The organism is Streptomyces sp. NPDC026417 (assembly GCF_055567695.1).
In genome coordinates this window covers 193,542-249,941 of the sequence record NZ_JBVHPY010000007.1, presented here as the reverse complement: position 1 = coordinate 249,941, position 56,400 = coordinate 193,542, and the positions used below count along the sequence as shown (strand labels likewise).

The window sequence follows — 56,400 nt, the reverse complement described above, 5'->3', positions numbered from 1 at the left end:
ACGATGGCGCCCCACAACCCGGCGATGACCGAGCTGATCCCCCTCTTCGAGGCCTCCCGCACCCAGGCCCTCGACGCCGCCACCGCGAAGGCCAAGGAACTCACGACCCACCTCGCCGGCTGACCCGAACCACCGCCGCGCACCGGCGCGACGCGGCCGCCGCGCACCGGGTGGAACAGGGCAGGGCCCCGGCAGTGAGATACCTCACCGTCGGGGCCCTGCCCGTTCCTGCTCGACCACGACCCGGCGCTCGAAGGGGCGGACCAAACGCAACAGACCCCCACCCCCGACTTCCGTCGGTGATGAGGGTCTGTTCGCTGTGCGCGAGGGGGGAGTTGAACCCCCACGCCCTTGCGGGCACTGGAACCTGAATCCAGCGCGTCTGCCTATTCCGCCACCCGCGCATTGGGTGTGTCGTCCGTCTCCCACCGAGTGGTGCGAGCGCCTGTCGACATGCAGAAGATTAGCACGCTGTCCGGGGTGGAATCACATCCCTTTCCCGGGCCCCACGCCTCCGGCGGCCTCACCCCACGGGAGCCCCCCGAGAGCAGTCGGGAACCCCCGCGCCCTCGGAAGCGCCGGGATCACGGCCTGCGGGCGCCCCGCGTCCGGCCTGCGGCGGCGCCCCGCCCCGGTCCCGCCCGGCGCACCAGGTCGCGCGGGGCCGCACCCCGGGGACCTCGCGCCCCATCCGTCCCGTACCGCTCCGTTTCCGCGTCCCGAGCCGAACCGGTTCACGTATCAACCTCGTACCGGTCCTGGCCATCTGTCCAGGAGCCGGACAAGGTGCACAGTCAGGTGCGGGACACTGGTCCCGGGCCGCCTCTACGATCCTTGCCTGAAGGAGTTCGAAGAGGCGCTCCGGAGGGAACTTCGGGAGGGGACCTCGGCTCGGGACTCCGCAAGGTGTGTCGACACTCGTCGACCGGGCCGACAGGGGGAACCACCCGATTTCCCGGCGCGTGGATACGATCAGTAAGCAGTATCAGGACGAAGACGATCAGCAGTACGCCGTAAGTGGCACCGCGCTGGGCAGTAGACACGTGGATGACACGGTGGCGAGCAGCACAGGCAGTACCGCACGCAGCGGCAGGGCGGGCGGTACGGACGTAAGCGGCACACAGGACGACGTCTAAGGAGGAGGTGCCCCATGGGAGTCCTGAAGAAGTTCGAGCAGCGTCTCGAAGGTCTGGTCAACGGCACCTTCGCCAAGGTGTTCAAGTCCGAGGTCCAGCCCGTGGAGATCGCGGGAGCGCTCCAGCGCGAGTGCGACAACAACGCCACGATCTGGAACCGCGAGCGGACCGTCGTACCGAACGACTTCATCGTGGAGCTGAGCACGCCGGACTTCGAGCGCCTCAGCCCCTACTCGGGTCAGCTCGGCGACGAGCTCGCCGGCATGGTGCGCGACTACGCCAAGCAGCAGCGCTACACCTTCATGGGACCGATCAAGGTCCACCTGGAGAAGGCGGACGACCTCGACACCGGTCTGTACCGGGTGCGCAGCCGTACGCTGGCCTCCTCCACCAACCAGCAGTCGCCCGCGTCGGCCCCGGCGGGCCCCGCGGGTCCGGCCGCGGGACGCCCGGGCGGATACGGCTACCCGCCGGCCGCCCAGCCCTCCGCGGCTCCCCCCATGCCGTCCGCGCCGCCGCCCGGCGGCCGCCCCGGAGCCGGACCCACGGGCCAGCGCCCCGCGGCGTCCCCGGCACCGGGCGCCAGGACACGGCACTGGATCGAGGTCAACGGCACACGCCATCAGATCTCCCGCCCGACGCTGGTGCTGGGCCGCAGCACCGAAGCCGACGTGCGGATCGACGATCCCGGCGTATCGCGCCGGCACTGTGAGATCCGGACCGGAACGCCCTCGACGATCCAGGATCTCGGGTCCACCAACGGCATCGTGGTGGACGGGCAGCACACCACCCGCGCTACGCTCCGCGACGGCTCGCGGATCGTCGTGGGCAGCACCACCATCATTTACCGGCAAGCCGAAGGGTGAAGCGGGGGCAATGTCAGAGCTGACCCTCACGGTCATGCGGCTGGGTTTCCTGGCCGTACTGTGGCTGTTCGTGATCGTGGCCGTGCAGGTCATCCGCAGCGACCTGTTCGGAACGCGCGTCACCCAGCGCGGGTCGCGCCGGGAAGCCGCGAGGCCGCAGCAGGCCGCGCGCCAGGCCGCGCCCCCGCAGCAGCGCCAGCAGGCGGCGCCGAGCGGCGGCGGCCGCCAGCGCCGCGGGGCCCCCACCAAGCTGGTCGTCTCGGAGGGCACCCTCACGGGCACGACCGTCGCGCTCCAGGGGCAGACCATCACCCTGGGCCGCGCGCACGACTCCACGATCGTCCTCGACGACGACTACGCGTCCAGCAGGCACGCCCGGATCTATCCCGACCGGGACGGCCAGTGGATCGTCGAGGACCTCGGCTCCACCAACGGCACCTATCTCGACCGGGCCCGGCTGACGACTCCCACACCGGTCCCGCTGGGCGCGCCGATCCGCATCGGCAAGACCGTCATCGAGCTGCGGAAGTAGTACGACAATGAGCGAGCGGAGCGAGCACGCAGCGGCGGTCCACACGACGGACCCCGGCGCGCTCCCGACCGGAGGGTGGGCACCGTGCGGATGTACCCGGAGCCGACGGGCGAGGTGCGCATGAGTCTGTCACTGCGCTTCGCCGCCGGATCGCACAAAGGCATGATCCGCGAGGGCAACGAGGACTCCGGTTACGCCGGTCCGCGGCTGCTCGCGATCGCCGACGGGATGGGCGGCCAGGCCGCCGGCGAGGTCGCCTCCTCCGAGGTGATCTCCACCATCGTCGCGCTCGACGACGACGTGCCCGGCTCCGACATCCTCACCTCGCTCGGCACCGCCGTGCAGCGCGCCAACGACCAGCTCCGGATGATGGTCGAGGAGGACCCCCAGCTGGAGGGCATGGGCACCACGCTCACCGCCCTGCTCTGGACCGGCCAGCGCCTCGGCCTCGTCCACGTCGGCGACTCCCGCGCCTACCTGCTGCGCGACGGCGTCCTGACCCAGATCACGCAGGACCACACCTGGGTGCAGCGTCTCGTCGACGAGGGACGCATCACCGAGGAGGAGGCCACCACCCACCCGCAGCGCTCCCTGCTGATGCGCGCGCTGGGCAGCGGCGACCACGTCGAACCGGATCTCTCCATCCGTGAGGTCCGGGCCGGCGACCGCTACCTGATCTGCTCCGACGGCCTGTCGGGAGTCGTCAGCCATCAGACGATGGAGGACACGCTCGCCAGCTACCAGGGCCCCCAGGAGACCGTGCAGGAGCTCATCCAGCTCGCGCTGCGCGGCGGCGGCCCCGACAACATCACCGTCATCGTCGCGGACGTCCTCGACATCGACAGCGGCGACACCCTCGCCGCCCAGCTCTCCGACACCCCGGTCGTCGTGGGCGCGGTCGCCGAGAACCAGCTCCAGTCGCAGGACAACGGCGCCATGCAGACCCCGGCGGGCCGCGCCTCGAACCTCGGCCGCCAGGTGCCCGGCCAGGGCGGCGGCGAGTTCGGCCCGCCCGGCAGCGGCGACACCACGGGCTACGTCCCGACCGGCGGCTTCGGCGGGTACTCGGACGAGGACTTCGTGAAGCCGCGCTCCGGGCGCAAGTGGCTGAAGAGGTCCTTCTACACGGTGCTCGCGCTCGCCGTGATCGGCGGCGGCCTGTACGGCGGCTACCGCTGGACGCAGACCCAGTACTACGTCGGCACCAAGGGCGAGCACGTCGCGCTGTACCGGGGCATCAGCCAGGATCTGGCCTGGGTCTCGCTCTCGAAGGTGCAGAAGGATCACCCCGAGATCGAACTCAAGTACCTGCCGCCCTACCAGCAGAAGCAGGTCAAGGCGACCATCGCCGAGGGCGGCCTCGACGACGCACAGTCGAAGATCGACGAGCTGGCCGTGCAGGCGTCCGCGTGCAAGAAGAACGCCGAGCGCCGCTCCGCCGAGAACGAGAAGAACGCCAAGACCGGCGAGGGCGAGGCCGGTGGCGTCACGGGAACCACAAAGTCCTCACTGACGTCCAAGGCCACATCGTCGCCGACTCCGAACCCGTCGGCGTCGGAACCCTCGTCCTCCAAGTCCAAGACCGCACCCACTCCCACACCCGGCCCCAGCCTCTCCGAGGAAGAGCAGAAGCTGGTCTCGCTGTGCGGTAAGCAGTAAGCAGCCGTGAGGGGCCCTGTCACACCATGAGCAGTAGTACGAACTCGTCGACGCACCACACGTCCACGATCGGCTCGATCGGTACGCCGAGCCGCCGCAACACCGAGCTGGCACTGCTGGTGTTCGCCGTCGTCATCCCGGTGTTCGCCTACGCCAACGTGGGCCTCGCCATCAACGACTCGGTGCCGCCCGGCCTGCTGAGCTACGGCCTCGGCCTCGGCCTGCTCGCCGGCGTCGGCCACCTCGTCGTACGCAAGTTCGCGCCGTACGCGGACCCGTTGCTGCTGCCGCTGGCCACCCTGCTCAACGGGCTCGGCCTCGTGGTCATCTGGCGACTGGACCAGTCGAAGCGGCTCCAGGCGCTGCCCAACTTCGTCGAGGCCGCGCCCCGGCAGCTGCTGTACACCGCGCTGGGCATCGCGCTGTTCGTCGTGGTGCTGATCTTCCTGAAGGATCACCGCGTCCTGCAGCGCTACACGTACATCTCCATGGTCCTGGCCCTGATCCTGCTGCTCCTGCCGCTGGTGCCGGGCCTCGGTCTGAACGTCTTCGGCGCCAAGATCTGGATCTCCATCGCCGGGTTCACCATCCAGCCCGGTGAGTTCGCGAAGATCGTCCTGGTGGTCTTCTTCGCCGGCTACCTCATGGTGAAGCGCGACGCGCTTGCCCTCGCCAGCCGCCGCTTCATGGGGCTCTACCTGCCGCGCGGCCGCGACCTCGGCCCGATCCTGGTCGTCTGGTTCGTCTCGATCCTCATCCTGGTCTTCGAGACCGACCTCGGCACCTCGCTGCTGTTCTTCGGCATGTTCGTGATCATGCTGTACGTGGCCACCGAGCGGACCAGCTGGATCGTCTTCGGTCTGCTGATGTCCGCGGTCGGCGCCGTCAGCGTCGCCTCCTTCGAGCCGCACGTCCAGCAGCGCGTCCAGGCCTGGCTCGACCCGATGCGCGAGTACACCCTCAGCCAGCAGGGCGTCGCCGGCCACTCCGAGCAGTCCATGGAGGCCCTGTGGGCCTTCGGCTCCGGTGGCACCCTGGGCACCGGACTCGGCCAGGGCAACTCCGACCTGATCAAGTTCGCCGCGAACTCCGACTTCATCCTCGCCACCTTCGGCGAGGAACTGGGCCTGGCCGGCATCATGGCGATCCTGCTGATCTACGGTCTGATCGTCGAGCGCGGTGTCCGGACGGCCCTCGCGGCCCGCGACCCGTTCGGCAAGCTCGCCGCCGTGGGTCTCTCCGGCGGTTTCGCCCTCCAGGTCTTCGTGGTCGCCGGCGGCGTCATGGGCCTCATCCCGCTCACCGGTATGACGATGCCGTTCCTGGCCTACGGAGGTTCCTCCGTCATCGCCAACTGGGCCCTGATCGGCATCCTGATCCGCATCAGCGACACCGCGCGCCGCCCCGCGCCCGCCCCCGCTCCCAACCCCGACGCCGAGATGACCCAGGTGGTCCGACCGTGAACAAGCCCCTGCGCCGGATCGCGATCTTCTGCGGGCTGCTCGTCCTCGCCCTGCTCATCCGGGACAACTACCTCCAGTACGTCCAGGCCGACTCCCTGAAGGACGACCCCAAGAACCGACGCGTCGCCATCGAGCGGTACGCCACACCGCGCGGCGACATCATCGTCGACGGCAAGTCGATCACCGGGTCGAAGAAGACGGACGGCAGCGACTTCGCGTACAAGCGGACCTACAAGGACGGCGCCATGTGGGCGCCCGTCACCGGGTACGCCTCCCAGGCCTTCGGCGCCACGCAGCTGGAGTCCATCGACGACGGCATCCTCACCGGCAACGACGACCGGCTCTTCTTCCGCAACACCCTGGACATGCTCACCGGCAAGAAGAAGCAGGGCGGCAACGTCGTCACCACCCTGAACTCGGCCGCCCAGAAGGCCGCGTACCAGGGTCTGCTCAGGCAGGGCAAGGGCGCCGTCGCCGCGATCGACCCGCAGACCGGCGCCATCCTCGCCCTGGCCTCCACCCCCTCGTACGACCCGTCGACGTTCGCCGGGAACTCCACGACGACCGACTCCAAGGCCTGGCAGAAGATCCAGAAGAAGAGCGACCCGGACGAGCCGATGCTCAACCGGGCGCTGCGCGAGACCTACCCGCCGGGCTCCACGTTCAAGGTGGTCACCGCGGCCGCGGCGCTGGAGAACGGCAAGTACACGAGCGCGGACGAGAAGACCAAGACCCCGCTGCCGTACACCCTCCCGGACACCACCACGGAGCTGAAGAACGAGGGGAACATCCCCTGCAAGAACGCCACCATGCGCGTGGCGCTCCGGGTCTCCTGCAACACGGTCTTCGGCAAGATCGGCGCCGACCTCGGCCGGGAGAAGATGGTCGAGCAGGCCGAGAAGTTCGGCTTCAACGAGGAGCAGTTCACGCCGGTGCGCGCCAGCGCCTCCACCTTCCCCACGAAGATGGACCGGCCGCAGACCGCGCTCAGCTCCATCGGCCAGTTCGAGACCGCGGCGACCCCGCTGCAGATGGCCATGGTCGCCTCGGCCGTCGCCAACAACGGCACGCTCATGAAGCCGTACATGGTCGACAAGCTGCAGGCTCCGAACCTGGACGTCATCGAGCAGACCGAGCCCGAGAAGATGAGCGAGCCGCTCTCCGAGGAGAACGCCCAGATCCTGCAGTCGATGATGGAGACGGTCGTCAAGGACGGCACCGGCACCAACGCGCAGATCAACGAGAACGGCGTCACCGTCGGCGGCAAGACGGGCACCGCGCAGCACGGCGTCGACAACAGCGAGAACCCGTACGCCTGGTTCATCTCCTACGCCAAGCAGAGCGACGGCAGCTCCCCGGTCGCCGTGGCCGTCGTGGTCGAGGACGAGAGCGCCAACCGTGACGACATCTCGGGCGGCGGCCTCGCGGCGCCCATCGCAAGGGACGTGATGAAGGCAGTCATCGACAGCAAGAAGTGACCCCCGTCACGTCCCCTGCACATCGGTGCACGTTGCGATACCGGTCCTGTATCGGGTGACGGTCTTGGCCAGGTCACACAAGGCGAGCCGGGTACGGTATGCCCGGACAGCACACCGCCGGACCACACAAGGGTGCGGTCGGGACTGACGGAGAGGGCTGGTAGGTAGCTATGGAAGAGCCGCGTCGCCTCGGCGGCCGGTACGAGCTGGGCCAGGTGCTCGGCCGTGGTGGCATGGCCGAGGTTCACCTCGCCCACGACACCCGGCTCGGCCGCACCGTGGCGGTGAAGACGCTGCGCGCGGACCTCGCGCGCGACCCGTCGTTCCAGGCCCGCTTCCGCCGGGAGGCCCAGTCGGCCGCCTCGCTCAACCATCCCGCGATCGTCGCCGTCTACGACACCGGCGAGGACTACATCGAGGGCATCTCCATCCCGTACATCGTGATGGAGTACGTCGACGGTTCCACGCTGCGCGAACTGCTGCACTCCGGGCGCAAGCTGCTGCCCGAGCGCACCCTGGAGATGACCATCGGCATCCTCCAGGCACTGGAGTACTCCCACCGTGCGGGCATCGTCCACCGTGACATCAAGCCGGCCAACGTGATGCTCACGCGCAACGGCCAGGTCAAGGTCATGGACTTCGGCATCGCCCGCGCCATGGGCGACGTCGGCATGACCATGACGCAGACGGCCGCCGTCATCGGCACCGCGCAGTACCTCTCCCCGGAGCAGGCCAAGGGCGAGCAGGTCGACGCCCGCTCCGACCTCTACTCCACCGGCTGCCTGCTGTACGAGCTGCTCACCGTCCGTCCGCCGTTCGTCGGCGACTCCCCGGTCGCGGTTGCCTACCAGCACGTCCGCGAGGAGCCGCAGCCGCCGAGCGTCTTCGACCCCGAGATCACGCCCGAGATGGACGCCATCGTCCTCAAGGCGCTGACCAAGGACCCCGACTACCGCTACCAGTCCGCGGACGAGATGCGCGCGGACATCGAGGCCTGCCTCGACGGCCAGCCCGTCGCCGCCACGGCCGCCATGGGATCCGTCGGCTACGGCGGCTACCCGGACGACCAGCCGACCACGGCCCTGCGCTCCACGGACGGGCAGGCCACCTCGATGCTGCCCCCGATGAACCCGGACGACGGCGGTTACGGCTACGACGACCGCCCGGACCGCCGCCGCCAGAAGAAGTCGAACACCTCGACGATCCTGCTGGTCGTGGCGGGCATCCTGGTGCTCATCGGGGCGATCCTCATCGGCAAGTGGGCGTTCGGGGGCGGCAACTCGGACAACGAGGCCTTCCCCGTGCCCAACTTCGTGGGCCAGACGCAGACCGACGCCAGGAAGATGGCCGAGAACCGCGAGCTGGAACTGACGTTCTCGAAGAAGGCCTGCGAGAACCAGAAGACCGGCAACATCTGCTCGCAGGATCCGAAGATCGGCTCCAAGGTCAACAAGGGCGACACGGTCAACCTGGTGGTGTCCACGGGAGCGCCGAAGGTCGCGGTGCCGAACGTGATCGACGACAAGCTGGCCGAGGCCAAGAAGGAACTCGAGAAGGACAAGTACCAGTTCCAGGTCGAGACCAGGACCAAGGAGTCCAGCCAGGACGCCGGCACGGTCCTCGCTCAGGACCCGGACCCGGGCGAGGAGGTGGAGAAGGGATCGACGATCACCCTCACCATCGCCAAGGAGAAGAAGCAGGCCACCGTCCCGGACGTCACCGGCAAGTCCTGTGACGAGGCCAAGCAGCAGATGACGGCCAACAACCTGGTCGGCGAGTGCACCGAGGTCGAGACCGCCGACGCGGCACAGGTCGGCAAGGTCCTCCAGACGATTCCGGCCGCCAACACCACGGCCGACCCGAACTCCAAGGTCACCATCCAGGTCGGCAAGGCCGCCGAGAAGCAGAAGGTGGCCGTCCCGGCTGTGACCGGGCAGCGGCTCAAGGATGCCAAGAAGGCCATCCAGGGCGCGGGTCTCCAGGTCGGCAACATCACGGGCTCGCAGGACGACAACTCCATCGTCCTGATCTCCGACCCGCCGGCGGGCAGCCAGGTCGACCAGGGCACCGCGGTCAACCTGACCACCACGGGCCAGTCCGGCGACAACGGCGGCAACGGCAACGGCGGCATCTTCGGAGGCGTCACCGGCACGGTGTTCCGCACGGAGGAGTAGCGCCGGGCGGCGGGGCGGCCCCCGGCCGCTCCGTCCGCTCCGTAACCGCGAGAGCCCCGGCCCCCTTCGAGGGGGCCGGGGCTCTCGCGTTCGGCCGTGCGGTGCGGCTGCGTCGTGTCCCGCTGCGGACCCGTGACCGCTAGCGGAGTTCCTTGGGCGGCGTGCGGTCGCCGTCGACCTTCTCCACCCTCTCCAGCTCGCCCCAGACCACGTAGCGGTAGCGGGACGTGTAGACGGGCGTGCAGGTGGTCAGGGTGATGTAGCGGCCGGCCTTCTTCACGCCCGCCTGCTTCGGGACCGGCCCGAGGACCCGCACGTTGTACTTCGAGGTCTCCGGAAGGATCGAGAAGACCTTGTAGACGTACCAGTCGTCCTTGGTCTCGAAGACGATCGCGTCGCCCTTCCGGACCTTGTCGATGTTGTGGAACTTGGCGCCGTGACCGTCGCGGTGGGCGGCCAGCGAGAAGTTGCCCTTCTTGTCCTGCGGGAGGGCCGACTTGACGGGGTCCGTGTAGTAGCCGGCGACACCGTTGTTCAGGACCTTCGTCGACGTGCCCTTCTTGACGAGCACCTCGCCGTTCCTCATGGCGGGCACGTGCAGGAAGCCGATGCCGTTCTTGGTGTCCAGCGCGCCCGGGCCGCCGCGGTCCAGCCAGTTGTCCCGGACCTGGTCGGCCTCCTTGTGCGCCGCCCGGTCGGCTATCACGTTCGTCCACCACAGCGAGTAGACGACGAAGAGACCGAGCACCAGCCCGGCGGTGATGAGGAGTTCACCGAAGACACTGACGGCCATCGCGATCCGGCCGGAGCCGCGGCGCCGCGGCACGGGCACCGCGTCGGCGTCGGCTTCCGCGCCGGCGCGCTCGTCGTGGTCCGCCCTCGCTGCCACTGTGCATCCGCCCCGTCTGGTCCGTCTCAGATTGTCCCGGTAGGCCCAGGGAACCGGTTCCGCGCCGCTAGTCGACGAGCGCGTCCGGCTTTCCCTTGCTGCGCGGCCGTTCCTCAACCATCTTGCCCCAGACGATCATCCGGTACTTGCTGGTGAATTCCGGCGTACACGTGGTCAGTGTGATGTAGCGCCCCGCCGTGGTGAAACCCGACCCCTTGGGGATGGGGTCCAGCACCGCGGTGTTCGACGGCGACGTCACCGGCAGGATCGACGCCATCTCGTAGACGAAGTACTCGTCCTGCGTCTCGACGACGATCGGATCACCCGGCTTGAGGCGGTTGATGTACCGGAACGGCTCGCCATGGGTGTTGCGGTGCCCCGCGACACCGAAGTTGCCCTTCTTGGCCTCCGGCATCGCCGTCTTCACGCTGTCCTCGTCGTAATGGCCGACCATTCCGCGGTCGAGGACCTTGGACTTGCTGATGCCCTCCGCGATCGGCGCGACGACGTCCAGCTTGGGGATGTGGAGGATCGCGAAGCCCTGCCCCGGCTCGAACGCCCCCGGCTTCCGCTTGCCGTTCGCCCAGTCCTCCTGCAGGTGGTGCGCCGCACTCCCCGCCTGCTGGTGCGCCCGGATGTTGGACCACCACAGCTGATAGGTCACGAACAGCAGCATCAGGACGCCCGTGGTGATGAACACCTCGCCGATCATCCGGCTCACCAGCACGCCCGCGCCGGGCCGTTGGGCCCGTGCCGCGCGCCGCGCCTCCACCCGGGAGCGCGGCGCCTCCGAAGACCCCTCGGCGGGGGCCTCCGCGGCCGCCTGCGGGCCCGTGTGCCGCCCACGGCGCCCGGCGGCCTTCCGGCGGGCCGCGCGGCCTCCTGGGGCGCCTGTGGACTCGTCCTCGGCCGCACGGGCCCGGCGGGGCACGTCCGCCGTCCGCAGCGCCATCGTCTCGTCGTCCGGCAGCCGCGGCGCCACCGCGGGCTGCACGAGCGTCTGATCCGCGTAGGAGGCGGCGGCCGGCTGCTCGTACGGGGCCACCGGATCCGGGTAGGGCTGCGCGTACGCATCTCCGTACGGGGGCGGCTGCGGCGCCTGCGGGTACGGCTGCGCCTGCGGCGCCTGCGGCGCCTGCGGGTAGGGCTGCGGTGTCTGCTGGTAAGGCTGCGGCGACGGCGGGTACGAACCCTCCACCTGCCCGTACCAGTCCTGCGCGTAACCCTCGGGGTCGTACCACTCCTGGGCGCCGGGCGCCCGCTGCTGAGCGGGGAGCGGGTCCGTCAGGGGGTCGCCGAACCTCCCGGCGGCCGCCCCGAAGTTCTCGGCGCCCTCGAACGCGTCCGCGCCCCCGTACGCGGCCTCGCCGCCGTAGGGGGAACCCTCGCGCTCGGGGCGCAGCGCGGTCACGCCGTGGCCCTGCCCACCACCGGGGCGAGCCCCGACGACCTGGCCACGGCACCTTGGTCCCCGCACTCGGTCAGCCAGTTGGCCAGCATCCGGTGCCCGTGCTCGGTCAGCACCGACTCGGGATGGAACTGCACGCCCTCGACCCGCAGTTCGCGATGGCGCAGGCCCATCACGATGCCGTCGTGCGTGCGCGCCGTGACCTCGAGCTCGGCCGGCACCGTCAGGGGCTCGGCGGCCAGCGAGTGGTAGCGCGTCGCCGTGAAGGGCGAGGGCAGACCGGCGAAGACTCCCTTGCCCCCGTGCTCGACGAGCGAGGTCTTGCCGTGCAGCAGCTCCGGCGCACGGTCCACCACACCGCCGTACGCCACCTGCATCGACTGCATGCCGAGACAGACGCCGAAGACGGGGACACCGGTCGCCGCGCAGTGCCGGACCATGTCGATGCAGACGCCCGCCTGCTCCGGGGCACCCGGGCCCGGCGACAACAGCACCCCGTCGAAGCCGTCCTGGGCGTGCGCCGTCGACACCTGGTCGTTGCGCACCACCTCGCACTCCGCGCCCAGCTGGTACAGGTACTGGACGAGGTTGAAGACGAAGCTGTCGTAGTTGTCGACGACGAGAATCCGCGTGGTCACTGGTCGTCCACCGTCACATCGTTGAAGGGCAGCAGCGGTTCGGCCCAGGGGAAGACGTACTGGAAGAGCACGTAGACCACCGCGAGGGCCAGGACGAGGGAGATCAACGCCCTCACCCATGCGTTCCCCGGCAGATGCCGCCAGATCCAGCCGTACATGCCGTCCCTTCCGTAGCACCACGGCACCAGAGTCACGCCGTACACCATCGGACTCACGCCGTACGCCACCAGACTAACGGCGCAACGCCTCCGGTTTCCCGGCCTCCACAGGCTGGGTGGAATCGAGGTGGGCCCAGACGATCAGCCGGTGACTGTGCCCCCACTCGGGCTCGCAGGTGGTCAGGGTCAGATAGCGGCCCGCTCGCGTGTACCCGGACTTCCGCGGCACCGGGTCGATGACGGCGACGTCGCCGGGCAGCGTCCGGTACGGCTTCGTGTCGATGCGGTACGTGAACCAGGTCGTCCCGTCGGTCAGCACGACGGCGTCCCCGGGACGCAGCCCGGGGAAGTCCTTGAAGGGGTCGCCGTACGTGCGGCGGTGCCCCGCCACCGCGAAGTTGCCCCGCTGTCCGAGCTGCGCGGTGCCCGCGTAGTGGCCGAGCCCCTTCTTCAGCGTGCCGACCGCGGTGCCTTCCAGCACGGGCTTGTTCCACGTGAAACCAAGACGCGGCACGTACATGATCGCGAAGGGTTCACCGCTCGCGTAGGGCGCCGGATCCCGGGGTGCAGCCGTGGGCGCACCGGAGCTTCCGCTTCCGTCCGACGGGGTGGGAGCCGGCCGGACGGTCCCCTGCGCCCACCGCTCCTGCAGGGTGTCGATCTGCCGGTCCATCACGCTGTCGGCCTGCACGCCCGTCCAGAACAGCACGTAGACCACGAACAGCACGATCACGGCGCCCACGGTGATGCACAGCTCGCTGAGCGTCCTGACGACCACACGCACCGACACGGGCCCCCCAGTGGCAGTTGCTCCACGCCTCCGGCCGCTTCGCGGACCCGCTACTCCACGGGCTTCGCGTAGTGGAGATCCACTGTGCCCGAGTAGCCGGGAAGAGTCACCGTCCCGTCCTCCTCGACTTTCCAGCCGAGCCCGTAGACGTTGACGTACACCATGTAGTTCTGGATCGCCGCGGAGGCCGCCAGGGCCTTCTGGAGCTTCGCCGGGTCGCCGACCGCCGTGATCTTGTACGGCGGGGAGTAGACCCGGCCCTGAAGGATCAGGGTGTTGCCGACACAGCGCACCGCGCTCGTGGAGATCAGCCGCTGGTCCATGACCTTGATGCCCTCGGCGCCGCCCTGCCACAGCGCGTTGACCACGGCCTGCAGGTCCTGCTGGTGGATCACCAGGTAGTCGGGCTGGGGCTCGGGATAGCCGGGCAGTTTGGCCGTCGCGTTCGGCGGAGCGTCGTTGAGGGTGACCGTGACGGCCTTCCCGCGGAGCTTCTGGGTGCCGGCGTTCTTCTCCAGCGCGGCCAGTTTCGCGTCCTCGGCCTCGGAACGGCCGTCGTCGCGCTCGGCGAGGGACTCGACGTCGTCGCGCAGGGCGCCGTTGGACTCGTCGAGCTGCCCGTTGCTGTGACTGCGCTCCTGGATGAGGTCCGAGAGCTTCAGCATGGACGCATCCGTCCGGATATTGGTGCCCTTGGCCGTGTTGAAGCTGGTGAAGAAGATGAGCCCGGCCAGGGCGAACACCGCTACGGTGAGCACCCGCACGGGCCGGAAACGGCGCGTGCGGGCCGGGGTGGGACCCGTCCCTGGGGAGTCGGCAGAATTGCTCAACGTACCCTTATCTCCTTAGGCGCCGCGGAAGCACTACGCTAACGGACGCCCGGGGGAGCACTCAGTGTCCCCTTGTACGCTGCCCCGGAGCCCGCCCCAGTTCCCTGCGCGGCCACGCAGCGCATCGACAGGAGAGACCCTCGTGCCGAAGTCACGTATCCGCAAGAAGGCCGACTACACGCCGCCGCCGTCCAAGCAGACGACGGCCATCAAACTGAACAGCCGCGGCTGGGTCGCCCCGGTCATGCTGGCCATGTTCCTCATTGGCCTGGCCTGGATCGTCGTCTTCTACGTGACCAACGGTTCGCTGCCGATCGACGCGCTGGACAACTGGAACATCGTGGTCGGCTTCGGCTTCATCGCGGCGGGATTCGGCGTCTCCACGCAGTGGAAGTAGCCGCCTTCCCGGTCGGCTGACGGCAGCCCAGCGCAGGGTGGACGCAGCTCTGCCCCGAGCTATCCACTGAGTTATCCACAGAAGTTTTCCACAGTGGGGAAAAAGAACGACGATCTGTGGATAACCAACCTGGTGTTGACGCCGGTGTGACTGACCTACCGGGATCCGGAAGCCTGTTCGCCCCCTGTCCTACCTGGGAAAACTCGGGTCGGCGACAGGGGGCACAGTTGTTCCCGCACAGCGTGCACAAGATCCGCCACAGTCTGTGGACAACAGTGGGCGGTCAGGTGAGCTGAGCCGTCCTGACCAGCGTCATGACGACCACGACCGCCAGCACGAGGGCACATGTCCCGTACTGCACGAGGCTCCGCCGCTCCCGTGGGGCGTGGACCATGGCGTAGCCGACGACGACACCGGCGACCAGACCGCCGATGTGGGCCTGCCAGGCGATGTTGCTCCACCCGAAGGTGAAGACCAGGTTGATCGCCAGCAGCGCGAGGACCGGGCGCATGTCGTAGTCGAGCCGTCGCATGAGGACGGCGGTCGCGCCGAAGAGACCGAAGATCGCGCCTGAGGCCCCGAGCGAGGGCTGGTTCGGAGCCGCGAGCGCATACGAGAGTGCGCTGCCCGCGAGGCCGGAGATGACGTAGAGCGCGAGGTAGCGGACGCGGCCGAGGGCGGCTTCGAGGGGGCCGCCGATCCACCAGAGGCTGAGCATGTTGAAGGCGATGTGCATGATGCTGCCGTGCAGGAAGGCCGAGGTCAGCAGCCGGTACCACTGCCCCTCGGCGATACCTTCGACCGAACCGAGAGCCGGAACGTACGCACGGCCGATGAGCTCGAAGTGGGCCGTGAAGCGTTCGCCGACGGACACCTGCTGCACGACGAACGCGGCCAGGTTGATCCCAAGAAGGATCTTGGTGACGAGCCGGGGGTCGGCCGCGACCGTGCCGCCGGCGAGCGTACGGGGCCGGGTGGCCGTCGGGGCGTGCCCGGTGCCGGATCCGGTGCGCACGCAGTCCGGGCACTGGAAGCCGACGGACGCGCTGACCATGCAGTCCGGGCAGATGGGGCGCTCGCACCGGGTGCACCGGATGCCCGTCTCCCGGTCGGGATGCCGGTAACACGTCGGCGGACTCTGGGCGTCCTGCGGCCCCTGGCCGCTCGGACCCTGCGGACTGCCTGGCACCTTGTCCATGACGGGGGTCCCCTCACCTCTGCGTACGACGGCCGCACCGTCGGCGCATCGGGGTCCGCTGGGCTCTGCGGGCCCGTGCGCCAACGCACCGCCCCGCCCCTCCTTACGGACGAGCGGGGCGTTTGGTTCCCCGGAGGAAACCTCGGGGCTCAGCCCTGGCGGGTCTCCACGACGACGGACTCGATGACGACGTCGTTGACCGGCCGGTCGGTGCGCGGGTTGGTCGGGGTGCTCACGATGGCGTCCACGACCTTCTGGCTGGCCGCGTCGGTGACCTCGCCGAAGATGGTGTGCTTGCGCGTCAGCCAGGCCGTCGGGGAGACGGTGATGAAGAACTGGGAGCCGTTGGTCCCCGGTCCGGCGTTCGCCATGGCCAGCAGGTAGGGCTTGTCGAAGGCAAGGTCGGGGTGGAACTCGTCCTCGAACTTGTAGCCCGGGCCGCCGGTGCCGTTACCGAGCGGGTCGCCGCCCTGGATCATGAAACCGCTGATCACCCGGTGGAAGACCGTGCCGTCGTAGAGCTTGTCCGTGGTCGTCTCGCCGGTTTCCGGGTTGACCCACTCACGCTCGCCCTTGGCGAGCTCGACGAAGTTCCGGACCGTCTTGGGCGCGTGGTTCGGCAGGAGCCGGACTTCGATGTCGCCTTGGTTGGTCTTCAGGGTGGCGTAGAGCTGCTCAGCCACGATGTGCCTTCCGTTGCCTTCTCTGACTCCCCGATCCTCGCACGGACCGGCCTGCCCGGCGCCCGCCACCACTCGTCCCGGCGCTTAGTACTTCATCTACCGGGCACCCGGATCACGTCCCCGGACAGCCGTCCGGGGGCGGCGCCTGCAGAAAACCGGTCGAGTCCTCCCAGACGGGGGCGCGTCGCGACGATCCGTGGCATTGTCGTCGACAAGCTCCTGTTGCCCTGTATTAATCCGCTATTGGACCTGATCGTCGTCTGTCAGTCGTTTTGATCGCCCTGCGGTCGGCGGCTGCTCCAGGCTCGCCCGGGAGGGGGGTATCCGTGACCCGGATGCCCGTCCTCACATGCTCCGAAGGTTACTGACGGGCATGATCCCGATAAGGGCGGAAAGGTGAAATACCGTACGCCACCGAGGAGGAGGAAACCCGTGACCCGCATCGACAGCGTGCGCGCCGCGACCGGCTCGGCAAAGGACAGCGTGCTGCACGCCGCGGAAGTGGTGGCGCCCTATGCCGACACGGCCAAGGACAGGGCCGCTCACTACGCAAACGAGGCACGCGTACGGCTTGCGCCGAAGGTGTCGCTGGCCGCCGACCAGGCCCGCGTCCAGTACGACGCCCATCTCGCGCCGCGTCTGGAACAGGCTCGCTCGCACGTACCGCCGAAAGTCGACCAGGCCGCCCACGACGCCGCGGTCCGCACGCGCAAGGCCGCGCGTCAGGCCGCCGAATACTCGAAGCCGAGGATCGACCAGGCAGTGGCGGCGGCCCAGCCCGTGAGCAAGGAGGCCGCGGCACGCGGAGTCGCCGCACTGGCCGCCCTGCGTGGCCAGGTCTCGCCCAAGGAGATCCAGAAGCTGGTCCGCAAGCAGCAGCGGCGGGCCAGGGCCGGACGGATCGCCAAGGGTCTGGCCGTTCTGGGTCTCGTGGCGGGCGGCGCCTTCGCCGCCTGGAAGTGGTGGGACAAGCAGGCCAACCCCGACTGGCTGGTCGAGCCCCCCGCTGCCACCGAGGTGCCGGACAACGGCCACCTGTCGGCCGTCGACGGCAGCCAGGCCGCCCTGGACCCCGAGGTTCAGGCCAAGGAAGCCGAGGAGGAGTCGGCGGACCGCGACGAGCACCGCTGATCCCGGCCACGCGCCGGCCTCAACAACGCCGTGGGGCAGAAGACTTGAGGGTCTTCTGCCCCACGGCGTTGTTTCACGTGGAACATCGGACCCCCGAGCGGGGCGCCCGCCCCGCGTTGCCGTGGACCCGGCGTTTACAGCCGCCGGCCTTGATGACGTTTGCAATGCGACGCACACATGACATCCACACAAACCCCTTAACGGACTGCGTTGCCCCGGTTACTCGAACGCACTCACGCCCACTCCCACAAGGTCCGCTCCCCGGCGGGCCGCGCGGACCGCGCGACCCCGCAGCCCAAAGCCACCACGTCACGGCGAGGGGATTTCCCACCGTTTGCGCAAAGAAATGCAACGAGAGCAAAGCCCATGCCTGTGACACACGTCACCAAGATCGGGGGCGTCGCCGCACGGGACGGGTCGGCGGCCGTTCCGCATGCGGAGGAACCAGGGCATAAGAAGACCGGCCAGGCGCCCGCCGAGGGCGTCTGACCGGTCCGGATTGTGGAGCCTAGGGGAGTCGAACCCCTGACATCTGCCATGCAAAGACAGCGCTCTACCAACTGAGCTAAGGCCCCGGAAGAGGAACGTCCGGCCGGCAGAACCTCGTACCGGCGGGCGCCGCAGACCAGAGTACCGGGTCACCCCCGGGATCTCGCAAAAAGATTGGGGGTCCCCGTGGACGACCACGCTCCGTAAGATGCTCGGCGTGGTTCGCGGCAGCGAACCGCCGTACTTGGGGAAGCGATGGGGAGACGCAATGGACGCCGCACAGCAGGAAGCAACCGCAAGAGCCCGGGAGCTGCAGCGGAACTGGTACGGGGAGCCGCTGGGGGCGCTCTTCCGTAGGCTCATCGACGATCTGGGTCTCAACCAGGCGCGTCTTGCCGGGGTACTGGGGCTGTCCGCTCCCATGCTGTCGCAGCTGATGAGTGGCCAGCGCGCCAAGATCGGCAATCCCGCGGTCGTCCAGCGCGTACAGCTGCTCCAGGACCTGGCGGGGCAGGTCGCGGACGGCAGTGTCAGTGCGGCCGAGGCGACCGACCGGATGGACGAGATCAAGAAGTCGCAGGGGGGCTCGGTGCTGAGCAACACCACGCAGACGACCAGCAGTTCGGGGGCGCCGACGGTCAAGCGGGTGGTCCGCGAGATCCAGTCGCTGCTGCGCTCGGTGGCGGCGGCCGGGGACATCATCGATGCGGCGGACACCCTCGCCCCGACCCACCCGGAACTGGCAGAGTTCCTCCGGGTGTACGGCGCGGGCCGTACGTCCGACGCGGTGGCGCACTACCAGTCCCACCAGAGCTGAGCAGACGGCCCGGCCGCCCAACACCCCGCCGGCGAGGGTCTCCTGGACCTCCGGCCGCGGGGAGGCAGGCAGCCGGGCACCTCACGGGGCACGCACAACAGGACACCGCTCGACAACCAGGGGGAGACGGCACCGGAGTACGGCGCCGCGGGCGGCCCGGACGGCGTGGCGCCCCGAAGTGCCCGGACGCGGGCACGTCGACGAGCTCCAGCGGGCCGGGCACCTCGCACGAGGCCACCGGGCCGAAATCCGAAGGGGGAGCGAGGCACGACCATGGGTGAGGTCTTCGCCGGCCGGTACGAACTGGTCGACCCGATCGGGCGCGGGGGAGTCGGTGCCGTCTGGCGCGCCTGGGACCACCGGCGTCGTCGGTACGTGGCCGCCAAGGTCCTGCAGCAGAGCGACGCCCATTCGCTGCTGCGCTTCGTGCGGGAGCAGGCGCTGCGGATCGACCATCCCCATGTGCTCGCACCGGCCAGCTGGGCCGCCGACGACGACAAGGTCCTCTTCACGATGGACCTGGTGGCCGGGGGCTCGCTGGTCCATCTCGTCGGCGACTACGGCCCCTTGCCTCCCCTCTTCGTCTGCACCCTGCTCGACCAGCTCCTGGCCGGGCTCGCCGCCGTGCACGCGGAGGGCGTCGTGCACCGCGACATCAAGCCCGCCAACGTGCTGCTGGAGGCCACCGGCACGGCCCGCCCGCGGCTGCGGCTCAGCGACTTCGGCATCGCCATGCGTCTCGGCGAACCGCGGCTGACCGAGACCAACTACGTGGTGGGGACGCCCGGTTACTTCGCGCCCGAGCAGATGACGGGTGCCGACCCCGCCTTCCCCGCCGATCTGTTCGCCGTGGGACTGGTCGCCCTCTATCTGCTCGAAGGCGCCAAGCCCGACTCCAAGGCACTGATCGAGTACTTCGCCGCCCACGGCACGCCACGGGCGCCCCAGAGCATCCCCGAACCGCTGTGGCAGGTCGTGGCGACGCTGCTGCAACCGGATCCGGACGCCCGGTTCCGTACCGCGACGGGAGCGCGCAAGGCCCTCGCCTCGGCCACCGAACTCCTGCCCGAACCCGGTCCCGACGACGAACTGGTGGAGGTCTTCGACCAGGTGGGGCCGCTGCCCGCGGGCTTCGGCCCCGAGGGCCCGCTCCGCAGAGCGCCGGGCGTGACCCACGCGTCCCCTCACCCGGGCGTCCCCTCCCCCGACGGAACGGACACCCCGCCGCAGCCGGACTCCGCCCCCTCCCACCCGGGCATCGGTCCGATCCCCCCGCGCCCCGGCACCGCCGCGATCCCTCCGCGCCCCGGAACCGGCGCCACCCCGTCGCTCTCCGGTGGTGGCGCGATACCGCCGGTCCCCGACAGCGGTGCCCTGCCTCCGCGCCCCGGGACCGGTGCGACACCGTCGTATCCCGGCACGGGCGCGATACCCCCGTATCCGGGAACCGGTGCCGTACCCCCGTACCCCGCTCCCGCCGCGGTGCCCCCGCCTCCGGGCGCGGTGCCGTCCGCGTCCGATCCGGGTGGCACGCCCGCACCCGCCCCGCGGGCGCCGGAGTCCGACTCCCGCCCGGGAGCCCCGCGCCCCGGCTTCACTCCGGACGCCTCGCACACCGGCACCGGCACCGGCACCGGCACCGGCACCGGGCACGGTCCGATACCTCCCCGGCCGGTCCGGGACCCCGCACTGCCGCACCTACCCGCAGATCACCAGGGCCTCGGCGGCAGCGGCGAGCACAGCCGACGGCACGGCACGACCGCGTCCGGTACGCCGGAGGGCCGCAACTCCGGGTCACTCGCCCCGAACGCCGGCACCCCGGACCGCGAACCGTCCACGATGTCCGACACCGGAAGCTTCCATCTGCCGCCGCCCCTCGCCCGGGAGGCGACCACCCACCGGCCGCAACCGGCCCCGTACGCCCAGCCGCACCCTCCCCCCGCCTCGGCGCAGACGCCCGTCCACACCCTCCCCTTCGCACCGACGCCCGTCTCCACTCCCCACCAGCCCGCGGCCCCGATGACCGCGATGCCGCGGCACGCGTTCGCCGCCGCGGGCGCGCACGCCGCCCGGACCCCGCAGGCGCCCCGCGCGTCGCAGTCGGTCGCGCGGCACCGCACCAGGCGGCCGGGACCGCCCGCGAAGGTGGCCCTCCCCATGCTGTTCCTCGCGCTCGTCTGCTTCGCCGTGGGCTTCTGGGCGCTGACGCGGATCTGAACGCCGGAGGCCGCGGGATCAGTGACCCGGCGTACGAGCGGAGCCCGCCCGCGCGGGCCTCCCGCGCCGTCGTGCCACCGCCGTCCACACGGCGAGCGTGAGCACCAGCGCGCACCCCGAGCCGATGCCCGTCGCGGCGACCACTTTCATCGCGGGGTCCCCGCTGCCGGCGCTCCAGGTGTCGCCGCTCGTACCGCTGTCCCCGGACCCACCGCCCGCCGGGCCGTTCCCCGCCGCCGCTCCCGCTTCCGCGCGGTCCTCGTCGGTGACCTCGAACGCGTCACGCGGTGCGGCACTCCCCAGGTAGGCGGGACCGTCCTCGGCGTCGCCCTTCACCTGCACCCGCAGCGTCAGTTCGAGAGGGGCGTCGCCGAACTTCTCGGCGACCTGCCCGCCCAGGTGCAGCGCGAGGTAGTACCCACCGGCGAACCGCATCCCGCTCGTCCGCGCGCTGATCCCGTAGCGGTTGTCGTACTCCACCGGCGGCAGCGCGGGCAGCACCGCCGGCCGACGGCTGCCCCCGTACCCCGAACCCACGTCGTCGACGAAGCCCCGCGCCGGGTTGTAGAGCGACATGACCAGAGCGGTGCCCACGTACCGGTCACCGCTGTCCGGACTGCCGAGTTCCGCGGTGGCGTAGAGCTGCTGGCCCCAGTCGACGGGCACCTTGTAGAAGAGGGTCTGCCCCGCTTCGATCCGGGTCTCCCAGACCCCTTGTCCGAGCGGTGCGGCCGTACTGAAGCCCGTGCCGCCCGAGCGGCGTACGGCCTCGCCCGGAAGGGCGTCCGGCGGTGCGGAGTTCCAGGTCTGCGGCGCGGTCGTCGCACCAGACTTCGGCACCTGCGGCTCGGACGTATAGGTGATCTCCAGGCCCCAGTCGTCCGGGGAGGAGGTGGGCGGCCCGCTGCGCTCGACGACCGCGTAGTACGTGCCCGCCTCCTGGCACACGTACTCGGTGCGGCCGATCTCGCGGGACGCCGCGGCGGCGATCGGGTGCGGGCTCTGGGTGGCACCGATGTGGGCGGTCTTGGTGGAGCACGTGGAGCCGTCCGCCTCCTGCACGGACACCTTGACGCCGTCCGCGGAGGAGACCTCGGTCCCCGCCCGGGGGACGGCCGTGGCCGAGACGTACGCGTTGGACCTGGCGTCCAGGTCGAGGCGGTAATAGATCTTGCCGCCCTTGGCTATGGAGCTCCTGTACGTCCCACCGGGTGCCAGGCGCGCGGCCCCGGTGATGCGGTCGGCGCCCTCGACCGTCCTGGCGTCCTCGGCGAAGTCGTACGGATCCGGGCCGCCGTTCCAGGTGGCGGGCAGGCCCGCGCCGACGGCGGGACCGCCACCGGACCTCCCGCCGGCACCGGCATCAGGGCCCCGGCCGGCGATCGACGGCGCCGAGGCGGGGCTCGCCGCCGCCTGCCCCGGCAGAACCGCCGTGACGCCCAGCGCCCCCGTCGTGCACAGCGCCGCCATCACCGCAACCGGTGTCCGGACGCTCCGTGGCATCGCGCGCCGCTTCGCCGTGCGCCGCCCCATCCCGCGCCACCCCTCGTCGTAACCCCCGGATCGTGGCCCATCCTGCCCCCACGGGCCCCCGCGGCGCCCGGGCTCTGCGCAGGAGCGGCCGAAACGATGCGTCACCGGAGGGGCCCGGGCCGCCTGCCTTCCCGGGTTCCCGCCCGGCGGCTGCGCGGAAAGGCGGGACAACCCGCGCCGGGACAACACAAAACCCCGACCGTGAGGACGGCCGGGGTCTGTTCTGATCTGAGACTGGTGTCGCTACTCACGAACCCGTGGGCACGGAGTCAGTCGCCTCCGTCCACAGATCCTGCTCGGCGCGATCCGCCTGGATCTGGCGGTACACGAGGAGCCCGCCGATGGCGGCCAGTGCGACCAGGAGAAGCTTCTTCACCGCGCGACCTCGTCTTTCCTTGACGTAGGGGACCTCTGGCGCCCGACTATACACACCGACCGATATCGATCGGTGACCTGCGTCCGCCCTCAACTGGCCTGGCAGACAGCGCAGTAGGAAGAGGTCCCTCCGCTCCGATCGGAGAGTGATCACATCTTCACCGAGGGTTTCTTCGCCCCGGTTTCTCCACTCTGTTCATCATTTCTCAGCTCCTGCGGCCAAAAGAGTGGTGTTCATCGGAAGATCACCGCACGGCGAGCGTCGGTCCGGCACGCGGCGGCCGACATACACATCATGAGGAAAGTACGCAAATCCACCCACCCGAAAGAGAGGGACCATGACCCGCAACCCGGTCATGAACCTGTGGACCGCGGTCGTCACCGCATTCCTCGCGCTGTGCACGTCGCTCGGACTCATCACGACGACCGCCGTCGCCGCCGTACCCGAGGGGGAGACGGCCCGCAACGCCGATGCCCCGCGGAACACCGCGGCGTCGGAGGAGCCCATCCGGACCCGACCCCACGCGGGCTCGCTGCCACCGACGATGAAGCAGCGGATCCACGCCGAGGCGCACGGCTCCTCACCGTCCTGCCGGCACCGTCCGCCGACGGACTCCACGGCCACGGACACCGCCGCCGTACCGGAAAGCTCCCCGGTCCCAGCCGTCGCACGCGCCGGCGCGGCCCCTGAGGCAACCGCCGTCCTCGACGCGGCCGGGCCCACGGCAGGACCGGCCCGCGCAACGGATTCCCGGCAAGCGGCCGACGGCTCGGATCACGCCGCGGCACCCTTCGGCGTCTTCGGCCCCACTCGCGCGACGACCGGCACCCTCGTCCTCCGCACGCTCGCGGCACAGCCGGCCGTGACCCCCGGCGATGAACTCCCCGACCGCCCCGGGGACACCGCGCGCACGACCACCGCGCCTGTCGCCGACGCGCAGCCCGTCGACGCCGTCCTTCTGCCCTCGCAGGCCTCGGCCCCGGTCCCGCTTCCGGCGCCCTTCCCCGCACCTGCCCCCGCGCCCGCTTCGGTTCCGGTCCTGGCCGGCGCCGGCGCCGCGGCTCTGGGATGACGTCTCACTCCCGGCGTCGACGCGGGCATGTGCCGGTGCGACCAGCCGGGCGCCACACCGCCCGTACAGGCCGGACCGGTCAGACGGGCTCGCAGGAGGAGTCGGCGGCGACCAGGGTCACGAGTTCGCCCGGCAGCTCCACGTGCGCGCCGCAGAAGCACAGGAAACGATCGTCCGCATCGGCCTGCGCACCGAGGTCGATCGTGAGGATCGCCTCCACCTCGCGCAGTAGTTCACGGGTGGGCGCACCGCGCGCCACCAGGATGCTCACTTCGTCAGGGTCCCAGATGGCGATCTTCGGAAGGTCGTCCGCCACAGAAATCACGATGCACACAGGTATCTCCCCAGGGATGCATGAGGGCATGCAGGAACCCCGCTCCGGGAGGCCAGCGGCACACCGATCGTACCCGCGCGTGTTCCCTGAGTGAGAGTTGTTGTGATATTCCCTTGCCACGTGCCCACCGGAAACGGCCCTCCGCACGAGGACCGATCCGACGGATCCCCCCGCGAGCACCTCGACGCACCAGGACGTCCCCCGCACACCGGGACGGCGCCGGCACCGTCAAGTGGAGCGGCTGAGCTGGAGCATGGCTTCGGCGTTCTTCACCAGGGCCCGCTGTCGCGACTCGGGCAGCTGGCGGTAGAGCTTGAGCAGCTGGGCCTCGCGTTCGTCACCACTCGGCCCGGGCACCGGCCGGCCGACGGAGGCGAAGAACTCCCGCGGCGTGGTCCGCACACCCCAGCGTCGGAATACCTCGACCATCACACGCAGCCTGTCCGGATCGATGCGAGAGGTCCCACGCGTCCGGTTCATCCAGGCATTGAGCGTCGGATAGGAGATACCGGCTTCCGCGGCCAGATCCTTCTGCGTCCTGCCCTGCGACTCACCGAGGAGACGTTCGAGCAGCGCAGGCAGATCCTCGCCCTCGACGGCGGTGTCCTCACCGAAGTCCGGCTCGCCCGCGTCGGGTTCGCCGCTCGGCTGAAAGTTGCTGGTCACGCGGTCAAGCATCGACCATCGGCATCTACATGTGCAAGTAGATCGCAGATCGATGGGTCGAATTTTCGTGATCGGCAGGCGCATCCACGTGTCCAGGTGCTATCGCACGCCTCACGCGCTTTCACGCGCCCCCCTCTGCACTTCATCAGTCCGTTGACAGCGCCGCTTGACGTATCTACATCTACATGCATAGCGTAGATAACCCCACAACCCCTCCCCCTCCCGCTCCACCCGCCCCACCCGTCCGTCGCCCGAAGAATCTACATCTACATGAATATTGCGTATCGGAAGCGGCGACACCCCGTCCCGGGCGGCCGACCGAGACCGCGACGCCCACGACCTCCCCACGAACAGTCCAGCCAGCCCTCGCACAGAAGGAGCACGCCGCCCGTGTCCGCACTGACCAGACCAGAGACCAGCCCGCCCCGGCAGACGGCCGAGGACGACGTGGTCGGCCGGGTCCAGGCCGGCGACCGCCAAGCGTTCGCGGTCCTCTACGCCGACCACCAGCGCTTCGTGTACCGGTATCTCTACTTCCGTACGCGCAACCAGCACCTGGCGGAGGACCTCACCCAGGAGGTCTTCATCCGGGCCCTGCGCCACATCGACGGCTTCACCTGGCAGGGCACGGCCTTCACGGCCTGGCTGCTCACCATCGCCAGGAACCTGCACCTGGACGAGGTGAAGACCAAACGCTCCCGGGTGGAGACCCTCGTCCCCGAGCTCAGGGACGGAGACGTGCACGACCGGAGCACCGAATTCGCCGCGCTCCGCGCCCTGGACGCGATCGAGACCCGTGAGGCCGTGTGGAGCGCCCTGCACACGCTGAATGCCCATCAACGGCAGTGCGTGGAAATGCGGTTCATCGGCGAGCTGTCGCCCGAGGAGACCGCCCAGGCCATGGGACGCACGGTCGGCGCGGTCAAAGCGCTGACGTTCCGAGCGATGCGAAAGCTGCGCACGACGTCGGAGAGAGAGACCGCGGCATGAACAGAAACCTGCCCCACGCCGAACACGTGATCCGTACGGCGCTGTCCGTGGAGACCTCGAACCAGGCCGGAGCCGTCGCCCACGCCCTGGACGCGGCACACCTTCTGGTGAACCCCGAGCGGACGTTCGGGCTGGTCCTGCACCGGACACCGGGCGGCGACTGGGCCCGTGTCCCCGGCCGGCCGACGGAACTGGAGCAGCAGGCCCACGCCTGGGACCGCGCGTGCGAACGGGCCCGGCTGATCGCGGCCACCGTCGAGCAGCGCATCGGCGGGCACCCGGACTTCCTCGGGGCCCGGGCCGACGGCGACTGCGTACGCGTCGAGCTGCACGTCACCGACCGGCAGCAGTGGCAGCGGTGGCGCACGCACTTCGGCATCCGGCGGGACGCCGAGATCCCCCTGCAGCACGCGGTCCTCGGTGAGACCCGCCAGGGCGGTGTCCGCGTCTCGGTACTGGCGCACGAGCGACGCCGGTCGCCGTGGCCCGCGCCGCCCGACGCGTCCGCGGGTACCGCCGCGGGGGCCGGTGCGGCCCCGGAGGCCGCGCCAGGTACGACCTCGGGCGCGGTGGCCGGTACGGACTCCGGCGCCGCGGCCGGTATGGACTCCGGCCCTCGGACGTACGAGTTCGAGGGGACGGTCTACAACCTGGCGCTGCCTCAGCGGGACGCGTACGGAGACGTCTGGTACTTCCACGGCTGCCGGACACCGGGTGGCATGCCCCTGCTGTCGCCGGACGGACGCCCGGAACGCTGCACGCTCGCCAATGTGACCTCCCTGCTGGGGCCGTTGACCGCGCTGGAACCGGAAGCACCCTCGGCCGTGACGGCCCCGCCGACCGCGTCCCCGGCCTCCCCGACCCGACCGGCGCCTTCCCTCGCCTCGTCCGCCCCGTCCTCGACCCGGCCGATGCCAAGCCTGCCCTCCTCCGCGGCACCCTCGACGCAGCCGACACCCGTCCTCTCCCCTTCCTCGGCGCAGCTCTCCACGCGGCCCCAGGCGCGCCGGTCCCGGGCGGTCCGGCTCACCGCCGCCCGGCTCACCGTCGTCCCGACCCCTGCTGCCACGGCCCTGGCCGCCACCGCGGTTCCCGCCGTCGTTCATCCGCTCGCCCGGATCGCGCTCGTCACCCCCGGCGCCCCCGCCGACGCCGCGAGTCCACGGCCTCCCGACGGCCGCACCGAACCGGGGTCCGGCCCGCCCGCCCCCGTGGTGCCGAACCGCCGCGCGCTGCCGTCCCCCGCCCTCCAGCCGGGCGAAGGAAGGAACAGAGAGGGCGGGCGGCGTACGCGATGACGAAGTCTCCGACGACTACGGGGCCGGCGCCGGTGGCGAACACGCCGTCCGGCGGGGGCGCTGCCCGGGACCGGGCCCGCGATCCGGACGGACGCGACGGCCGGAGCAGGGCATGGGAGCTGAACGCCCGGTGCCGTGACGAGGATCCCGAACTGTGGTTCTCCGACCGGACCCGCGCCGTGGCCAGGGCCCTGTGCCACGCGTGCGTGGTGCTCGATGCGTGCCGGGAGGCCGTGATGCGACGCGAGGAGGGCCTGCCGGAATCCGGGCGAGGGGGAATCGTCGCCGGCCTGACCGGCCCTCAGCGGCACGCACTGGACAGGCGGCTCAGACGGAGCCCACCGCCCCCGCCCGAGCCGTCTTCCCCGCCCGGCCCGTCCCGGCCCCCCGGCCTCCCGGCTCCCTGCGGCACGCGCTCGGCGTACCAGCGCCATGTGCGCAGAGGAGAGCCCGTGGACGAGGCCTGCCGGGCCGCCAACGCCCGGAGTGCCCACCACTACCGGAGAACGGGCACCACGCTCCTCCGCCCGACCGGATAGGCATCGGCCCGGCGTCCCCCGGCCCACACGCCCGCCCCGCACCGCCGGCCGACGGCGGCCCCCTACCCCGGCGCCCGGCGGATCAAGGAACCCCCGCCCCCCTCCCGCCCCCGTCTCCCCTTCCCTTCGGAGCCCTCCATGTCGTCACCCCCGCCGCCCGACCGACCGCCGACGGCCCCCGCACGCCCCCGGCCGACACCGGCACCGGCGGTCGCCGCGGACCCGGCCCACGCCCCTCCGGTGCTCCGGGCCGTGCCCGAGCCCGCCCGGGGGCGTCCCGCCGGACGCCGGTCCCACGCCTCCGCGGGCCGGCGGCGTCGCTTCCGGGGGCTCCTCACCCGTCTCCTGCGGACCACCTCCGCCGCCTCGGTGCCGCCTGCGGACGCCACCACGGGCCCTGCGAGCGCGAGACACCGCGGCAATCCGGCGGACCCGGATGCACCGACGGACCCGCTGGTCGACCGCCTGCAGCGCATCGGCAGCGAGTTGCGCCTGTCCCGGGCGCAGGTGTCCCGCTGGCAGCGGCACGCCGACGCGTACGCACGGGAACGCGACGACCTGGCGCGGGAGCGGGCGTACCTCCTCGCCTGGCTGGCCGCCCTGCACCCGTCGTCCGCGGTGGTCACGCAGGCACCGCCGCCCGACGGCCCCACGGCCGGCTGGCACGTCCTGAGCCTCGTCGCGGGTGGCCGGACACTGTCCTGGGCCCTGGCGCCCCGGGACGTCCCCGTCTTCCAGTACGTACGCCGGGACCGGACCACCGGCACGCGCGCGTGGAGGGACGCCCGGGAGACAGAGACGGTCTACGCCCACATCCACCGCCACACCCGCCTCCTGGCGCTGGAGGACGACGTGGTCCGCGTCGCCGAGGAGCTCCGCCCGGGCGACTGACCGACCCGGCCCCCGAACTCCGGCCGACAAGCTCGGGAGGCACGTCGACCGGACAATGAGCGCCCCCCTGCAGCGGTGACAGAGCAGGGGGGCGCTGCCGCGTTCACACGACGGCATGACGGAAGGTCAGCCGCCCCGGGCCCCTGGCCGAACCCCACGGCCGTCGCGGCACAGGCGAGCGGCCGGATACGCAGAGGACCCCCGGTCGTTGCCGACCGACAAGGGCTGAGGTGACACGTTCAGCCTTTCGCCCCCGAACATCCTTCATCCTCCGGCGCGGTCATGACCAGACCGGAGCTCACAGCATGCTCGTCGTAGATACCCAGCCGCTGGAGGTAGGCCCAGCGGTCGAGTTGGGTGCAGGCCCAGACAGGGTCATAGGCCGCCGTGGGCAGCTGCGGTACGCGTTTGCGGCCTGTGTCGTCGAGTCGGTAAGGGACCTCGAACGCCGTATCCCAGAGGGTTAGGGCTGCGGCGAAGCGCTCCTCAGTTCCCGAAGGATCGATTCCCAAGTAGCGGGCGATATCCGCCCAAGAGGTGCCCCGCTCACGCTCATAGATCACAGCCGAGACCAGCGCGCGTTCAGCGAGTTCAATGAGCTGGAGCGCTTGACTCACCCGGCCTCCGGGGCCTGTGTCAGGGTCGTGGCGGGTCGCGACCAGGCCACTCGCGCTGTCAGCGACGTCCACGGCATGGTCACAGAGCACCAGGCGTGCCAGCGCTTGGCGGGAAAATCGGGCGCGGTCGACGTCGTAGGGAGTCGTCTCGGTCATGCGCGCATCGTTGCAGGAGGCTTCCGCCTATGGACGGACCAAGGTCTATGACCTCATCCGGACTCACCGCCTCGTGTCCATCAAGGTGGACGGGTGCCGGCGCATCCCGGATGCCGCCGTCCGTGACTTCATCGTGGGTCAGATCGGTAAGGCTGCCTGATGGCCAAGCGTCGGCCCAACGGCGGCGGCACCATCGCGAAGCGGTCCGATGGCCGGTACCAGGGCGCTGCATACGTCATCGACACGGACGGCAACCGCGTGGGCAAGTACGTGTACGGCCGGACCTGGGACGAGGCGAACGAGAAGCTTGGCAAGCTCCAGGACCAGGAGCGCAACGGCGTTCCCGTCACCTCCCGCTCGTGGAGCCTCGGCGAGTGGCTGGCCTACTGGCTGGAGCACATCGTGAAACCGGAGCGGGAGCACAACACGTACGTGAAGTACGAGTCCAAGGTGCGGCTGTACCTAGTCCCGCATCTCGGCAAAAAGGCCATGATCAGGCTGACGCCCGCACAGATCCGTACCGTCATGGCGAAACTCAAGGCGGACGGTGTCGGCGCGGCTGCGCGGTTCGAGGTGCTGCGCGTCCTCCGCAACGCCCTGAACCGCGCCATGCGCGAGGAGCTGGTGACGCGGAACGTCGCCCTGCTGGTGGACATGCCCAAGGTCAGCAAGGGAGAGGCGCGGCCCTGGAACGCCCAGGAGGCCGTTGTCTTCTTGCGGGCGTCCCGCGCGCACCGGCTGTACGCGGCCTGCGTCCTCGTGGCCTGCGTCGCAGCGAGGTCCTGGGCCTGCGCTGGCAGGACATTGACTTCGATCGCGGACAGTTCGCGCCCGTCAAGCAGGTGCAGCGGGTCAAGGGCGCCGGCCTGGTCCTCAAAGACCTCAAGACCGAGGCCTCTCAGGCCGTGCTGCCCCTGCCTGAGTTCTGCGCTCGGGCTCTCCGCGAGCGTCGGGAGCTTCAGGACCTGGAATGCCGGATCGTGGGCGACGGCTGGGCCCAGGAGCCGGGGCAGGATCTCGTCTTCTCGTCCGAGCGGGGTGGCCCCATCGACCCTATGGGCTTCTCTCGCAGCTTCGAGCGGCTGGTGAAGCGGGCCGGTGTCCGCCACATCACGGTCCGGCTCGCCCGGCACACTTGCGGCACCCTGCTGGCCTTCCTGAAGGTGCACCCCAAGGTCGCTCAGGCGATTCTCCGGCACAGTCAGATCAGCATGACCATGGACGTCTATACGCACGTGGTGGGCGACGGTGAGCGGGAAGCCGTGTCGATGCTCGCGGAGCTTCTGGAAGATCCGCTGATCGGTTGATGTCAGCCGTGGATGTCAAAGACCCCCAGCCGGTATCGACTGGGGGTCTTTGCACTGGTGGGGCTAACAGGATTTGAACCTGTGGCCTCATCCTTATCAGGGATGCGCTCTAACCAACTGAGCTATAGCCCCGCCGCGCTCTGCGGTGTATGTCCCGCGCGCTGACCTCTGAAGATTAGCGCACGACGCGGCCAGTCCCAAAATCGGTATCGCGCGCCCCGGGGGAGGCCCCGGAGAGCTGCTCCTACTCGTCCTCGGCGAGGGTCAGCTCGACGCCGCCGACGAAGCCCGCGGAGAGGTTGTAGATGAAGGCGCCGAGCGTCGCCAGGGCCGTCGCGAGGACGACGTCGATGACCGCGATGATCGTCGTGAACATCAGGACGTGCGGCAGCGAGAGGAACGACTGCAGGTCGAAACCGTTCGACTCGTTCGAGCCGGTGGCCTCGGAGATCGTGCCGCCGACCGTCGAGAAGACGCCCATCGCGTCCATGACCATCCACAGCACCGCGGCCGCGACGATCGTGCAGATCCCGAGGGCGATGGAGAGCAGGAAGCTGACCTTCATGACCGACCAGGGGTCGGCCTTGGCCACCCGGAGCCGCGCCTTGCGGGTGCGCGGCATGGTGCGCGCGCCGGTCCGCGGACGCCGGACGGCACCCGCGGGGGCCGGCTGGTACGCCTGCGGCGGGTGGTAGGGCCCCGCGGCCTGCTGCTGGCGTTCGCCCGGGAGCGCGGAGCCGGCGGGCGCGGCACCCGTTGCCGCCGCCGGTGAGGGTGCCGCCGTCGCCGGTGTGTCCGGAGCCGCCGGGCCCGCTCCGGCCGCGTACTGCTGAGCCTGCGGGCCTCGGGTGTCCGTCACAGTTCCCCCCTGGGATCCATGAGAGTCATGGGAGTCGGTCTCATCAGTGGCGGAGCCACGGCCGCCGTCCGTTTCCGTACCGGTCGTTCCGGCGCCCGTGGCTCCGCTCACGATGACTCACTCCTCGCTACTCGGCCGGGGACTGCTCGCCCTCGTCCGTTCCGGCGACCGCGACGCCCTCGGCGGACTCGTCCTCGGCGTCCACGCCGTCGACTTCCTCCGCTTCGCGACCGGCCTCGGCGTTCCGAGCGATGCCGACCACGGCATCGCGCTTGCCCAGGTTGATCAGTTGGACGCCCATGGTGTCACGGCCCGTCTCCCTGACCTCGTTGACTCGCGTACGAATCACACCGCCGGACAGCGTGATGGCGAGGATCTCGTCGGTCTCCTCGACCACCAGCGCACCGACGAGGGAGCCGCGGTCCTCGACGATCTTGGCGGCCTTGATACCCAGACCGCCGCGACCCTGAACGCGGTACTCGTCGACGGCGGTCCGCTTCGCGTACCCGCCGTCCGTAGCAGTGAACACGAACGTACCGGGTCGAACAACATTCATCGAGAGCAGCTCGTCCCCCTCGCGGAAACTCATGCCCTTGACACCCGAGGTGGCACGGCCCATCGGACGCAAAGCGTCATCGGTGGCCGTGAACCGGATCGACTGCGCCTTCTTGCTGATCAACAGCAGATCGTCTTCTGCCGAAACCAGCTCCGCACCGATCAGTTCGTCGTCGGAACCGCTCTCCGTCTCCCGGAGATTGATCGCGATCACGCCGCCGGAACGCGGTGAGTCGTAATCCTTCAGAGACGTCTTCTTGACCAGACCCCCCTTGGTCGCGAGGACCAGGTAGGGCGCGGCCTCGTAGTCGCGGATCGCGAGGATCTCGGCGATCGCCTCGTCCGGCTGGAAGGCGAGCAGGTTGGCGACGTGCTGCCCGCGCGCCTCGCGGCCGGCGTCCGGCAGTTCGTACGCCTTCGCCCGGTAGACGCGGCCCTTGTTCGTGAAGAACAGCAGCCAGTGGTGCGTCGTGGACACGAAGAAGTGGTCGACGATGTCGTCCTGCTTCAGCTTCGTACCGCGTACGCCCTTGCCGCCGCGCTTCTGCGAACGGTAGTCCTCGGTCTTGGTCCGCTTGATGTAGCCACCGCGCGTGATGGTGACGACGATGTCCTCTTCGGCGATCAGGTCCTCGATGGACATGTCACCGTCGAAGGGCACCAGCTTGGAGCGGCGGTCGTCGCCGAACTTCTCGACGATCGCGGCGAGTTCCTCGCTGATGATGCCGCGCTGACGCACCGGCGAGGCGAGGATCTCGTTGTACTCGCGGATCTTGGCCTGGAGCTCGTCGTGCTCCTGGATGATCTTCTGGCGCTCCAGGGCGGCCAGCCGGCGCAGCTGCATCTCCAGGATGGCGTTGGCCTGGATCTCGTCGATCTCCAGGAGGCCCATCAGGCCTTCGCGCGCGATGTCGACGGTGTCGCTGCGCCGGATCAGCGCGATGACCTCGTCGATGGCGTCCAGTGCCTTCAGGAGACCGCGCAGGATGTGCGCGCGCTCCTCGGCCTTGCGCAGCCGGAACTTCGTACGGCGGACGATGACCTCGATCTGGTGCGCCACCCAGTGCCGGATGAACGCGTCCAGGGAGAGGGTGCGCGGCACACCGTCGACGAGCGCCAGCATGTTGGCGCCGAAGTTCGTCTGCAGGTCGGTGTGCTTGTACAGGTTGTTCAGCACGACCTTGGCGACCGCGTCGCGCTTCAGGACGATGACCAGGCGCTGGCCGGTGCGGGACGACGTCTCGTCGCGGACGTCGGCGATGCCGCCGATCTTGCCGTCCTTGACCAGGTCGGCGATCTTCTGCGCGAGGTTGTCGGGGTTCACCTGGTAGGGGAGCTCCGTGACCACCAGGCACTGGCGGTTCTGGATCTCCTCGACCTCGACGACCGCGCGCATCGTGATGGAGCCGCGGCCGGTGCGGTACGCCTCCTCGATGCCCTTGCGGCCCACCACGAGGGCGCCGCTCGGGAAGTCGGGGCCCTTGATGCGCTCGATCAGCGCGTCCAGGAGCTCCTCGTGCGAGGCCTCCGGGTTCTCCAGGTACCACTGGGCGCCGGCCGCGACCTCGCGCAGGTTGTGCGGCGGGATGTTGGTCGCCATGCCGACCGCGATACCGGCGGAGCCGTTGATCAGCAGGTTCGGGAAGCGGGCCGGCAGGACGGTCGGCTCCTGGGAGCGGCCGTCGTAGTTGTCCGTGAAGTCGACGGTCTCCTCGTCGATGTCGCGGACCATCTCCATGGACAGCGGCATCATCTTGCACTCGGTGTACCGCATCGCGGCCGCCGGGTCGTTGCCGGGAGATCCGAAGTTGCCGTTGGAGTCCACCAGCGGCATCCGCATCGACCACGGCTGCGCGAGGCGCACCAGCGCGTCGTAGATCGAGGAGTCGCCGTGCGGGTGGTAGTTGCCCATGACGTCGCCGACGACACGGGCGCACTTGTAGAAGCCCTTCTCGGGCCGGTAGCCGCCGTCGTACATCGCGTACAGCACGCGGCGGTGGACGGGCTTGAGGCCGTCCCGTACGTCGGGCAGCGCGCGCGACACGATGACGGACATCGCGTAGTCGAGGTAGGAGCGCTGCATCTCGGTCTCGAGCCCGACGGGCTCGACGCGCAGGGCGATCTCGCCCTCTTCGTCAGGAGTGCTCGGAATGTTCTCGTCGGCCATTGCTGGTGAAGATCCTTTCTGCGGCGGTCAGCTGAGACCGACTCAGATGTCGAGGAAGCGGACGTCCTTGGCGTTGCGCTGGATGAACGCGCGGCGTGCTTCGACGTCCTCGCCCATGAGGACCGAGAACAGGTCGTCGGCCTGGGCGGCGTCGTCCAGCGTGACCTGGCCGAGGACGCGGTGCTCCTGGTCCATGGTCGTGATGCGCAGCTCCTCGGCGTTCATCTCACCGAGACCCTTGAAGCGCTGGATCGAGTCCTCCCTGACGCGCTTGCCCGACTGGCGGCCGAGCTCGATCAGGGCGTCGCGCTCGCGGTCCGAGTACGCGTACTCGAAGTCGTCCCGGCCCCACTTGATCTTGTAGAGCGGAGGCCGCGAGAGGAACACGTGCCCGGCCTCGACCAGCGGCCGCATGAAGCGGAACAGGAAGGTCAGCAGCAGGGTGTTGATGTGCTGGCCGTCGACGTCGGCGTCCGCCATCAGGATGATCTTGTGATAGCGGAGCTTCTCGATGTCGAAGTCCTCGTGGACTCCGGTGCCGAAGGCCGAGATCAGCGCCTGGATCTCCTGGTTCTGCAGGATCTTGTCGATCCGCGCCTTCTCGACGTTGAGGATCTTTCCTCGGATCGGGAGGATCGCCTGGTACTGCGGGTTGCGGCCGGACTTGGCCGAACCGCCGGCGGAGTCACCCTCGACGATGAAGATCTCGCACTTGGTGGGGTCGTTCGACTGGCAGTCGGAGAGCTTGCCCGGCAGGGACGCCGACTCCAGGAGACCCTTGCGGCGGGTGAGGTCGCGGGCCTTGCGGGCCGCCACGCGCGCGGTGGCCGCCTGGATCGACTTGCGGATGATGTCCGCGGCCTCGTTCGGGTTGCGGTCCAGCCAGTCGCTGATGTGCTCGTGGACCACCTTCTGGACGAAGGTCTTCGCCTCGGTGTTGCCGAGCTTCGTCTTGGTCTGGCCCTCGAACTGCGGCTCGCCCAGCTTGATCGAGATGATCGCCGTCAGACCCTCGCGGATGTCGTCGCCCGTGAGGTTGTCGTCCTTCTCGCGCAGCAGCTTCTTGTCGCGCGCGTACCGGTTGATCAGACCCGTCAGAGCGGCCCGGAAGCCCTCTTCGTGGGTACCGCCCTCGTGCGTGTGGATGGTGTTGGCGAAGGAGTACACACCCTCGCTGTAACCGCTGTTCCACTGCATCGCGACCTCGAGGGAGAGCAGGCGCTCCTTGTCCTCGGCCTCGATGTCGATCACGGTGGGGTGGATGACCTCGCCCTTGCGGGAGTTGAGGTACTTCACGAAGTCGACGATGCCGCCTTCGTAGTGGTACGTGACGGTCTTGACCTCGTCCTTCTCGTCCGCACCCGCCTCGTCCGCCCCGGTCACGGCCTTCGCGGAGTCGCGCTCGTCGGTGAGCTTGATCGTCAAGCCCTTGTTGAGGAACGCCATCTCCTGGAAGCGCCGCGACAGCGTCTCGAAGGAGTAGTCCGTGGTCTCGAAGATGTCGCCGTCGGCCCAGAAGGTGACCGAGGTGCCCGTCACCTCGGTGGCCTCGTGCTGGGCCAGCGGAGCCGTCGGCACGCCCAGCTTGTAGTCCTGCGTCCAGCGGTAGCCGTCGGTCCTGACCTCGACGGCCACCTTCGTCGACAGCGCGTTCACGACGGAGACACCCACGCCGTGCAGACCACCGGAGACCGCGTAGCCGCCGCCGCCGAACTTGCCGCCCGCGTGCAGCACGGTCAGCACGACCTCGACGGCGGGCTTGCCCTCGGACGGGACGATGCCCACCGGGATGCCGCGGCCGTTGTCCACGACCCGCACACCGCCGTCGGCGAGGATCGTGACCTCGATCGTGTCCGCGTGGCCGGCCAGGGCCTCGTCGACGGAGTTGTCGACGACCTCGTACACCAGGTGGTGGAGTCCGCGCTCACCGGTCGAGCCGATGTACATGCCGGGCCGCTTGCGGACGGCGTCCAGGCCTTCGAGGACGGTGATGGCGCTGGCGTCGTAGGCCACGCCGGGGGCCTCGGCTGTGCCGGTGTGCGCTTCCACGCGGGACGCCGTGCCCTCCTCATCCGTCTCAGTAGCGGCGATGTTCTCGTTGGGGTTGCCGGAATCGGCCACGAAGCGCCCTTTCTGGCACAGCACGAACCAAGCTTCCGGCGGTGGCCGGAGCGGCTGCGGCGTGTTGCGTTGGTAAGCCTGCCTTGCACACCTTTTCCCGAAGCTCCCCGCAAGCGGGGCGGGATTGGCTTCCAGTCTACCGGTAGCGCCGACAGTGATGGGGGTTTGCCGGTACCTGAGTCCGCATGTGCCGCCCTCAACCGGTCTCGCCCGACTCCCCATATGCGGAGCGGGGCTCCAAGAGGCTCACAGAGGCACTCAGCGCTTCCGGGTGTCAACCCCCAGCTACTGACGAGTCAGGTCACCCGTAGGTGTCACCGGGACCGGTGCTTCCCGGGGCGCGCAAGGGGCCATAGCGACGGGCGGGGCCGCCGGGACCGAGCACCTTGATCACCCTGACCGCACCGTGTCCGAGGTCCTCGTTCAGGCGTGCCACCAGCTGCGGGGCGAGCAGCCGCAGCTGGGTCGCCCAGGCCGTCGAGTCGCACTGGACCGTCAGGACGCGCTCGTCCTCGTCGTACTTCTGGGGCACGCAGTGCTTGGCCAGGTCGTCCCCGACGATCTGCGGCCAGCGGCCCATCACACCGCCCACCGCCGCCGGGGCCTCCCAGCCGCGCTCGGTGAGCAGCCGGTTGATCGCGGCGCCCAGGGCCATCGGATCGCGGCCGTCGGCCCGCGCACCGGAGCGCAGGCCGCCGCCGCGCCGGGCCTGCTTCTTCTGCTGGGCCGCGTCCCCCCGCGCGCGTGCCTGTTCCTTCGCGGCCCGCAGGGCCACCCGCGCCAGGTCGACGCCCGACGGCTCCGGCACCTTCTTCGCCCCGCCGGTCCCGCCGGCGGGGCCGTCCCCCGCCGCTCCCGGTGTGTTCTCCGTCATACGCGCTCCACCCGGCCCTCGGACACGGCGAACCGGGTCCCCATGAGGACGCCTGGCACGTCGTCGTCCACCGCGGCCGTCACGAGCACCTGCTCGCCCGGCGCGACCAGCTCGGCGAGGCGCTCACGGCGCCGGGTGTCGAGCTCGGCGAACACGTCGTCCAGGACGAGCACCGGTTCGTTGCCCTCGGCCCTGAGCAGGTCGTACGAGGCCAGGCGCAGCGCCAGCGCGTAGGACCACGACTCCCCGTGCGACGCGTAGCCCTTCGCCGGCAGCTGTCCGAGCTTGAGCAGCAGTTCGTCGCGGTGCGGGCCCACCAGGGTCACGCCCCGTTCGATCTCCTGCTTGCGTGCCTCCAGGAGGGCCGCCATGAGCTGCTCGTACAGCTCCTCGCGTGCGTGGCCGACGATCTCCGGCGCGGAGGGCTTGTACTCCAGTGCGAGGGGACCGCCGCCCGGCGCCAGCTGCTCGTACGCCTTGTCGGCGAGGGGCTGGACCGCGGAGACCAGGTCGAGCCGCTGGGCGAGCAGTTCGGCGCCCACGCGCGCGAGGTGCTGGTCCCACACGTCGAGCGTGGACAGGTCCAGGGTGCGGCCGCCGTGACGGCGGGCGAGCGCCGCCGACTTCAGGAGGGTGTTGCGCTGCCTGAGGACGCGGTCGTAGTCCGAGCGGACGCCCGCCATGCGCGGGGACCGTGCGGTGATCAGTTCGTCGAGGAAGCGGCGCCGCTCCCCGGGGTCGCCCTTGACCAGGGCGAGGTCCTCCGGCGCGAAGAGCACCGTCCGCACGATGCCGAGCACGTCACGGGGCCTGACCTGCGAGGATCTGTTGATGCGGGCCCGGTTGGCCTTGCCGGGATTCAGCTCGAGTTCCACGAGCTGCTGGCGTTCGCCCTGCCGGACGTTGGCCCGGATGATCGCGCGGTCGGCGCCCATGCGCACCAGGGGCGCGTCCGAGGAGACCCGGTGGCTGCCGAGGGTGGCGAGATAGCCGACCGCCTCGACGAGATTGGTCTTGCCCTGCCCGTTCGGGCCGACGAAGGCGGTGACGCCGGCGTCGAGCGGGACCTCGACTCCGGTGTACGAGCGGAAGTCGGCCAGCGACAGATGCGTGACGTGCATGGTCGTTCGCCGACCTCCCCCAACGTGGTACTTCGGGTGTCTCCCCGAGGGCCGGGTCCGCCCCGGCCCTCGGTCGTCCCCGGCTGTGGACAGCCGGGCCGTTCCCCGGGGGCGGTGCCCCCAGGCTGTGGATCAGCTCTTCTCGACGGCGTGCCCGCCGAACTGGTTGCGCAGCGCGGCGATCATCTTCATCTGCGGCGAGTCGTCCTGCCGGGAGGCGAAGCGGGCGAACAGCGACGCGGTGATCGCCGGCAGCGGGACCGCGTTGTCGATGGCCGCCTCGACCGTCCAGCGGCCCTCACCGGAGTCCTGTGCGAAGCCCTTGAGCTTCTCCAGGTGCTCGTCCTCGTCCAGGGCGTTGACCGCGAGGTCCAGCAGCCAGGAGCGGATGACCGTGCCCTCCTGCCAGGAACGGAAGACCTCGCGCACGTCGGTGACGGAGTCGACCTTCTCCAGCAGCTCCCAGCCCTCGGCGTAGGCCTGCATCATCGCGTACTCGATGCCGTTGTGGACCATCTTCGCGAAGTGGCCGGCGCCCACCTTGCCGGCGTGCACCGCTCCGAAGTCGCCCTCCGGCTTGAGCGCGTCGAAGACCGGCTGCACCTTCGCCACGTTCTCCGCGTCGCCGCCGTACATCAGCGCGTAGCCGTTCTCCAGGCCCCAGACACCGCCCGAGACTCCGCAGTCGACGAAGCCGATGCCCTTGATGCCCAGCTCGACGGCGTGCTTCTCGTCGTCGGTCCAGCGGGAGTTCCCGCCGTCCACAACGACGTCTCCCGGCTGCAGGAGGGCGGCCAGCTCATCGATGGTGGACTGGGTCGCGGCACCGGCCGGGACCATCACCCACACCACGCGCGGGCCCTTGAGCCTGCCCACAAGCTCTTCCAGGCTGTGGACATCGGCGACGTCCGGGTTGCGGTCGTATCCGATGACGGTGTGGCCTGCGCGGCGAATCCGCTCGCGCATGTTGCCGCCCATCTTGCCGAGGCCGACGAGACCGAGCTCCATCAGTTGTTCCTTTGGTTTGCGACGTGGCGTGAGGGCACTTTCGTGCCTCGTCCGAGCCTAAACCCGGACGCTCACGCACACCTGTGGGCATAGCCGCTCAGACGTACGCCCACCTGCGGTCCCGGCCCGTCGGGCTCAGCCGCTGAGCCGCACCGGCATGATCAGGTACTTGTAGGCCTCGTCCGCCTCGGCGTCCACCGCGGGCCTGCCGCTGAGGAGCGCGGGCTTGGTCGAGGTCGTGAAGGAGAGCTGGGCGACGGGCGAGTCGATGGCGCTCAGCCCGTCGAGCAGGAACGTCGGGTTGAAGGCGATCGAGATGTCGTCGCCCTCCAGTTGAGCGTCGACCCTTTCCACAGCCTGTGCGTCGTCGCTGGAGCCGGCCTCCAGGATGAGCACGCCCTGCTCGAAGCTGAGCCGCACCGGGGTGTTCCGCTCGGCGACCAGGGCCACGCGCTTGACGGCCTCCACGAAGGGGGCGGTCTCGATGACGGCGATGGAGTTGAACTCCGTCGGGAACAGCGTGCGGTACTTCGGCAGGTCGCCTTCGAGCAGACGGGTGGTCGTGCGACGGCCGGCGCCCTCGAAACCGATGAGCCCCTCACCCGCGCCCGAGCCGGACAGCGCCAGGATCACGTTGTCGCCGCTCGTGAGCGCCTTGGCGGTGTCCAGGAGCGTCTTGGCGGGCACCAGGGCGACGGCGGACGCCTCCGGGTTCTCCGGCTTCCACAGGAACTCGCGGACGGCGAAGCGGTAGCGGTCGGTGGAGGCCAGGGTGACGGTGTCGCCCTCGATCTCGATGCGCACACCGGTCAGGACCGGCAGCGTGTCGTCACGGCCGGCGGCGATGGCGACCTGGGCGGCGGCGGAGGCGAACACCTCGCCGGGAACGGTGCCGGTCGCGGAAGGCATCTGCGGCAGCGCCGGGTACTCCTCCACAGGCAGGGTGTGGAGGGTGAACCGGGAGGAGCCGCAGACCACAGTCGCCCGTACACCGTCTGTGGAAATCTCCACCGGCCGGTTGGGGAGGGCGCGGCAGATGTCCGCGAGGAGGCGGCCGGAGACGAGGACCGTCCCCTCCTCGTCGATCTCGGCATCCACGGAGACCCGCGCCGAGACCTCGTAGTCGAAGCTGGACAGGCTCAGGGAGCCGCCCTCGGCCTTCAGCAGGAGGCCGGCGAGGACAGGCGCCGGCGGACGGGCCGGGAGGCTGCGTGCCGCCCAGGCCACTGCCTCCGCGAGTACGTCGCGTTCCACCCGGATCTTCACCGTTGCCGCCTCCGTCTGTTGCCGGCGCTCTCGCCCTGCTGGCCTTCGCTGTCTGACTCGGTGTCGTCGGTCCCTGTGACGGGAAGGACACCGGGGACCAGTCTGACGCACCGCACTGACAGTCGGCGCCCCCCTCGGTCAAGTCGTGCCGAGCGGCACCGGAGCTCCCGACCCCGAGTTGTGCACAGCCCCCTCTTCGAAACGGATTCCCAGCTCTCTCTAGTTGGGAGTAGTAGTAGGGGCTGTGGAAACCGTGGATAACCCCGTTTTCGCAGCTCAAAGGGCAAATTTTGTCCACCGGGCCTGTGGGCGACGGCGGTGGACAACCGGGGTCCGCTGTGGACGGGGAAAAGTTCTGCACACCCGATGCACAGGCTCGGGGCACTTCTCCCCAGCGCCGTCCCCAGTTTTACCCACGTTCCCCACAGGCCAACCCGACACCTTGGTGTGACGCCTTTCACTCGACCCGGTGAGGAGGCGCGTCACGTTGCCGAACAGTGGACAGGCATGTGGAGAAGGTACGAGAGGCTGGGGACAACCGGCTCGTGCCTGTGGGCCGCCGGTGGACAACTTCGTCCCCACCCTGTGGATCATTTTTTCGTCCACAGTCTGTGGAGATCCGTCGTCCACCAATCCACAACCACCTGACCTGGTCTGATGGTCTTTCAACAGCGCCCCCTGTGGACACGGTCTGGACAACTTCCGGGTCCCCAGGGTGTGGACGCGAGAAAGTCACCGGATCTGTGGAGGGCGGCCGTAACCACGCCCCTATTCGAACAGTGGATGACGGTTGTGCGTCGGTGCGACGGCCCGGATCGACGTCCGGAACGGCTCCGGAGGAGGTCGGAAAGGCCCCGGAACCCCTTTCGGGGATGCATCGGGGGCGCGGGAGAACGCCGCGGAGCGTGATCCGGAGCCGTACGGCGGCTCCACAGCCGCGGGGAGAACGCGCCCCGGGGACGCGAGGGGCCGAGGGCTCGTGGCCGCCGCACGGGCACAACGAAAGGCGCCCCCGGGAACTCGTCCCGGGGGCGCCTTCGACTCCGTACCGCTCCGGCGTCAGCCGTTCTTGATGCGGTTGGTGAGCTCGGTGACCTGGTTGTAGATCGAGCGGCGCTCGGCCATCAGCGCGCGGATCTTCCGGTCGGCGTGCATGACCGTCGTGTGGTCGCGGCCGCCGAACTGCGCGCCGATCTTCGGCAGGGAGAGGTCCGTGAGTTCCCGGCACAGGTACATGGCGATCTGGCGTGCCGTCACCAGGACCCGGCTGCGCGAGGAGCCGCACAGGTCGTCCACCGTGAGACCGAAGTAGTCGGCGGTGGCGGCCATGATGGCGGGCGCGGTGATCTCGGGGGACGAGTCCTCGCCGCCCGGGATCAGGTCCTTGAGCACGATCTCGGTGAGCCCGAGGTCCACCGGCTGCCGGTTGAGCGACGCGAACGCCGTCACCCGGATCAGCGCGCCCTCCAGCTCGCGGATGTTCCGCGAGATCCGGGACGCGATGAACTCGAGCACCTCCGGCGGGGCGTTGAGCTGCTCCTGCACCGCCTTCTTACGGAGGATGGCGATACGCGTCTCCAGCTCGGGCGGCTGGACGTCCGTGATCAGGCCCCACTCGAAACGGTTCCGCAGCCGGTCCTCCAGCGTCACCAACTGCTTGGGCGGCCGGTCCGAGGACAGCACGATCTGCTTGTTCGCGTTGTGGAGCGTGTTGAACGTGTGGAAGAACTCCTCCTGCGTCGACTCCTTGTCCGCGAGGAACTGGATGTCGTCGACGAGCAGGATGTCCATCTCGCGGTACCGCTTGCGGAAGCTGTCGCCCTTGCCGTCGCGGATCGAGTTGATGAACTCGTTGGTGAACTCCTCCGAGCTCACGTACCGCACGCGGGTGCCCGGATAGAGGCTGCGCGCGTAGTGCCCGATCGCGTGCAGCAGGTGCGTCTTGCCGAGCCCCGACTCCCCATAGATGAAGAGGGGGTTGTACGCCTTCGCGGGCGCCTCGGCGACGGCGACCGCGGCGGCGTGCGCGAACCGGTTCGAGGCGCCGATCACGAAGGTGTCGAAGAGGTACTTCGGGTTGAGCCGGGCGGTGGGCTCGCCGGGGCCCGCCGCCGGCGCGGGCTGGGCCGCCAGTGGACCGGGGGCACCGCTCGCCGAGGAGGGCCCCACCGGGCCGCCGCGGTGCACGTGGCCGCTGCCCGAGGGCGACGGCGGCTCCGGAAGATCACGCCGGTCCAGGTCGCGCCGGCTGTCGCGCTGGTCGTAGTCGGAGCGCTGCTGCTCGTAGTCGGCGCGTCCCTGCTCGTAGTCCTGCCGCTGCTGGTCGTAGGGCGGGCGCTCCATCGACTGCGGTCGGTAGTCCTGCGGGGGCGACGCGTACGGGTCGCGGTCGGGGAAGCCGAGCCGCTGCTGCTGCCAGCCGTAGTCGTCCTGCGACGGACGCGGCCAGGCGCCCGGCTCGGGACGCTGGTAGTCGGGGTAGGCGGGGCGCGCGGTCGGCAGATGGTCGCCGGGACCGCCGGGCAGCTGATCGGCCCGTCCGGTCCGGTGGTCGTCGGCGCGGTGCCGGCCGTAGCGCTCGTAGCCGTCGCGGCCCTGGCTGTCGTACGGGTTCCGCTCGTCGCGTCCCTGGCCGTCGTAACCGTCGCGGTTGTCGCGCGAGTGGCGGCCGCCCTGGCCGCCGTGCCCGTCGCGGCTGTCACGGCTGTCACGGCCGTGACCGGTGTCACGTCCGTCGCGGCTGTCGCGGCTGTCGCGTCCCTGTGCCTCGTATCCCTCGCGTCCGTCGCGGCCCTGGCCGTCGTAGGCGTCGCGGGCCTGGTCCGGTCCGGTCGGCTGCTCGGCTTCCTCGTAACGGGGCGGGGCAGGCGACCCCGGCGGCTCGCCCGCGGAGTCGTCGACGGTGATCGCGATACGGATCGGACGGCCGCACTCGCGGCTCAGGGTCTCACTGACGACGGGCGCGAGCCTGCCCTCGAGTACGCCCTTCGCGAACTCGTTCGGAACGGCGAGCAGCGCCGTGTCCGCCACGAGAGCCAGGGGCTGGCAGCGCTTGATCCAGTGCTCGTCCTTCGCCTCGACACCCTGTCCACGGCCCTCACCGAGGAGTTGTTCCAGTACTCGTGGCCACACTGCGGCAAGATCGGCAGGTACGTCAGCCACAGGGCACGCTCTCTCATGGGTCCCACGAACGTGTGGTTCTGGGAACAGGTCGGGATGTAACTCGGGTGGGGCAGGGGGGCACGAATCAGATGGCGCAGGGAGAAGGGAACGAATCGGAGTTCAGCCACGGTAGTCAGGGCGACCCATGCGGTTCAAGTTGTTGTCCCCAGCCTGTGGATAGTGTCCCCCGGCAAGCGCTGGTTTGACCGGATGGCGTAGCCGCGCGTACCGTAACCAGGTCGAGTTGTCGATGGCTGCTGCCGCCTGCCTCCGATGGGCACAGGTCACGTTCCGTGATCGGGAAGCGGTGCACTCGGGCGTAATACGAGCTACTCGTGGGCGCACGGTGACAGCCAGGACGGCACCCCGCCACCACCGATTCTTTCTGGAGCCCCCGAGTGAGCAAGCGCACCTTCCAGCCGAACAACCGTCGTCGCGCCAAGACCCACGGCTTCCGCCTGCGGATGCGCACCCGTGCCGGCCGCGCGATTCTCGCGAACCGTCGTGGCAAGGGTCGCGCCAGCCTGTCCGCCTGATCACTTAACAGGTCATGACGTGCTGCCTACCGAGCATCGGCTGAGGCGGCGCGAGGACTTCGCGACCGCGGTACGCCGAGGACGCCGGGCCGGACGCCCGCTTCTCGTCGTCCATCTACGTAGCGGTGCAACGGACCCGCACGCGCCTGGGGAGAGCGCTCCCCCGACGCGTGCGGGTTTCGTTGTCAGCAAAGCCGTGGGCGGAGCGGTCGTACGCAACACGGTGAAGCGCAGGCTTCGCCACCTGATGCGGGACCGCGTGGCCCTGTTGCCCCCCGGTAGCCTGGTAGTAGTACGAGCGCTGCCCGGTGCGGGTGACGCCGACCATGCACAGCTGGCCCGAGACCTGGATGCCGCTCTGGAGCGGCTGCTGGGAGGGGGCGCGCGATGAAGTACCCGCTGCTGGCGCTGATCAAGCTGTACCAGTGGACCATCAGCCCGTTGCTCGGGCCGGTGTGCAAGTACTACCCGTCGTGCTCCCACTACGGCTACCAGGCCATCGACCGGCACGGTGCGGTCAAGGGAACGGCGCTCACCGCCTGGCGCATCCTCCGGTGCAATCCGTGGTCGCTGGGCGGTGTGGACCATGTTCCCCAGCGCAAGCGTCCGCGGTGGCACGAAATGCTGCGCAACGCCTGGCGCGCACGCAAGGGCGGGACCTCCGCCGCCGAACCGGCCATCGAAGGGCATGGAATGTCCGACCATCCCTCGAGCCCGGCCGCCGAGACCCCGTCCCATGCTCAAGGAGCCTGATTAGTGGACACGATTGCCAGTCTTTTCAGCTTCATCACGACACCCGTTTCCTGGGTCATCGTCCAGTTCCACTCCGTGTACGGAAAGCTCTTCGGAGCTGACACGGGCTGGGCCTGGGGCCTGTCCATCGTGTCCCTGGTGATCCTGATCCGTATCTGCCTGATCCCGCTCTTCGTGAAGCAGATCAAGGCGACCCGGGCCATGCAGACGCTGCAGCCCGAGATGAAGAAGATCCAGGAGCGCTACAAGAACGACAAGCAGCGCCAGTCCGAAGAGATGATGAAGCTGTACAAGGAGTCGGGTACCAACCCGCTCTCCTCGTGCCTTCCCATCCTGGCGCAGTCGCCGTTCTTCTTCGCCCTGTACCACGTGCTCAACGGCATCGCGACCGGCAAGACGATCGGCGTCATCGACGATCAGCTGCTGGAGAGCGCCCGTAAGGCGCACATCTTCGGTGCTCCGCTCGCGGCCAAGTTCACCGACAGCGCGGAGAAGGTCACCTCCCTCGGCGCCACGCTGACCGACGTCCGCGTCGTCACCGCGATCATGATCGTCCTGATGTCCGCGTCGCAGTTCTACACGCAGCGTCAGCTGATGACGAAGAACGTCGACACCACGGTGAAGACGCCCTTCATGCAGCAGCAGAAGATGCTGATGTACGTCTTCCCGGTCATGTTCGCCGTCTTCGGCATCAACTTCCCGGTCGGTGTCCTCGTCTACTGGCTGACCACCAACGTGTGGACCATGGGCCAGCAGATGTTCGTCATCCACAACAACCCGACCCCGGGCAGCAAGGCCCAGGCCGCCTACCTGGAGCGCCTGCAGAAGCACGTGCTGAGCCACGGCAAGATCCGCCGGCGCGGCGAGAAGGCCATCGTCAAGGCCATCGTCGCCAAGGGCCGTGACCGCAACGAGTTCGAGCGCAAGTTCATCAACAGCCTGACCAAGGCCGGCCTCGCGGCCCAGGCCGACGGCACGGTGATCAAGAGCGAGACGGCGACCGTCACGGAGTCCGAGGACGGCACGACGACCGCAGCCGCGCCCAAGCGCCAGCAGCCGAAGCGGCAGTCGAAGTCGCAGCGTCAGGCAGCCGCCGCCAAGCCGGCGGGAGAGGCCGAGCCGAAGACCTCGCTCACCAAGTCCGACGAGCCGCAGGACGCCAAGCCCGACACCGCCAAGTCGGCGGGCGGCGGCACCAAGCCCGGTGCCGGTACCCGCAGCAAAGCCCAGTCCGGGCGCAAGGGCCCGCAGCGGCCCAAGTCCCCGTCCAAGAAGTAAGAAGGAGTCCATCCCGTGACGGAAGGCACCACCTCCGCCGCCGCCGAGGGCGACACCCTGAGCCGCCTGGAGCAGGAGGGCGAGATCGCTGCGGACTACCTCGAGGGTCTGCTCGACATCGCCGATCTCGACGGCGACATCGACATGGATGTCGAGGCCGACCGCGCCGCTGTCTCGATCATCAGCGACGCCGGTGGCCGCGACCTGCAGAAGCTGGTCGGCCGGGACGGCGAGGTACTGGAAGCCCTCCAGGAGCTCACGCGCCTGGCCGTGCACCGGGAGACCGGCGACCGCAGCCGCCTGATGCTGGACATCGCGGGCTACCGCGCACAGAAGCGTGAGGAGCTCTCCGAGCTCGGTGCCAAGGCTGCCGCCGACGCCCGGAGCTCCGGCGAGCCGGTGAAGCTGAAGCCGATGACGCCTTTCGAGCGCAAGGTGGTCCACGACGCGGTGAAGACCGCGGGTCTGCGCAGCGAGTCCGAGGGCGAGGAGCCGGAGCGCTTCGTCGTCGTGCTTCCCGCCTGATCGGTACGTACGTTCCTCCGGCCCCGTCTGTTGCGCAGACGGGGCCGAACTTTGTCAGCCTGGTAGTCCCCCGACAGCTGCGGTCCCGGCAGCTGTAGTCCCTGATAGTCCTGGAAGTCAGCGCTCGGTGCGCTTATGCGGTACGGAAGGACGGTCCCCGTGACGGAGGCAGCGGAGCTCCCCCCTACGCCCGAGGAAGCACGCGCGGTATTCGGCGATCGCTTCGCGGACGCGGTCCGGTACGCGGAGCTGCTGGCCGAGGCGGGAGTGCAGCGCGGGCTCATCGGCCCTCGTGAAGTGCCACGGCTGTGGGAGCGGCACCTTCTGAACTGCGCGGTGCTCTCGGAGGTCGTTCCCGAGGGAGTCACCGTGTGCGACGTCGGCTCCGGCGCCGGTCTGCCCGGCATCCCCCTGGCTCTCGTCCGCGACGACATCAAGATCACGCTGCTTGAGCCCCTCCTCCGGCGAACCACCTTCCTCACCGAGGTCGTCGAGCTCCTGGGGCTCGACCACGTGACCGTCGTGCGTGGTCGGGCCGAGGAGGTCATGGGGAAGCTGCCTCCGGTGCATGTGGTGACCGCTCGGGCCGTCGCCCCGCTGGACCGGCTGGCCACCTGGGGCATTCCGCTGCTGAGGCCTTATGGCGAGATGCTCGCGCTCAAGGGCGATACCGCCGAGGAGGAGCTGAAGAGCGCTGCCACGGCACTGAGCAAGCTCGGGGCGGTGGGAACGTCGATCCTCCATGTGGGCGAGGGCGTGGTGGATCCGATGTCCACCGTGGTGCGCGTCGAGGTCGGAGAGAGCCCCGGCGGAGTGCGCTTCGCTGCGAAGCGGGCCAAGGCGGCCAGGACCACGCGGACGCGGCGGCGCCGTTGACCCAGGAGGGTCCTGCAGAATTCGAAACTCTCGGCCCCGTCATGACGGGGCCGAGAGTTTTTTGTCACGTCGGACCCCGCCCCGCTGATCCGTCCTGACGACCAGCCGTACTCCACACAAGCTGCCAAACCTATGCATACCGGAGTGTCGCGCCGCTCTGCCGTCGACTGCTGGGCATCGTGTTTCACGTGAAACGTCGCTCACTGCTGCACGGCATCATCAGTCGCGGCCGCGCCGCGGCCGAACCCCGCGATCGGAGACCTCTCGGTTCACTCGAAGAGGGTGCGGAGTTGTCCACAGAGGTGGATTTCTCCACAGAACCACGGGCCTCGCTGGTTCACGACCCCGAAGACATGGGAGGCTCTGTTCATTGCGAGCCTGAAGTCGAGGAGAGTGAATCCTTGCGGTCCGACGCCAACATCGCGGGACCGATGACCGATCCGGTCCCCGGTCCCCGTACCGAGTCGATGGGGGAGGATGTTTCACGTGAAACACCGCCCCCGATGGACGACACTCCCATCGGTCGTGCTGCCCAACTGGCAGTGGAGGCTCTGGGCCGTGCCGGCGAAGGCCTGCCACGGCCGGAGCAGACACGCGTCATGGTGGTTGCCAACCAGAAGGGCGGGGTCGGTAAGACCACGACCACGGTCAACCTTGCCGCGTCTCTCGCCCTGCACGGCGGCCGTGTCCTGGTGATCGACCTCGACCCACAGGGCAACGCCTCCACCGCGCTGGGTATCGACCACCACGCCGAGGTGCCGTCCATCTACGACGTGCTGATCGACAGCAGGCCGCTCTCCGAAGTCGTGCAGCCGGTCCCCGACGTCGAGGGCCTCTTCTGTGCACCCGCCACGATCGATCTCGCCGGTGCGGAGATCGAGCTGGTGTCCCTGGTGGCACGGGAGAGCCGACTGGAGCGGGCGATCCAGGCGTACGAGCAGCCGCTGGACTACATCCTCATCGACTGCCCGCCGTCGCTCGGCCTCCTCACGGTCAATGCGCTGGTCGCCGGAGCCGAGGTGCTGATCCCGATCCAGTGCGAGTACTACGCGCTCGAGGGCCTGGGCCAGCTCCTGCGCAACGTCGATCTTGTTCGCGGTCACCTGAACCCGAACCTGCACGTGTCGACCATCCTGCTCACCATGTACGACGGCCGGACCCGACTGGCGTCCCAGGTCGCGGACGAGGTGCGCAGCCACTTCGGCGACGAGGTGCTGCGCACGAGCATTCCGCGATCGGTCCGTATCTCGGAGGCTCCTAGTTATGGGCAGACGGTGCTGACTTACGATCCAGGATCGAGTGGTGCCCTCTCCTATCTGGAGGCGGCACGGGAAATTGCGTTGCGCGGCGTCGGAGTGGCTTACGACGCGCAGCATGCCCATGTGGGCGCACAGAACGGTCAGAGCATGGTGGAGGGGATCCAGTGAGCGAACGACGAAGGGGGTTGGGCCGTGGTCTCGGCGCACTGATCCCCGCTGCCCCGACAGGGGAGAAGATGGCGCCGGCGGGTGGCGCGACCACTTCTCCGACGTCTGTACCCGTCCTTACGGCCGAACGCGGAGTGGCGGCGGCGAAGGTGGCCACGCTTCCTCCTGTTTCACGTGAAACAGAGGAGCCGTCGTCCTACACCACGGTGGAGACGCCCTCAGAGCCGGTCGGTGCTCACTTCGCCGAACTGCCTCTCGACTCGATCACTCCGAACCCGCGGCAGCCCCGTGAGGTGTTCGACGAGGATGCTCTCGCCGAGCTGGTGACCTCCATCAAGGAGGTCGGACTGCTCCAGCCCGTCGTCGTGCGTCAGGTCGGTCCGGGGCGGTACGAGCTCATCATGGGTGAGCGGCGCTGGCGGGCCTGCCGTGAGGCCGGGCTCGAAGCGATTCCGACGATCGTGCGGGCCACGGACGACGAAAAGCTTCTGCTGGACGCCCTTCTGGAGAACCTGCACCGGGCTCAGCTGAACCCGCTGGAAGAGGCAGCCGCCTACGACCAGCTCCTCAAGGACTTCAACTGCACCCACGACCAGCTGGCGGACCGGATCGGCCGCTCGCGTCCTCAGGTCTCCAACACGCTGCGTCTGCTGCGGCTGTCGCCCTCGGTCCAGAAGCGGGTGGCCGCCGGTGTGCTGTCCGCTGGACATGCCCGGGCGCTGCTCTCCGTCGACGACTCGGAGGAGCAGGACAGGCTGGCTCACCGGATCGTGGCCGAGGGTCTTTCGGTGCGGGCCGTCGAGGAGATCGTCACGCTCATGGGGTCGAGGCCTCAGACCGCACCCCGGTCCAAGGGGCCGCGCGCAGGTGCCGTGCTTTCCCCGGCGCTGAGCGATCTCGCGACGCGGCTCTCGGATCGGTTCGAGACGCGCGTGAAGGTCGACCTGGGCCAGAAGAAAGGCAAGATCACCGTCGAGTTCGCGTCGGTGGAGGACCTTGAGCGGATCCTGGGCAGCCTTGCCCCGGGTATGGGCCCGGTCCTCCAGAAGAGTCTGCTGGACGACTCCGAGGACAGCGAAGCCTGAGTCGGTAAGCGGCGGCGATGTCGATCGCCCGCCACCAAGAGCGGGTCGTGTCCGGTGTGTACCGGAACACGGCCCGCTCTTTGCTTTCTGGCGGTATCTATGGAATCGCATCGTGGTTACGATGCGATCAGGTACGGCGCATCCACTTGGCGGCACCTTGATCGGGGAGGCGGGGGCCATGCGAACCGTGAGCCGTTCCGGGTTGGTGACTGCCGGCCTGGGCTTGGGGGCGGTCGGCGGATTCGTCGGCAGCCTGCTCAGGGAGCGGAGCGCCCTGACAGCCGCCCGCGACGCAGCGGGCGAAGGAAGCGAGGAACTGCCTTCATGGGGCGTCGGCTCGTACCGCTCACGCTGGACAACCTTCAGGACGTTCCCCAGCGCTGCCGCTCGTGTGTCTTCTGGGAGCTCGACCCGGTCAGCGGCGAAGCCGCGATAAACGCGGGCACGTCGGCTCTGGAGAAGGAAGCCTGGATCTCGGCTGTTCTGCTCGACTGGGGATCATGCGGACGCGTCGTCTACGTGGATGACGAGCCGGTCGGCTTTGTGATGTACGCGCCTCCGGCGTATGTCCCTCGATCCACGGCCTTCCCCACCAGTCCGGTCTCTCCTGACGCCGTGCAGCTGATCACCGCCTTCATCCTGCCGGGGTACCAGGGACAGGGGCTCGGCCGGGTGATGGTCCAGACGGTCGCCAAGGATCTGCTGCGCCGGGGCTTCAAGGCGGTCGAGGCGTTCGGGGACGCTCGGTGGGAGGAGGCGGCGTGCGTGCTGCCGGCCGACCATCTCCTGGCCGTCGGCTTCAAGACGGTGCGGCCACACCCCCGGTATCCGCGGCTGCGCCTTGAGCTGCGGACGACGCTCTCCTGGAAGGAAGACGTGGAGCTGGCTCTGGACCGGCTGCTGGGGGCTGTTCAGAAGGAGCCCGCGCTGCGCCCGCTGTGAGCACTACCCGTAACGCTGTCGCACAGACGAATGGGCCAACCCGAGAGGGTTGGCCCATTCGTGTTTCACGTGAAACATCGCCGTCGGCGTGACGGCATCACGACTACTCGGCGATGAAGTCCTCGAGGTCGCGCACGATAGCGGCCTTCGGCTTCGCACCGACGATGGTCTTGGCCACCTCGCCGCCCTGGTACACGTTGAGGGTCGGGATGGACATGACCCCGTACTTGGCGGCCGTACCCGGGTTCTCGTCGATGTTCAGCTTGACGATCTCGATCTTGTCCCCGTACTCGGCGGCGATGGCCTCGAGCGACGGCGCGATCTGGCGGCAGGGACCGCACCAGGCGGCCCAGAAGTCCACGAGGACAGGCTTGTCGCTCTTGAGGACGTCCTGCTCGAAGGAGTCGTCGGTCACATTCTTCAGGGTGCCGGCCACGGCGGGCTCCTTAACTCGGTGGTGCGGTCGGGCGAACGGGGGTCAGACAGTGGTCTTCTCGGGCTCGGCGGTTGCCTCGCCGTCGGCAAGGGCTGCGAGGAAGCGCTCCGCATCGAGGGCCGCGGCACAACCGGTACCGGCCGCGGTGATCGCCTGGCGGTACGTGTGGTCGACGACATCGCCCGCTCCGAAGACGCCCATCAGGTTCGTCCGGGTGGAGGGAGCGGAGACCTTGAGGTACCCCTCGTCGTCCAGCTCGAGCTGACCCTTGAAGAGCTCGGTGCGCGGGTCGTGGCCGATCGCGATGAACAGGCCGGTGACGGCCAGGTCCGAGATCTCGGCCGTCTTCAGGTTCCGCAGCTTCAGACCCGAGAGCTTGGGGTCACCCTCGATCTCGGCGACTTCGCTGTCCCAGACGAACTTGATCTTCGGGTCGGCGAAGGCCCGCTCCTGCATGGCCTTGGAGGCGCGCAGGGTGTCGCGGCGGTGGACGATCGTGACCGACTTGGCGAAGCGGGAGAGGAAGGTGGCCTCCTCCATCGCGGTGTCGCCGCCACCGATCACGGCGATGTCCTGGTCCTTGAAGAAGAACCCGTCACACGTGGCGCACCACGAGACGCCGCGTCCGGAGAGGGCGTCCTCGTTGGGCAGACCGAGCTTGCGGTGCTGCGAGCCGGTGGTGACGATGACGGCCTTGGCCCGATGCACCGTGCCGGCGGTGTCCGTGACGGTCTTGATCTCACCGGTCAGGTCGACGGAGACGACATCGTCCGGAACGAGCTCGGCACCGAAGCGCTCGGCCTGGGCGCGCATGTTGTCCATGAGCTCGGGGCCCATGATCCCGTCCTGGAAGCCGGGGAAGTTCTCCACCTCGGTGGTGTTCATCAGCGCACCGCCGGCTGTGACGGCGCCCTCGAACACCAGCGGCTTCAGCGACGCGCGCGCGGTGTAGAGCGCCGCCGTGTAGCCGGCGGGCCCGGAGCCGATGATGATCACGTTACGGACGTCGCTCACGGCTTGATTCCTCGTCTCTGGAGACTGCTGCGTACTGCCGGTGGGAGCCTCGCTATGAACTCTCATCCGACCCAACGGATCCTAAGGGCCTTGCATTCCCAGTGTGTCCGGGCACACGCAGACGGCACAGGGTACGGGGGTGTGGGAGATGACGCAGTTCGAGTCCAGCCGGCATCAAGCGGCGGCATGAACAGGCGCATTGCCGCTGAGCGCCTTCCCTCGGTTGCTCAGCGGCGAGCGTACGAGCGCTTCACCAGAACCTTGGCCTGGGACGTTGACGCCGGTTCCACGCACGTGGCGTCGACGACGTAGGCCGTGACGCGGGAAGCGTCCTGTGCGTCCGGGAGGACGACCAGGTAGGCACGCGTCCCCTTGTACACGCCCTCCGAGGCGGCGAGAACGATCTCGCTGCGGTTGATGGCCTGCTCGACGCACGCCGGTACCGGCACCGCGGTCTCTTGGAGCGTCTTGGGTTCACTGCTCCCGGATCCCGAGGTGTCCGACTCAGCGCCCCACGGCTTCTTGCTACCGGTACCGGCGCCCCCGCCCGCAGCAAGAAGATCCGCTACTTGGTTCTCCAGCTTGCCGTCGGCAAAGGTGTGCGCCGCGTCGGTCTGCCTCTGGGCGGAGTTGGCAGGAGTGTCGCCGGGGTTGTCGTCGGTCAGAGACTGGATGAGGAGCGTTCCCAGACCGAGTGCGGCGGCTGTGAAGGCGGCACCGAGGGCAATCGTTCCGCGGCGACCTCGGCGCAGACGGGACACGCGGCCCGGTCCGGTGGCAGCGCGCGAGTGGCCGGCGGGGCGGGTGCCCGTGGAGACGGTGGATGTTTCACGTGAAACACGCGCACCCCCATCCTCCGGGTGCGCGGAGGGGTCGGAGGCAGCGACCGACGTGTCCGCCTGCGTGTCCGGCTCCGGCGTCGAGGCGCTCAGGAGGGCTTCTGCCGCCAGCGCCGCGTCGATCCGCTCCGCCACGTCGACGGGCATCCGGGAGGGGCCGGGCAGGGTGCCCAGCACGCTCCGGATCTCCTCCAGAGAGGCGTAGACATCGGCGCAGAGGGGGCAGTCGTCCAGATGCCCTCGGAGGTCCGCACTGCGGGAAGGGGGGAGCAGACCTTCGGTGAGGTCGGAGAGCTCCGTTACGTCCGGGTGCCCGTCCGTGCCGGTCTTGGATGTCACGCTCGCCCACCTCCGCCCTTCATCGCCGCCGAATCGTCGCTTGGGCCTGCGTCCTGTGGCCCCGCTGACGGTGGGACGGATGCCCCCAGCGTCCGGTTCCTTCCGTCGCCCGACTTCTCTCCGTCCTTCTTGCTGCCGCTGTCCGTACGGAGATGAGTGAGCAACGGCAGGAGTCTGGCTCTGCCCCGCGCGCAACGGCTCTTCACCGTGCCCGAGGGCACGTCGAGGACGCGCGCAGCCTCTGCCACGGGGTACCCCTGCATGTCCACGAGCACGAGGGCGGCTCGTTGATCGGGTGGGAGAGTGCCCAGCGCTTCGACGAGCTCGCGATGGAGGTCGTTGCGCTCGGCGGGGGCGGATGCCGACTCGTGCGGCTCCAGGAGCTGTTCGAGACGCTCGGTGTCGTCGACCGGAGACGTCTTCCTGGAGGCGGCCTTCCGGGCGCGGTCCAGACAGGCGTTCACGGTGATGCGGTGCAGCCAGGTGGTGACGGCCGACTGGCCGCGGAAGGTGTGCGCGGCGCGGTAGGCGGAGACCAGTGCGTCCTGAACCGCGTCAGCGGCCTCCTCGCGGTCTCCCAGAGTCCGCAGGGCCACGGCCCACAGGCGGTCGCGGTGTCGCCGTACGAGCTCACCGAAGGCCTCTGGATCACCCTCGACGTGGCGGGCCAGGAGGTCCTTGTCGCTCACGTCGCCGTACGCGTTCTCGGCCATCGGACCCCTCCCCTCCGTCGACGGGCTGTCAGCCGGTGAACTTCACATCCGTTATGGCCTGCTTGAAGCCGGCTCCGCTGAACTGGTCCTTGCCCGCGTAGGGCGCCGCGGTGATCCACACCAGGACGTACCGCGTCTTCGCCGCCTTGTCCGCGGAGATCTTGAGTTGCCGTCCGGACGTCGTCGCCGAGGCGATCTTCTTCATCGAGCTGAGCGAGGCGGACGACGAGAGCGAGTCCGCCGCGTAGAGCGAGACGGTCGTGCGGTTGCCACCGTAGTTCAGCCCTATCGACGCGGCGGAGAGGCTGCGCTCGGACCCGAGGTCGTAGACGATGCCCACGCCCTGCTTGAAGGGCGCGAGCACCGGACCGTCGTTGTAGGAGTAGGTGCGCCAGTACGTCGAGCTGTCACCGTCGTAGGTCAGGTCGACGTCATTGGGGTGCTGCGCCTTGCCGTCCGGGAAGTACTCCTGTGCGCCCCGGATCGAGATCGGCCTGACCGGACGGTTCTGGTCGCTGGTCTTGTCGTTGCCGTCGGTGGTCTGTGTCTTGTTGGTCTCGTTGTTCTCGCTACGGTCCATCAGGGCGTCCGCCAATTGCCAGCTGCCGAGCCCCAGCGCAGCGATGAGCAGCGCGGAGACCGCCCACTTCAGAGCCTTGCCCGTGCGGCTCTGCAGCGGCGGCGGAGGGGTCGTGACGGGCTGGGTGGCGCCCGGATGGGCTGTCTGACGGCCGTACGTGCCCTGCTGGTACGTGGTGCGCTGGTACTCGGGCGGCGCGGTGAACGCGGGCTCGGGCGGGCGGATGCGGGGCATCTCACCGATCGCCTTCACCAGCTCTTCCGGCGTCGTGCAGGCCGGCTCCTGGCGTGAGGCGGTCGCTCCGTCGTTGGCGAGTGCGCGCATCGCGAGCTCGGACAGGCCGCGGTGAACGCCCGCCCGCACCTGGTCGGGAGCGATCAGACCGACGTCCTTGGGCAGCCCGGAGAGACCGTAGGCGTCGTCCTCGTACGGCCAGCGCTGGGTGAGGGCCGCGTACAGCAGTGCGCCGATGGCCTCGGTGTCCGTGCGCTGGGGTGTGTCGGAGCTGATGCCGCGCAGGGCGGCGTTGACCGCGAGGCCGCGGATGCGCCACTGACCGGACGAGGAACGCAACACGGCACCGGGCGTCAGCCGCAGATGCGCGAGGCCCTCACGGTGCGCGGCGGCCATGGCCTGGGAGACCTGGGTGACCATCTGGTAGGCGTCGTGGACCTCCAGCGGCCCCGCGGCGAGGAGGGCCGTCAGCTCTGTGGCGTCCGGGAGCCACTCGTGCACGACGTAGACGAGGTCGTTCTCCTCGACCGCGTCCAGGACCTGGACGAAGCGTGGGTCGCCGAGCAGCGCCGAGGACCGGGCGGCGGCCAGCACGGAGCGGGCTCGTGCGTGGTCGGCGGGCAGCAGGTGCACACCCACGGCGCGGCGGAGTTTCTCGTCCACGGCACGCCAACTGCTGAAGCCGTCCAGACGAGTGACGCACTCTTCGAGACGGTAGCGTCTGGCGAGCTTGTGACCGCTGTGCAGTTCGGGAGGTGAGACCTTCCCGGGACCTTCGGTCCCGCCGCTCCCCTGTGCCTCGTCGCTCTCCGTGTCCCGCTCCAGGTTCTGGGCCACCCCGTCGGCCGTGGACTGGTCCGCCTTGGCGGTCAGCGGTTCGTCACCGCTGTTGTCTGCCACGTCGACGGCAGCCGTGCTCCGTTCCGCCACCGTCGTTCCCGCCTCCCCATTCGTTGCG

The 56,400-nt window shown here is 69.4% G+C and carries 53 protein-coding genes, 3 tRNA genes and 2 pseudogenes (1 of these 58 cut by a window edge); 29 read left to right on the top strand and 29 right to left on the bottom strand.

The genetic code is table 11. From position 1 onward, the window contains the following. Positions 1-123, top strand: partial view of an FMN-dependent NADH-azoreductase gene (locus ACZ4NT_RS14115; RefSeq protein WP_467725383.1) — the 3' portion only. Its footprint begins 531 nt before the window's first position; the window shows 123 of its 654 coding nt (coding positions 532-654); the start codon falls outside the window, past its left edge; the stop codon is at positions 121-123. Positions 124-320: 197 nt separating this feature from the next. Here the strand turns inward: ACZ4NT_RS14115 and ACZ4NT_RS14110 are convergent. Beyond that, positions 321-404: transfer RNA gene (locus ACZ4NT_RS14110), tRNA-Leu, on the bottom strand. A 746-nt stretch (positions 405-1,150) separates the two neighbouring features. On the opposite strand from ACZ4NT_RS14110, the gene ACZ4NT_RS14105 reads away from it, so the two are divergent. From ACZ4NT_RS14105 to pknB, 6 genes are all read left to right on the top strand, one after another. Continuing rightward, positions 1,151-2,002 (top strand): DUF3662 and FHA domain-containing protein, encoded by an 852-nt coding sequence (locus ACZ4NT_RS14105; RefSeq protein ID WP_121405036.1) that lies wholly within the window; start codon positions 1,151-1,153, stop codon positions 2,000-2,002. A gap of 10 nt (positions 2,003-2,012) precedes the next feature. Beyond that, positions 2,013-2,534, top strand: a complete 522-nt coding sequence (locus ACZ4NT_RS14100; protein WP_121405035.1) for an FHA domain-containing protein FhaB/FipA — start codon at positions 2,013-2,015, stop codon at positions 2,532-2,534. A 120-nt stretch (positions 2,535-2,654) separates the two neighbouring features. Further along, positions 2,655-4,193, top strand: a complete 1,539-nt coding sequence (locus tag ACZ4NT_RS14095; RefSeq protein ID WP_467725380.1) for a Stp1/IreP family PP2C-type Ser/Thr phosphatase — start codon at positions 2,655-2,657, stop codon at positions 4,191-4,193. A gap of 26 nt (positions 4,194-4,219) precedes the next feature. After that, a complete protein-coding gene (locus tag ACZ4NT_RS14090; RefSeq protein ID WP_121405033.1) occupies positions 4,220-5,656 on the top strand; it encodes an FtsW/RodA/SpoVE family cell cycle protein in 1,437 nt (478 codons plus the stop codon). Next, positions 5,653-7,134, top strand: a complete 1,482-nt coding sequence (locus ACZ4NT_RS14085; protein ID WP_121405032.1) for a penicillin-binding transpeptidase domain-containing protein — start codon at positions 5,653-5,655, stop codon at positions 7,132-7,134. The genes ACZ4NT_RS14090 and ACZ4NT_RS14085 overlap by 4 nt, the downstream gene beginning before the upstream one ends. A 170-nt stretch (positions 7,135-7,304) precedes the next feature. After that, on the top strand, positions 7,305-9,308 hold the full coding sequence (pknB, locus tag ACZ4NT_RS14080; protein ID WP_467725377.1) for a Stk1 family PASTA domain-containing Ser/Thr kinase: 2,004 nt from the start codon (positions 7,305-7,307) through the stop codon (positions 9,306-9,308). Positions 9,309-9,447: 139 nt separating this feature from the next. Here pknB and ACZ4NT_RS14075 read toward each other — a convergent pair whose 3' ends face one another. The 6 genes from ACZ4NT_RS14075 to ACZ4NT_RS14050 form a co-directional block, all read right to left on the bottom strand. Continuing rightward, a complete protein-coding gene (locus ACZ4NT_RS14075) occupies positions 9,448-10,197 on the bottom strand; it encodes a class E sortase (protein ID WP_467725375.1) in 750 nt (249 codons plus the stop codon). A gap of 67 nt (positions 10,198-10,264) precedes the next feature. Further along, on the bottom strand, positions 10,265-11,608 hold the full coding sequence (locus ACZ4NT_RS14070; protein WP_467725373.1) for a class E sortase: 1,344 nt from the start codon (positions 11,606-11,608) through the stop codon (positions 10,265-10,267). Next, positions 11,605-12,243 (bottom strand): aminodeoxychorismate/anthranilate synthase component II, encoded by a 639-nt coding sequence (locus ACZ4NT_RS14065; RefSeq protein ID WP_121405028.1) that lies wholly within the window; start codon positions 12,241-12,243, stop codon positions 11,605-11,607. The genes ACZ4NT_RS14070 and ACZ4NT_RS14065 overlap by 4 nt, the downstream gene beginning before the upstream one ends. After that, on the bottom strand, positions 12,240-12,449 hold the full coding sequence (locus ACZ4NT_RS14060; RefSeq protein ID WP_121406325.1) for a hypothetical protein: 210 nt from the start codon (positions 12,447-12,449) through the stop codon (positions 12,240-12,242). The genes ACZ4NT_RS14065 and ACZ4NT_RS14060 overlap by 4 nt, the downstream gene beginning before the upstream one ends. A gap of 25 nt (positions 12,450-12,474) precedes the next feature. Further along, positions 12,475-13,185 carry a class E sortase gene (locus ACZ4NT_RS14055; protein ID WP_121406324.1) on the bottom strand — a complete coding sequence of 237 codons (711 nt, stop codon included), beginning with the start codon at positions 13,183-13,185 and terminating at the stop codon, positions 12,475-12,477. A gap of 56 nt (positions 13,186-13,241) precedes the next feature. Beyond that, the gene (locus ACZ4NT_RS14050; protein WP_121405027.1) at positions 13,242-14,021 is read right to left on the bottom strand and encodes a DUF881 domain-containing protein; all 780 of its coding nucleotides are present in this window, start codon (positions 14,019-14,021) and stop codon (positions 13,242-13,244) included. A gap of 142 nt (positions 14,022-14,163) precedes the next feature. Between ACZ4NT_RS14050 and crgA the strand changes: the two genes are divergently transcribed. Then, positions 14,164-14,418, top strand: a complete 255-nt coding sequence (gene crgA, locus ACZ4NT_RS14045) for a cell division protein CrgA (protein ID WP_121405026.1) — start codon at positions 14,164-14,166, stop codon at positions 14,416-14,418. A 283-nt stretch (positions 14,419-14,701) separates the two neighbouring features. Here crgA and ACZ4NT_RS14040 read toward each other — a convergent pair whose 3' ends face one another. Beyond that, positions 14,702-15,616 (bottom strand): rhomboid family intramembrane serine protease, encoded by a 915-nt coding sequence (locus ACZ4NT_RS14040; RefSeq protein WP_467725370.1) that lies wholly within the window; start codon positions 15,614-15,616, stop codon positions 14,702-14,704. Between the two features lie 149 nt (positions 15,617-15,765). After that, positions 15,766-16,299, bottom strand: a complete 534-nt coding sequence (locus tag ACZ4NT_RS14035; protein ID WP_121405024.1) for a peptidylprolyl isomerase — start codon at positions 16,297-16,299, stop codon at positions 15,766-15,768. A gap of 432 nt (positions 16,300-16,731) precedes the next feature. On the opposite strand from ACZ4NT_RS14035, the gene ACZ4NT_RS14030 reads away from it, so the two are divergent. Then, positions 16,732-17,430 (top strand): DUF5324 family protein, encoded by a 699-nt coding sequence (locus tag ACZ4NT_RS14030; protein ID WP_121405023.1) that lies wholly within the window; start codon positions 16,732-16,734, stop codon positions 17,428-17,430. 366 nt (positions 17,431-17,796) lie between these two features. Beyond that, the gene (locus ACZ4NT_RS14025; protein WP_467725367.1) at positions 17,797-17,919 is read left to right on the top strand and encodes a hypothetical protein; all 123 of its coding nucleotides are present in this window, start codon (positions 17,797-17,799) and stop codon (positions 17,917-17,919) included. Positions 17,920-17,932: 13 nt separating this feature from the next. On the opposite strand, the gene ACZ4NT_RS14020 is transcribed toward ACZ4NT_RS14025, so the two are convergent. Then, positions 17,933-18,005 (bottom strand) — tRNA-Ala (locus ACZ4NT_RS14020). 182 nt (positions 18,006-18,187) lie between these two features. Here ACZ4NT_RS14020 and ACZ4NT_RS14015 point away from each other — a divergent pair. Together ACZ4NT_RS14015 and ACZ4NT_RS14010 are read left to right on the top strand one after the other, a co-directional pair. Beyond that, positions 18,188-18,736 (top strand): DNA-binding protein, encoded by a 549-nt coding sequence (locus tag ACZ4NT_RS14015; RefSeq protein WP_121405022.1) that lies wholly within the window; start codon positions 18,188-18,190, stop codon positions 18,734-18,736. Between the two features lie 273 nt (positions 18,737-19,009). After that, entirely contained in the window at positions 19,010-20,953 is a 1,944-nt protein-coding gene (locus tag ACZ4NT_RS14010; protein WP_467725365.1) for a serine/threonine-protein kinase, read from the top strand. Positions 20,954-20,971: 18 nt separating this feature from the next. On the opposite strand, the gene ACZ4NT_RS14005 is transcribed toward ACZ4NT_RS14010, so the two are convergent. Beyond that, positions 20,972-22,456 carry a hypothetical protein gene (locus ACZ4NT_RS14005; protein ID WP_467725363.1) on the bottom strand — a complete coding sequence of 495 codons (1,485 nt, stop codon included), beginning with the start codon at positions 22,454-22,456 and terminating at the stop codon, positions 20,972-20,974. A gap of 277 nt (positions 22,457-22,733) precedes the next feature. Further along, on the bottom strand, positions 22,734-22,862 hold the full coding sequence (locus ACZ4NT_RS14000) for a DLW-39 family protein (RefSeq protein WP_003999697.1): 129 nt from the start codon (positions 22,860-22,862) through the stop codon (positions 22,734-22,736). Positions 22,863-23,199: 337 nt separating this feature from the next. Between ACZ4NT_RS14000 and ACZ4NT_RS13995 the strand changes: the two are divergent. After that, a pseudogene (locus ACZ4NT_RS13995) lies at positions 23,200-23,503 on the top strand (DUF6344 domain-containing protein); the annotation flags it as partial. A gap of 510 nt (positions 23,504-24,013) precedes the next feature. Here ACZ4NT_RS13995 and ACZ4NT_RS13990 read toward each other — a convergent pair. Continuing rightward, positions 24,014-24,250: a hypothetical protein gene (locus tag ACZ4NT_RS13990; protein WP_467725362.1), complete on the bottom strand. Its 237-nt coding sequence runs from the start codon at positions 24,248-24,250 to the stop codon at positions 24,014-24,016. Positions 24,251-24,496: 246 nt separating this feature from the next. Then, positions 24,497-24,934: a helix-turn-helix domain-containing protein gene (locus ACZ4NT_RS13985; protein ID WP_467725360.1), complete on the bottom strand. Its 438-nt coding sequence runs from the start codon at positions 24,932-24,934 to the stop codon at positions 24,497-24,499. A gap of 390 nt (positions 24,935-25,324) precedes the next feature. On the opposite strand from ACZ4NT_RS13985, the gene ACZ4NT_RS13980 reads away from it, so the two are divergent. From ACZ4NT_RS13980 to ACZ4NT_RS13965, 4 genes are all read left to right on the top strand, one after another. Beyond that, positions 25,325-25,924 carry an RNA polymerase sigma factor gene (locus tag ACZ4NT_RS13980; protein ID WP_467725358.1) on the top strand — a complete coding sequence of 200 codons (600 nt, stop codon included), beginning with the start codon at positions 25,325-25,327 and terminating at the stop codon, positions 25,922-25,924. Continuing rightward, positions 25,921-27,222, top strand: a complete 1,302-nt coding sequence (locus tag ACZ4NT_RS13975; protein ID WP_467725356.1) for a BN159_2729 family protein — start codon at positions 25,921-25,923, stop codon at positions 27,220-27,222. The genes ACZ4NT_RS13980 and ACZ4NT_RS13975 overlap by 4 nt, the downstream gene beginning before the upstream one ends. After that, the gene (locus ACZ4NT_RS13970) at positions 27,219-27,761 is read left to right on the top strand and encodes a WhiB family transcriptional regulator (RefSeq protein ID WP_121405014.1); all 543 of its coding nucleotides are present in this window, start codon (positions 27,219-27,221) and stop codon (positions 27,759-27,761) included. Before ACZ4NT_RS13975 ends, ACZ4NT_RS13970 begins: the two co-directional genes overlap by 4 nt. A 252-nt stretch (positions 27,762-28,013) precedes the next feature. Next, entirely contained in the window at positions 28,014-28,652 is a 639-nt protein-coding gene (locus ACZ4NT_RS13965; RefSeq protein ID WP_467725354.1) for a hypothetical protein, read from the top strand. 239 nt (positions 28,653-28,891) lie between these two features. Here the strand turns inward: ACZ4NT_RS13965 and ACZ4NT_RS13960 are convergent, their stop codons facing one another. After that, positions 28,892-29,425 (bottom strand): hypothetical protein, encoded by a 534-nt coding sequence (locus ACZ4NT_RS13960; RefSeq protein WP_467725352.1) that lies wholly within the window; start codon positions 29,423-29,425, stop codon positions 28,892-28,894. Here ACZ4NT_RS13960 and ACZ4NT_RS13955 point away from each other — a divergent pair. The 3 genes and pseudogenes from ACZ4NT_RS13955 (at position 29,424) to ACZ4NT_RS13945 (ending at position 30,732) form a co-directional block, all read left to right on the top strand. Next, on the top strand, positions 29,424-29,585 hold the full coding sequence (locus ACZ4NT_RS13955) for an excisionase (RefSeq protein WP_467725350.1): 162 nt from the start codon (positions 29,424-29,426) through the stop codon (positions 29,583-29,585). The two genes, ACZ4NT_RS13960 and ACZ4NT_RS13955, sit on opposite strands and share 2 nt — an antisense overlap. Further along, a pseudogene (locus ACZ4NT_RS13950) lies at positions 29,585-29,902 on the top strand (site-specific integrase); the annotation flags it as partial. The gene ACZ4NT_RS13955 and the pseudogene ACZ4NT_RS13950, both read left to right, overlap by 1 nt. Next, positions 29,785-30,732 (top strand): site-specific integrase, encoded by a 948-nt coding sequence (locus tag ACZ4NT_RS13945; RefSeq protein WP_467725503.1) that lies wholly within the window; start codon positions 29,785-29,787, stop codon positions 30,730-30,732. The pseudogene ACZ4NT_RS13950 and the gene ACZ4NT_RS13945, both read left to right, overlap by 118 nt. A gap of 55 nt (positions 30,733-30,787) precedes the next feature. On the opposite strand, the gene ACZ4NT_RS13940 is transcribed toward ACZ4NT_RS13945, so the two are convergent. The 9 genes from ACZ4NT_RS13940 to dnaA form a co-directional block, all read right to left on the bottom strand. Further along, positions 30,788-30,864: transfer RNA gene (locus ACZ4NT_RS13940), tRNA-Ile, on the bottom strand. Between the two features lie 112 nt (positions 30,865-30,976). Next, complete coding sequence (locus ACZ4NT_RS13935; protein WP_467725349.1) at positions 30,977-31,702, bottom strand: DUF3566 domain-containing protein; 726 nt, start codon at positions 31,700-31,702, stop codon at positions 30,977-30,979. A gap of 16 nt (positions 31,703-31,718) precedes the next feature. After that, on the bottom strand, positions 31,719-34,313 hold the full coding sequence (gene gyrA / locus ACZ4NT_RS13930) for a DNA gyrase subunit A (RefSeq protein WP_467725348.1): 2,595 nt from the start codon (positions 34,311-34,313) through the stop codon (positions 31,719-31,721). A 42-nt stretch (positions 34,314-34,355) separates the two neighbouring features. Beyond that, the gene (gene gyrB / locus ACZ4NT_RS13925) at positions 34,356-36,458 is read right to left on the bottom strand and encodes a DNA topoisomerase (ATP-hydrolyzing) subunit B (protein ID WP_467725346.1); all 2,103 of its coding nucleotides are present in this window, start codon (positions 36,456-36,458) and stop codon (positions 34,356-34,358) included. 277 nt (positions 36,459-36,735) lie between these two features. Beyond that, on the bottom strand, positions 36,736-37,308 hold the full coding sequence (locus ACZ4NT_RS13920) for a DciA family protein (protein ID WP_121405009.1): 573 nt from the start codon (positions 37,306-37,308) through the stop codon (positions 36,736-36,738). Next, positions 37,305-38,429, bottom strand: coding sequence for a DNA replication/repair protein RecF (recF, locus tag ACZ4NT_RS13915; protein ID WP_121405008.1), 1,125 nt, complete (start codon positions 38,427-38,429; stop codon positions 37,305-37,307). Before recF ends, ACZ4NT_RS13920 begins: the two co-directional genes overlap by 4 nt. Before the next feature lie 132 nt (positions 38,430-38,561). After that, a complete protein-coding gene (gene gnd / locus ACZ4NT_RS13910; protein WP_121405007.1) occupies positions 38,562-39,437 on the bottom strand; it encodes a phosphogluconate dehydrogenase (NAD(+)-dependent, decarboxylating) in 876 nt (291 codons plus the stop codon). Between the two features lie 135 nt (positions 39,438-39,572). Further along, the gene (gene dnaN, locus ACZ4NT_RS13905; protein ID WP_121405006.1) at positions 39,573-40,703 is read right to left on the bottom strand and encodes a DNA polymerase III subunit beta; all 1,131 of its coding nucleotides are present in this window, start codon (positions 40,701-40,703) and stop codon (positions 39,573-39,575) included. Between the two features lie 1,059 nt (positions 40,704-41,762). After that, a complete protein-coding gene (gene dnaA / locus ACZ4NT_RS13900; RefSeq protein ID WP_467725344.1) occupies positions 41,763-43,865 on the bottom strand; it encodes a chromosomal replication initiator protein DnaA in 2,103 nt (700 codons plus the stop codon). A gap of 398 nt (positions 43,866-44,263) precedes the next feature. Between dnaA and rpmH the strand changes: the two genes are divergently transcribed. The 9 genes from rpmH to ACZ4NT_RS13855 all read left to right on the top strand — a co-directional run bounded on the left by rpmH (position 44,264) and on the right by ACZ4NT_RS13855 (position 51,287). Continuing rightward, positions 44,264-44,401: a 50S ribosomal protein L34 gene (gene rpmH, locus ACZ4NT_RS13895; protein WP_006381191.1), complete on the top strand. Its 138-nt coding sequence runs from the start codon at positions 44,264-44,266 to the stop codon at positions 44,399-44,401. Positions 44,402-44,420: 19 nt separating this feature from the next. Then, a complete protein-coding gene (gene rnpA / locus ACZ4NT_RS13890) occupies positions 44,421-44,792 on the top strand; it encodes a ribonuclease P protein component (RefSeq protein WP_121405003.1) in 372 nt (123 codons plus the stop codon). Next, positions 44,789-45,154 (top strand): membrane protein insertion efficiency factor YidD, encoded by a 366-nt coding sequence (gene yidD / locus ACZ4NT_RS13885; protein WP_121405002.1) that lies wholly within the window; start codon positions 44,789-44,791, stop codon positions 45,152-45,154. The genes rnpA and yidD overlap by 4 nt, the downstream gene beginning before the upstream one ends. Before the next feature lie 3 nt (positions 45,155-45,157). Then, positions 45,158-46,432 (top strand): membrane protein insertase YidC, encoded by a 1,275-nt coding sequence (yidC, locus tag ACZ4NT_RS13880; RefSeq protein WP_121405001.1) that lies wholly within the window; start codon positions 45,158-45,160, stop codon positions 46,430-46,432. Between the two features lie 15 nt (positions 46,433-46,447). Then, positions 46,448-46,957 carry a R3H domain-containing nucleic acid-binding protein gene (locus ACZ4NT_RS13875; protein ID WP_121405000.1) on the top strand — a complete coding sequence of 170 codons (510 nt, stop codon included), beginning with the start codon at positions 46,448-46,450 and terminating at the stop codon, positions 46,955-46,957. A 159-nt stretch (positions 46,958-47,116) separates the two neighbouring features. Then, positions 47,117-47,833 (top strand): 16S rRNA (guanine(527)-N(7))-methyltransferase RsmG, encoded by a 717-nt coding sequence (rsmG, locus tag ACZ4NT_RS13870; protein WP_121404999.1) that lies wholly within the window; start codon positions 47,117-47,119, stop codon positions 47,831-47,833. Positions 47,834-48,186: 353 nt separating this feature from the next. After that, on the top strand, positions 48,187-49,260 hold the full coding sequence (locus ACZ4NT_RS13865; RefSeq protein WP_121404998.1) for a ParA family protein: 1,074 nt from the start codon (positions 48,187-48,189) through the stop codon (positions 49,258-49,260). Beyond that, complete coding sequence (locus ACZ4NT_RS13860; RefSeq protein ID WP_467725340.1) at positions 49,257-50,345, top strand: ParB/RepB/Spo0J family partition protein; 1,089 nt, start codon at positions 49,257-49,259, stop codon at positions 50,343-50,345. The genes ACZ4NT_RS13865 and ACZ4NT_RS13860 overlap by 4 nt, the downstream gene beginning before the upstream one ends. A 324-nt stretch (positions 50,346-50,669) precedes the next feature. Further along, positions 50,670-51,287 (top strand): GNAT family N-acetyltransferase, encoded by a 618-nt coding sequence (locus ACZ4NT_RS13855; protein WP_121404996.1) that lies wholly within the window; start codon positions 50,670-50,672, stop codon positions 51,285-51,287. 103 nt (positions 51,288-51,390) lie between these two features. Here ACZ4NT_RS13855 and trxA read toward each other — a convergent pair whose 3' ends face one another. From trxA to ACZ4NT_RS13830, 5 genes are all read right to left on the bottom strand, one after another. Then, positions 51,391-51,723 (bottom strand): thioredoxin, encoded by a 333-nt coding sequence (gene trxA, locus ACZ4NT_RS13850; protein WP_007383275.1) that lies wholly within the window; start codon positions 51,721-51,723, stop codon positions 51,391-51,393. 42 nt (positions 51,724-51,765) lie between these two features. After that, positions 51,766-52,737, bottom strand: coding sequence for a thioredoxin-disulfide reductase (gene trxB, locus ACZ4NT_RS13845; protein ID WP_467725338.1), 972 nt, complete (start codon positions 52,735-52,737; stop codon positions 51,766-51,768). A 227-nt stretch (positions 52,738-52,964) separates the two neighbouring features. After that, complete coding sequence (locus tag ACZ4NT_RS13840) at positions 52,965-53,915, bottom strand: hypothetical protein (RefSeq protein ID WP_467725336.1); 951 nt, start codon at positions 53,913-53,915, stop codon at positions 52,965-52,967. Next, complete coding sequence (gene sigM, locus ACZ4NT_RS13835; RefSeq protein ID WP_121404993.1) at positions 53,912-54,628, bottom strand: RNA polymerase sigma factor SigM; 717 nt, start codon at positions 54,626-54,628, stop codon at positions 53,912-53,914. The genes ACZ4NT_RS13840 and sigM overlap by 4 nt, the downstream gene beginning before the upstream one ends. A 28-nt stretch (positions 54,629-54,656) precedes the next feature. Further along, positions 54,657-56,372, bottom strand: coding sequence for a protein kinase family protein (locus tag ACZ4NT_RS13830; RefSeq protein WP_121404992.1), 1,716 nt, complete (start codon positions 56,370-56,372; stop codon positions 54,657-54,659). Positions 56,373-56,400 lie beyond the last annotated feature (28 nt).

Bases quoted from the DNA above. Each gene is read 5' to 3' on its own strand.
- ACZ4NT_RS14105 (WP_121405036.1), top strand. From the start codon at position 1,151: ATGGGAGTCCTGAAGAAGTTCGAGCAGCGTCTCGAAGGTCTGGTCAAC.
- ACZ4NT_RS14100 (WP_121405035.1), top strand. From the start codon at position 2,013: ATGTCAGAGCTGACCCTCACGGTCATGCGGCTGGGTTTCCTGGCCGTA.
- ACZ4NT_RS14095 (WP_467725380.1), top strand. From the start codon at position 2,655: ATGAGTCTGTCACTGCGCTTCGCCGCCGGATCGCACAAAGGCATGATC.
- ACZ4NT_RS14090 (WP_121405033.1), top strand. From the start codon at position 4,220: ATGAGCAGTAGTACGAACTCGTCGACGCACCACACGTCCACGATCGGC.
- pknB (WP_467725377.1), top strand. From the start codon at position 7,305: ATGGAAGAGCCGCGTCGCCTCGGCGGCCGGTACGAGCTGGGCCAGGTG.
- ACZ4NT_RS14060 (WP_121406325.1), bottom strand. From the start codon at position 12,449: ATGGTGTACGGCGTGACTCTGGTGCCGTGGTGCTACGGAAGGGACGGC.
- ACZ4NT_RS14040 (WP_467725370.1), bottom strand. From the start codon at position 15,616: ATGGACAAGGTGCCAGGCAGTCCGCAGGGTCCGAGCGGCCAGGGGCCG.
- ACZ4NT_RS14025 (WP_467725367.1), top strand. From the start codon at position 17,797: ATGCCTGTGACACACGTCACCAAGATCGGGGGCGTCGCCGCACGGGAC.
- ACZ4NT_RS14015 (WP_121405022.1), top strand. From the start codon at position 18,188: ATGGACGCCGCACAGCAGGAAGCAACCGCAAGAGCCCGGGAGCTGCAG.
- ACZ4NT_RS14010 (WP_467725365.1), top strand. From the start codon at position 19,010: ATGGGTGAGGTCTTCGCCGGCCGGTACGAACTGGTCGACCCGATCGGG.
- ACZ4NT_RS14005 (WP_467725363.1), bottom strand. From the start codon at position 22,456: ATGCCACGGAGCGTCCGGACACCGGTTGCGGTGATGGCGGCGCTGTGC.
- ACZ4NT_RS13975 (WP_467725356.1), top strand. From the start codon at position 25,921: ATGAACAGAAACCTGCCCCACGCCGAACACGTGATCCGTACGGCGCTG.
- ACZ4NT_RS13970 (WP_121405014.1), top strand. From the start codon at position 27,219: ATGACGAAGTCTCCGACGACTACGGGGCCGGCGCCGGTGGCGAACACG.
- ACZ4NT_RS13955 (WP_467725350.1), top strand. From the start codon at position 29,424: ATGCGCGCATCGTTGCAGGAGGCTTCCGCCTATGGACGGACCAAGGTC.
- ACZ4NT_RS13960 (WP_467725352.1), bottom strand. From the start codon at position 29,425: ATGACCGAGACGACTCCCTACGACGTCGACCGCGCCCGATTTTCCCGC.
- gyrA (WP_467725348.1), bottom strand. From the start codon at position 34,313: ATGGCCGACGAGAACATTCCGAGCACTCCTGACGAAGAGGGCGAGATC.
- ACZ4NT_RS13920 (WP_121405009.1), bottom strand. From the start codon at position 37,308: ATGACGGAGAACACACCGGGAGCGGCGGGGGACGGCCCCGCCGGCGGG.
- recF (WP_121405008.1), bottom strand. From the start codon at position 38,429: ATGCACGTCACGCATCTGTCGCTGGCCGACTTCCGCTCGTACACCGGA.
- gnd (WP_121405007.1), bottom strand. From the start codon at position 39,437: ATGGAGCTCGGTCTCGTCGGCCTCGGCAAGATGGGCGGCAACATGCGC.
- yidD (WP_121405002.1), top strand. From the start codon at position 44,789: ATGAAGTACCCGCTGCTGGCGCTGATCAAGCTGTACCAGTGGACCATC.
- ACZ4NT_RS13865 (WP_121404998.1), top strand. From the start codon at position 48,187: ATGGGAGGCTCTGTTCATTGCGAGCCTGAAGTCGAGGAGAGTGAATCC.
- ACZ4NT_RS13855 (WP_121404996.1), top strand. From the start codon at position 50,670: ATGGGGCGTCGGCTCGTACCGCTCACGCTGGACAACCTTCAGGACGTT.
- sigM (WP_121404993.1), bottom strand. From the start codon at position 54,628: ATGGCCGAGAACGCGTACGGCGACGTGAGCGACAAGGACCTCCTGGCC.